49 protein-coding genes and 4 pseudogenes (1 of these 53 only partly in view) are annotated in these 44,797 nt (G+C 35.4%); 38 read left to right on the plus strand and 15 right to left on the minus strand.

Annotated elements, in window-relative coordinates; translation table 11 throughout:
- From ACIQZI_RS13855 to ACIQZI_RS13875, 5 genes are all read left to right on the plus strand, one after another.
- A protein-coding gene (locus tag ACIQZI_RS13855; protein WP_403073869.1) for a nuclear transport factor 2 family protein crosses the window boundary here: on the plus strand, positions 1–607 show its 3' portion. It extends 332 nt beyond the left edge of the window; the window shows 607 of its 939 coding nt (coding positions 333–939); the start codon falls outside the window, past its left edge; the stop codon is at positions 605–607.
- Between the two features lie 114 nt (positions 608–721).
- Positions 722–1,402: an EthD domain-containing protein gene (locus tag ACIQZI_RS13860; protein WP_403073871.1), complete on the plus strand. Its 681-nt coding sequence runs from the start codon at positions 722–724 to the stop codon at positions 1,400–1,402.
- Between the two features lie 92 nt (positions 1,403–1,494).
- Positions 1,495–2,505: an LLM class flavin-dependent oxidoreductase gene (locus tag ACIQZI_RS13865; RefSeq protein WP_403073873.1), complete on the plus strand. Its 1,011-nt coding sequence runs from the start codon at positions 1,495–1,497 to the stop codon at positions 2,503–2,505.
- Between the two features lie 48 nt (positions 2,506–2,553).
- Positions 2,554–3,189, plus strand: a complete 636-nt coding sequence (locus tag ACIQZI_RS13870) for a hypothetical protein (protein WP_403073875.1) — start codon at positions 2,554–2,556, stop codon at positions 3,187–3,189.
- Between the two features lie 250 nt (positions 3,190–3,439).
- A complete protein-coding gene (locus tag ACIQZI_RS13875) occupies positions 3,440–4,492 on the plus strand; it encodes an NADH-dependent flavin oxidoreductase (RefSeq protein ID WP_403073877.1) in 1,053 nt (350 codons plus the stop codon).
- Positions 4,493–4,557: 65 nt separating this feature from the next.
- Here ACIQZI_RS13875 and ACIQZI_RS13880 read toward each other — a convergent pair.
- Positions 4,558–5,036, minus strand: a pseudogene (locus ACIQZI_RS13880) (IS6 family transposase).
- Between the two features lie 584 nt (positions 5,037–5,620).
- Between ACIQZI_RS13880 and ACIQZI_RS13885 the strand changes: the two are divergent.
- From ACIQZI_RS13885 to ACIQZI_RS13910, 6 genes and pseudogenes are all read left to right on the plus strand, one after another.
- A complete protein-coding gene (locus ACIQZI_RS13885; protein WP_403073879.1) occupies positions 5,621–5,767 on the plus strand; it encodes a hypothetical protein in 147 nt (48 codons plus the stop codon).
- A gap of 103 nt (positions 5,768–5,870) precedes the next feature.
- Positions 5,871–7,574, plus strand: coding sequence for an acetate--CoA ligase (gene acsA, locus ACIQZI_RS13890; RefSeq protein WP_403073881.1), 1,704 nt, complete (start codon positions 5,871–5,873; stop codon positions 7,572–7,574).
- Positions 7,575–7,863: 289 nt separating this feature from the next.
- Positions 7,864–8,190 (plus strand): annotated as a pseudogene (locus ACIQZI_RS13895) (recombinase family protein); the annotation flags it as partial.
- A gap of 648 nt (positions 8,191–8,838) precedes the next feature.
- On the plus strand, positions 8,839–9,258 hold the full coding sequence (locus ACIQZI_RS13900; protein ID WP_403074046.1) for a GNAT family N-acetyltransferase: 420 nt from the start codon (positions 8,839–8,841) through the stop codon (positions 9,256–9,258).
- A 233-nt stretch (positions 9,259–9,491) separates the two neighbouring features.
- The gene (locus ACIQZI_RS13905) at positions 9,492–9,779 is read left to right on the plus strand and encodes a hypothetical protein (protein WP_403073883.1); all 288 of its coding nucleotides are present in this window, start codon (positions 9,492–9,494) and stop codon (positions 9,777–9,779) included.
- Between the two features lie 171 nt (positions 9,780–9,950).
- Positions 9,951–10,367 carry a VOC family protein gene (locus tag ACIQZI_RS13910; protein ID WP_403073885.1) on the plus strand — a complete coding sequence of 139 codons (417 nt, stop codon included), beginning with the start codon at positions 9,951–9,953 and terminating at the stop codon, positions 10,365–10,367.
- 313 nt (positions 10,368–10,680) lie between these two features.
- Here ACIQZI_RS13910 and ACIQZI_RS13915 read toward each other — a convergent pair whose 3' ends face one another.
- Complete coding sequence (locus tag ACIQZI_RS13915; protein WP_403073887.1) at positions 10,681–10,908, minus strand: DUF6440 family protein; 228 nt, start codon at positions 10,906–10,908, stop codon at positions 10,681–10,683.
- A 535-nt stretch (positions 10,909–11,443) separates the two neighbouring features.
- Between ACIQZI_RS13915 and ACIQZI_RS13920 the strand changes: the two genes are divergently transcribed.
- Positions 11,444–11,830 carry a HEAT repeat domain-containing protein gene (locus tag ACIQZI_RS13920; protein WP_403073889.1) on the plus strand — a complete coding sequence of 129 codons (387 nt, stop codon included), beginning with the start codon at positions 11,444–11,446 and terminating at the stop codon, positions 11,828–11,830.
- A 417-nt stretch (positions 11,831–12,247) separates the two neighbouring features.
- Here ACIQZI_RS13920 and ACIQZI_RS13925 read toward each other — a convergent pair whose 3' ends face one another.
- Entirely contained in the window at positions 12,248–12,547 is a 300-nt protein-coding gene (locus ACIQZI_RS13925) for a glycine zipper 2TM domain-containing protein (protein WP_403073891.1), read from the minus strand.
- A 261-nt stretch (positions 12,548–12,808) separates the two neighbouring features.
- Here ACIQZI_RS13925 and ACIQZI_RS13930 point away from each other — a divergent pair.
- Both ACIQZI_RS13930 and ACIQZI_RS13935 read left to right on the plus strand, forming a co-directional pair.
- Positions 12,809–13,093, plus strand: a pseudogene (locus tag ACIQZI_RS13930) (peptide-methionine (S)-S-oxide reductase); the annotation flags it as partial.
- A gap of 491 nt (positions 13,094–13,584) precedes the next feature.
- Positions 13,585–13,857, plus strand: a complete 273-nt coding sequence (locus ACIQZI_RS13935) for an HU family DNA-binding protein (RefSeq protein WP_062179987.1) — start codon at positions 13,585–13,587, stop codon at positions 13,855–13,857.
- An 88-nt stretch (positions 13,858–13,945) separates the two neighbouring features.
- Here the strand turns inward: ACIQZI_RS13935 and ACIQZI_RS13940 are convergent, their stop codons facing one another.
- A complete protein-coding gene (locus ACIQZI_RS13940; protein WP_403073893.1) occupies positions 13,946–14,818 on the minus strand; it encodes a hypothetical protein in 873 nt (290 codons plus the stop codon).
- Positions 14,819–14,979: 161 nt separating this feature from the next.
- Here ACIQZI_RS13940 and ACIQZI_RS13945 point away from each other — a divergent pair.
- The 6 genes and pseudogenes from ACIQZI_RS13945 (at position 14,980) to ACIQZI_RS13970 (ending at position 20,289) form a co-directional block, all read left to right on the plus strand.
- A pseudogene (locus ACIQZI_RS13945) lies at positions 14,980–15,722 on the plus strand (divergent polysaccharide deacetylase family protein).
- Positions 15,723–15,953: 231 nt separating this feature from the next.
- The gene (locus tag ACIQZI_RS13950; protein WP_403073895.1) at positions 15,954–16,730 is read left to right on the plus strand and encodes a polysaccharide deacetylase family protein; all 777 of its coding nucleotides are present in this window, start codon (positions 15,954–15,956) and stop codon (positions 16,728–16,730) included.
- 718 nt (positions 16,731–17,448) lie between these two features.
- Positions 17,449–18,123, plus strand: coding sequence for a hypothetical protein (locus ACIQZI_RS13955; RefSeq protein WP_403073897.1), 675 nt, complete (start codon positions 17,449–17,451; stop codon positions 18,121–18,123).
- Between the two features lie 82 nt (positions 18,124–18,205).
- Positions 18,206–18,706, plus strand: a complete 501-nt coding sequence (locus tag ACIQZI_RS13960) for a GNAT family N-acetyltransferase (protein WP_403073899.1) — start codon at positions 18,206–18,208, stop codon at positions 18,704–18,706.
- A 432-nt stretch (positions 18,707–19,138) separates the two neighbouring features.
- A complete protein-coding gene (locus tag ACIQZI_RS13965) occupies positions 19,139–19,444 on the plus strand; it encodes a hypothetical protein (RefSeq protein ID WP_403073901.1) in 306 nt (101 codons plus the stop codon).
- A 215-nt stretch (positions 19,445–19,659) separates the two neighbouring features.
- Positions 19,660–20,289, plus strand: a complete 630-nt coding sequence (locus tag ACIQZI_RS13970) for an NUDIX hydrolase (protein WP_062180056.1) — start codon at positions 19,660–19,662, stop codon at positions 20,287–20,289.
- A 79-nt stretch (positions 20,290–20,368) separates the two neighbouring features.
- On the opposite strand, the gene ACIQZI_RS13975 is transcribed toward ACIQZI_RS13970, so the two are convergent.
- Positions 20,369–20,890 carry a tubby C-terminal domain-like protein gene (locus ACIQZI_RS13975; protein WP_403073903.1) on the minus strand — a complete coding sequence of 174 codons (522 nt, stop codon included), beginning with the start codon at positions 20,888–20,890 and terminating at the stop codon, positions 20,369–20,371.
- A 495-nt stretch (positions 20,891–21,385) separates the two neighbouring features.
- Here ACIQZI_RS13975 and ACIQZI_RS13980 point away from each other — a divergent pair, with 495 nt between their 5' ends.
- The 3 genes from ACIQZI_RS13980 to ACIQZI_RS13990 are packed head-to-tail and all read left to right on the plus strand — an operon-like array spanning position 21,386 to position 22,874.
- The gene (locus ACIQZI_RS13980; protein ID WP_403073905.1) at positions 21,386–21,706 is read left to right on the plus strand and encodes a PadR family transcriptional regulator; all 321 of its coding nucleotides are present in this window, start codon (positions 21,386–21,388) and stop codon (positions 21,704–21,706) included.
- Positions 21,703–22,272 (plus strand): HAAS signaling domain-containing protein, encoded by a 570-nt coding sequence (locus ACIQZI_RS13985; RefSeq protein WP_403073907.1) that lies wholly within the window; start codon positions 21,703–21,705, stop codon positions 22,270–22,272. Before ACIQZI_RS13980 ends, ACIQZI_RS13985 begins: the two co-directional genes overlap by 4 nt.
- Positions 22,269–22,874, plus strand: a complete 606-nt coding sequence (locus ACIQZI_RS13990) for an NDxxF motif lipoprotein (RefSeq protein WP_403073909.1) — start codon at positions 22,269–22,271, stop codon at positions 22,872–22,874. The genes ACIQZI_RS13985 and ACIQZI_RS13990 overlap by 4 nt, the downstream gene beginning before the upstream one ends.
- A gap of 947 nt (positions 22,875–23,821) precedes the next feature.
- Here ACIQZI_RS13990 and ACIQZI_RS13995 read toward each other — a convergent pair.
- Complete coding sequence (locus tag ACIQZI_RS13995) at positions 23,822–24,763, minus strand: helix-turn-helix transcriptional regulator (RefSeq protein ID WP_403073911.1); 942 nt, start codon at positions 24,761–24,763, stop codon at positions 23,822–23,824.
- Between the two features lie 119 nt (positions 24,764–24,882).
- On the opposite strand from ACIQZI_RS13995, the gene ACIQZI_RS14000 reads away from it, so the two are divergent.
- Complete coding sequence (locus tag ACIQZI_RS14000; protein WP_403073913.1) at positions 24,883–25,452, plus strand: dihydrofolate reductase family protein; 570 nt, start codon at positions 24,883–24,885, stop codon at positions 25,450–25,452.
- Positions 25,453–26,121: 669 nt separating this feature from the next.
- On the opposite strand, the gene ACIQZI_RS14005 is transcribed toward ACIQZI_RS14000, so the two are convergent.
- Positions 26,122–26,349, minus strand: a complete 228-nt coding sequence (locus tag ACIQZI_RS14005) for a hypothetical protein (protein WP_403073915.1) — start codon at positions 26,347–26,349, stop codon at positions 26,122–26,124.
- Between the two features lie 125 nt (positions 26,350–26,474).
- On the opposite strand from ACIQZI_RS14005, the gene ACIQZI_RS14010 reads away from it, so the two are divergent.
- The 5 genes from ACIQZI_RS14010 (at position 26,475) to ACIQZI_RS14030 (ending at position 29,663) form a co-directional block, all read left to right on the plus strand.
- On the plus strand, positions 26,475–26,684 hold the full coding sequence (locus ACIQZI_RS14010; protein WP_403074048.1) for a DUF4275 family protein: 210 nt from the start codon (positions 26,475–26,477) through the stop codon (positions 26,682–26,684).
- A gap of 313 nt (positions 26,685–26,997) precedes the next feature.
- Positions 26,998–27,441, plus strand: coding sequence for a hypothetical protein (locus ACIQZI_RS14015; RefSeq protein ID WP_403073917.1), 444 nt, complete (start codon positions 26,998–27,000; stop codon positions 27,439–27,441).
- A 325-nt stretch (positions 27,442–27,766) separates the two neighbouring features.
- The gene (locus tag ACIQZI_RS14020; RefSeq protein WP_403073919.1) at positions 27,767–28,366 is read left to right on the plus strand and encodes a hypothetical protein; all 600 of its coding nucleotides are present in this window, start codon (positions 27,767–27,769) and stop codon (positions 28,364–28,366) included.
- Between the two features lie 210 nt (positions 28,367–28,576).
- The gene (locus ACIQZI_RS14025) at positions 28,577–28,771 is read left to right on the plus strand and encodes a hypothetical protein (protein ID WP_403073921.1); all 195 of its coding nucleotides are present in this window, start codon (positions 28,577–28,579) and stop codon (positions 28,769–28,771) included.
- Positions 28,772–29,174: 403 nt separating this feature from the next.
- Positions 29,175–29,663 (plus strand): hypothetical protein, encoded by a 489-nt coding sequence (locus ACIQZI_RS14030; RefSeq protein ID WP_403073923.1) that lies wholly within the window; start codon positions 29,175–29,177, stop codon positions 29,661–29,663.
- 148 nt (positions 29,664–29,811) lie between these two features.
- On the opposite strand, the gene ACIQZI_RS14035 is transcribed toward ACIQZI_RS14030, so the two are convergent.
- Positions 29,812–30,225, minus strand: a complete 414-nt coding sequence (locus tag ACIQZI_RS14035) for a hypothetical protein (protein ID WP_403073925.1) — start codon at positions 30,223–30,225, stop codon at positions 29,812–29,814.
- Positions 30,226–30,771: 546 nt separating this feature from the next.
- On the opposite strand from ACIQZI_RS14035, the gene ACIQZI_RS14040 reads away from it, so the two are divergent.
- Entirely contained in the window at positions 30,772–30,969 is a 198-nt protein-coding gene (locus tag ACIQZI_RS14040; RefSeq protein WP_403073927.1) for a hypothetical protein, read from the plus strand.
- Between the two features lie 246 nt (positions 30,970–31,215).
- Here ACIQZI_RS14040 and ACIQZI_RS14045 read toward each other — a convergent pair whose 3' ends face one another.
- The 4 genes from ACIQZI_RS14045 to ACIQZI_RS14060 are packed head-to-tail and all read right to left on the minus strand — an operon-like array spanning position 31,216 to position 35,421.
- Positions 31,216–32,337 (minus strand): GerAB/ArcD/ProY family transporter, encoded by a 1,122-nt coding sequence (locus ACIQZI_RS14045; RefSeq protein ID WP_403073929.1) that lies wholly within the window; start codon positions 32,335–32,337, stop codon positions 31,216–31,218.
- Positions 32,338–32,370: 33 nt separating this feature from the next.
- Positions 32,371–32,604 carry a hypothetical protein gene (locus ACIQZI_RS14050; RefSeq protein ID WP_403073931.1) on the minus strand — a complete coding sequence of 78 codons (234 nt, stop codon included), beginning with the start codon at positions 32,602–32,604 and terminating at the stop codon, positions 32,371–32,373.
- Between the two features lie 6 nt (positions 32,605–32,610).
- Entirely contained in the window at positions 32,611–33,798 is a 1,188-nt protein-coding gene (locus tag ACIQZI_RS14055) for a Ger(x)C family spore germination protein (RefSeq protein ID WP_403073933.1), read from the minus strand.
- Positions 33,799–33,819: 21 nt separating this feature from the next.
- Positions 33,820–35,421: a spore germination protein gene (locus ACIQZI_RS14060; RefSeq protein WP_403073935.1), complete on the minus strand. Its 1,602-nt coding sequence runs from the start codon at positions 35,419–35,421 to the stop codon at positions 33,820–33,822.
- Positions 35,422–36,148: 727 nt separating this feature from the next.
- Between ACIQZI_RS14060 and ACIQZI_RS14065 the strand changes: the two genes are divergently transcribed.
- Positions 36,149–36,421 carry an HU family DNA-binding protein gene (locus ACIQZI_RS14065; RefSeq protein ID WP_403073937.1) on the plus strand — a complete coding sequence of 91 codons (273 nt, stop codon included), beginning with the start codon at positions 36,149–36,151 and terminating at the stop codon, positions 36,419–36,421.
- A gap of 510 nt (positions 36,422–36,931) precedes the next feature.
- Here the strand turns inward: ACIQZI_RS14065 and ACIQZI_RS14070 are convergent.
- On the minus strand, positions 36,932–37,819 hold the full coding sequence (locus tag ACIQZI_RS14070) for a LysR family transcriptional regulator (protein ID WP_062179984.1): 888 nt from the start codon (positions 37,817–37,819) through the stop codon (positions 36,932–36,934).
- A gap of 481 nt (positions 37,820–38,300) precedes the next feature.
- Here ACIQZI_RS14070 and ACIQZI_RS14075 point away from each other — a divergent pair, with 481 nt between their 5' ends.
- The 7 genes from ACIQZI_RS14075 (at position 38,301) to ACIQZI_RS14105 (ending at position 43,852) form a co-directional block, all read left to right on the plus strand.
- Entirely contained in the window at positions 38,301–38,768 is a 468-nt protein-coding gene (locus ACIQZI_RS14075) for a nucleoside deaminase (RefSeq protein ID WP_062179978.1), read from the plus strand.
- A gap of 53 nt (positions 38,769–38,821) precedes the next feature.
- On the plus strand, positions 38,822–40,045 hold the full coding sequence (locus ACIQZI_RS14080; RefSeq protein ID WP_403073940.1) for an amidohydrolase family protein: 1,224 nt from the start codon (positions 38,822–38,824) through the stop codon (positions 40,043–40,045).
- A 25-nt stretch (positions 40,046–40,070) separates the two neighbouring features.
- The gene (locus tag ACIQZI_RS14085; protein ID WP_403073942.1) at positions 40,071–41,312 is read left to right on the plus strand and encodes an amidohydrolase; all 1,242 of its coding nucleotides are present in this window, start codon (positions 40,071–40,073) and stop codon (positions 41,310–41,312) included.
- Positions 41,313–41,383: 71 nt separating this feature from the next.
- Positions 41,384–41,635, plus strand: coding sequence for a VanZ family protein (locus ACIQZI_RS14090; RefSeq protein WP_403073944.1), 252 nt, complete (start codon positions 41,384–41,386; stop codon positions 41,633–41,635).
- Positions 41,636–42,159: 524 nt separating this feature from the next.
- A complete protein-coding gene (locus ACIQZI_RS14095; RefSeq protein ID WP_403073946.1) occupies positions 42,160–42,408 on the plus strand; it encodes a DUF4190 domain-containing protein in 249 nt (82 codons plus the stop codon).
- A 201-nt stretch (positions 42,409–42,609) separates the two neighbouring features.
- Positions 42,610–43,392 carry a class I SAM-dependent methyltransferase gene (locus tag ACIQZI_RS14100; RefSeq protein ID WP_403073948.1) on the plus strand — a complete coding sequence of 261 codons (783 nt, stop codon included), beginning with the start codon at positions 42,610–42,612 and terminating at the stop codon, positions 43,390–43,392.
- A gap of 328 nt (positions 43,393–43,720) precedes the next feature.
- Positions 43,721–43,852 carry a hypothetical protein gene (locus ACIQZI_RS14105; RefSeq protein ID WP_403073950.1) on the plus strand — a complete coding sequence of 44 codons (132 nt, stop codon included), beginning with the start codon at positions 43,721–43,723 and terminating at the stop codon, positions 43,850–43,852.
- Positions 43,853–44,144: 292 nt separating this feature from the next.
- On the opposite strand, the gene ACIQZI_RS14110 is transcribed toward ACIQZI_RS14105, so the two are convergent.
- Complete coding sequence (locus ACIQZI_RS14110; RefSeq protein WP_403073952.1) at positions 44,145–44,621, minus strand: DUF5342 family protein; 477 nt, start codon at positions 44,619–44,621, stop codon at positions 44,145–44,147.
- 71 nt (positions 44,622–44,692) lie between these two features.
- Positions 44,693–44,785 carry a hypothetical protein gene (locus tag ACIQZI_RS14115; RefSeq protein ID WP_403074050.1) on the minus strand — a complete coding sequence of 31 codons (93 nt, stop codon included), beginning with the start codon at positions 44,783–44,785 and terminating at the stop codon, positions 44,693–44,695.
- Positions 44,786–44,797: the final 12 nt, after the last annotated feature.

Raw genomic sequence — 44,797 nt, forward strand, 5'->3', positions numbered from 1 at the left:
TAACTCATATGAATTGACAGATGAAGGCTGGGAAATTGTTGATCTACGATTTGAGCTGGACTGGTTGATAGGATCCAACCCAGGTATTCAGCATTGGAAAGAACCACGCAGAACCATCGGATGGTCTCCAAACATGACACTTCCGAAAATAATTAGCGAATTAGATTCACCGTGGCGTGTGTTCCCAAAATCGGATGAGTTTGGTTCTGATGAGGAACAAATATTAGATGCTTATACCCAATATGCTTGGGCTACCGATCATGATATTGGTCTTATGAAAGACCTTTTTACAGAACAATTAGAAGCGAATTTAGTCCCTGTTGGGAGAATAGACAATAAAAGAGAATTAATGACTGTGATTTCGACTTTTAGATCTGGTCGTGTTTCTTCGCATCATGCAATTGGAGACTATGAAATAGAAGTGATTGGGGACGTTGCAAATATGAAAATCTTTAGACGCACTCCAGTTCACGTAACGAAAGATACGATTAACCGGAACTTTTTTAGTGCCACATATGATTGCAGTTTACGTAAGATTGACGGTAAGTGGAAATTTGAGAAGTTCTTTTATACCGAGGGTAACGTATTTGAAAGGGGGAATGCTTAAAACGACCTGCGTATTTATTTTGACCTAATGGATGTACTGTGTGTGAAAAGGTCCCTATTTACATACTTATAATATTTTTAATCAATTAAGATCTTCAAGACAGAAAGGATGTATATGATGATTGCAAGAATAGATCTATTTAACAAAAAAGAAGGGGTTTCCTCAGACAATTTCCGTAAACATTTAGATGAACATGAGGTAAATATGTCCCAGATGGATGGATTCCAAAAGTACGCACAAAATTATGTAGTTGAATCTACACAACCATCAGGTCTTGGAAACGAAGACTACCCTAGAAGCTCTGAACGGGTGGAAGCCTTTTTTAAAGTATGGTTTGATGACCAGTCATCAGCAGAGGAGGCTTCAAACTCTAATGCAATCGATGCATTGAATAGAAGTGATATGGGTGACTTAAAATCAGTAGTAACAAAGCAGAATATAGTTATACCTACAGCGGAAGACAAAGGTATCTATAAAATGATGCAAGTTCTGAAACGTCCAGCTGATGTTAGTCCGGAAAAATTTGAATATGAATGGTGTAAGGTGCATGCGGAAATGGTTCCACATACATTTCCTGGTGTTTTAGGTTATACGCAAAATTTAGTTTTAAATAGACTTATAGCAGGTAAATCTGTACCTTACGAAGAGCTTCCAATTGACGGGATTGTAGAGTTTTGGTTCAGGGACAAAGAAAGTATGGATGCTGCGTTTTCTGCTCCAACAGCAATAAAGGCAATAGATCATGCCAGAGTGTTCATTGATGAAATTTCGACTTTTACTATAGAAAGTCATTAAAGCTAATTCTAACTTACTGGAGTCTTGTCTAAGTATGGACGGATAGTAGAGTACCAATTAATTAATAGTAATCAAACAGGGAGTGGAAAATAATGATTTCATTAAATATACTGGATTATTCTCCAATAGATGAAGGTCATAATGCACGCGAAGCGTTACTTCAAACAACTGAATTAGCAAAGACAGCTGACAAACTTGGCTATAGTAGATTTTGGGTATCTGAGCATCACCAAATGTTATCGCTTGCTGGTAGCAATCCTGAAATGTTGATGACGCACCTAGCGGCGTCAACGGAGCGTATTCGAATTGGTTCAGGAGGGGTTATGCTTCCGCACTATAGTTCATATAAAGTAGCTGAAAATTTTCGTATGTTAGAAGCATTGTATCCAAATCGTATTGACTTGGGGATAGGGAGAGCGCCTGGGGCAAACCGTTTAGTAAGCTATGCTTTAAACGAAGAAAAATCAAGACCACTTCAATATGAGCAGCAAGTTGTAGATTTGAAAAGTTTTTTAACAGATGAATTTGCAGAAGGCCATCGTTTTAATGGATTGATTGCTACGCCTGTCATTGATACAAAACCAGAAATGTGGGTTTTAGGAGCTGGCGGAGGGAGTGCAAGTATCGCTGCTGAAAATGGCACTGCATTTACATTTGCCCATTTTATTAATCCATTTGGAGATGGCTTAGCTGCAGTTAAACATTATCGAGAGAACTTTAAACAGTCATCCTTATTTGACAAACCTAAAGTAATGATCGGGGTATTTGCTGTTGTAGCTGAAACAAATGAAGAGGCAGAAGAGATTGCCAAGGCTTTTGATTTGTGGCTTCTCAAATCTGAATCATTACAACCACCCACTTCTTATCCATCTATTCAAACAGCAATGGACTATCCGTATAGTCCGCATGAAATGGAACGTATTTCGGGAAATCGAAATCGTGTACTTGTTGGGAATGCTGAAAAAGTGAAAGATCAAATTGAAAAATTAGCTCAGCTTTATGGTACGAATGAAATAACAATCTTACCTAATATTTCTGGAGCCCATAACCGCATGAAGTCAATTCGGTTACTGGCAGAAGCATTTAACTTATCTAATCAATAACATATATCTTCTATCAACCTTAGAGTAAGAAAGGAGTAATTAGATGATATGAATGTTCGAGAAAAAATTAGAGAACATGCTGCACGTGATATTGCACATCGTTGGTTTGCCTATTTTGAAGGGGAAAATAAAGATATAAACAAACAACTAGAAATTTTAAGTGAAGATATAAAAATTCTACATGCTTCTTCACACTTGTTGGCTGATGGAAAAGACTCAGCTGCTGAATGGGTGGCAAACATCCCTGAGGAAGTAGATTCTCATTTTATTAAAGAATTTATCTATAATCCATTAAGTGAAGATTTAGCTGAAGTAAGAATGAAAGTGGCCTATCAAGTCATTCAGGCAGGTAATCAAGTAGGTGGAGCAATCATTCATTATCAGACGTTGGTAACATTCACTGGAGATAACTCAGCTCTTTTCACATTTATTAACAAAACACCTGCCGAGCATAACCCTAACAAAGTATTTGCCGATTCATACCAGGAAAATCGTGTTCACTCTTTCGTATATCGATGGGTTTATTTACGTGAAAATTTTAATCTTGAAGAAATTAAAGAATTATTGGTAAAGGATGGACAACCTTTTATTTTCGCTGAAGGAGGGGGTATAAAAGTTATGAAGGGTGGACTAATTTTAGGAGACAGTTACCAGACCAAATACAACATGGCCACTATGAAATAGAGAGTATTGACACTGAAACACTGAGTGATCATAGAGTGTTAGTTGAAATTAAAGCAATATGGAAAAGGGTTGTAAAAGGAGAGGCTCTAAGTTCTTCTGTACAATACAAATTAAAACTTCAAGATAGTGGAGAGCGCTATCTACAAATAGATGAATTGCTAGAGTAAGAAATAAGCATTAAGAAGAGCTAAGTCAGCAAATTAAGATGAGATTGTGTGCAATTTTATTTTTAGAAAGGGTTGAAGAAAACATGAAAGCACAATATAAACCGCTTTTTGAACCATATGTTTTTCGTAGTGGTGTGAAGATAAAAAACCGTATTTCGATGGCACCAATGACGACTAAATCAGCTTATGATGATGGTAGTGTGTCCGAAGATGAACTTAATTATTATAGTCGTCGCGCAAATGGGGTTGGAATGGTCATTACTGCTTGTGCGCACGTAACATTAGACGGGAAAGCTTGGAATGGTGGATTCGGAGCAGATACAGATGTCACCATACCTAGCTTAACTCGGCTGGCATCTACATTAAAAAAACAAGGTACCACGGCAGTTTTACAAATTTTCCATGCTGGCTTTCAAAATGTATTTCGTGATCGAACAAGCCCTCAACACGAATATCTCAGTGCATTAAATAGTGGGGAAATTGATCAACTTATAACAGATTTCGGCGAAGCAACTCGACGTGCAATTGCCGCGGGTTTCGATGGTGTTGAAATTCACGGTGCCAACCATTATCTCATCCATCAATTTTTCTCTGCACAGACGAATAGAAGGGACGATCACTGGGGTGGTTCATTTGAAAAACGGATGAAATTTCCATTGGCTGTAGTTGATCAAATTCTGCAAACTGTCAAACAACATGCAAAAAAGCCTTTTCTTGTAGGCTATCGTATTTCACCTGAAGAAACAGGTCCATTAGGATTTACAATGGCTGATTCGTTAGAATTAATGGATCAATTGTCATATAAAGAATTAGATTATCTCCACATATCAAGCGGTGATTTTTGGTCAGTTCCTAGGAGAGGAGCACCGGCTACAAATAGTCGTCTGCATTGGATTATGCAGAAAGTAGGAGATCGTATACCTGTGATGGGGATAGGTTCCATTCAAACAGCCGATGATGCACTTAAAGCGCTGGAATCTGGAATACCATTAATTGCGTTAGGAAGAGCACTTCTTATGGAGCCGGATTGGATTAAAAAGATTGAATTAGGGAATGAAAGTGAGATTATAACAGAAATGCGCTATAGTGATCAGAATCGATTAGTCATTCCCGCACCTATGTGGAATGTGTTTTAACAGGTTCTGGTGCAAATACTTGAAGAAAATATAAAAAAGCGAAAGTTTTCTAGTGACCCCTGATCCTAAGCAATTAGTCCAAACAGTTGATGGATGAATTCTTTTTGATTTTGGACAGACATCTCCCTTTGGAGAGTCTGTCCTTTTTTGATCATGTGCATAGCCTCTATCCCCGCAATAATTCGTTTGGCAGTCCGTAAGGACTTTAATCCAAGCATCGGGTGAATTCGTTTTTTAATAAGCGATGATCCTGCTCCACGATATTGTTGAGATATTTAACTTGCCTTAGTTGGATGCCTTCAGGCATCTGCTTTTCTTCTTTTAACTGTTCAATGGCTAAAGGATACGCTGGATTTTTATCAACAGTAACGACACGTGGTGTTGTAGAATGACAAACAGCCAAGGCTTTTTTGAAAAATCGCTTGGCTGCTTTGGTATTTTTAGATTTACGACGACGGATTCGTTTATCTAATTTGGGACTATACTGATGAACCCAACGCATAATGGTTGTATGAGCGATCAACAGGCCTCGCTCCTCCATCATTTCCACTAAATCACGAAAATTAAGGTTGTACCGTAGGTACCATCTCACCGTTAATAAAATAATATCAGGTTGATAATGTTACCATTTGACCAAATTTTGTTTTTCCATACTGATCCCCCCCCTCTTTTAGAGTAATAGTATCAGTATGTCCAAGATTTAGAGATTACTTGCAATCAATTTAATCTTTTTGCACCAGAACCGGGATAACAATATTTATGAAATGATCGCAGAATAATAATCATAGATATAGTTTAAAACTATAACAAGCGATAGAATTCAGGTGTTATGCTATATTGATTTATCAATGTCATAATTAACTTACATCTAAGTGGTAAACCGAGCTACACCTCGGTTCTATAATTCTGAAAATTAACAAAAATATTAAATGACCAACTGACTAATAGCCATCCCGCAAAACAAGTCGGCCGCGTAAATATTACATCATAAAAATACAACAGCCACCCGCTCAAAATGAACTGCACCCCAATTGTTAGACACAACTAACAAATGGAGGTGCACTTATTGGCCAGCCCGATGTCTTACTTCTTGACGAACCGTATAGTGCGCTGGATGCTTTCACTAAAATGCAACTGCAAGATTTATTGTTAAAAATTCAAAAGAAACGTTTAACGACGATGGTGGTCGTTACGCATGACATTGACGAAGCACTTTACTTATGTGACGGGATTTTCATCCTCGTGGTCAGCCCGGGACATTGCAGGCGGAAATGACGATTGATGTAGTGAAACCACGGGATCGAGGTAATTCGTTTCTGGCAGCGAAAAAGGCGGAAATACTAGAGTTATTACATATCGAAAAGGCGGTTGATTAAACATGGCAAATGAAGAAGTGATTTATCCATATGAAGGAAATTATAATATAACAGCTGACCTTCCATCAAGAGAGGATTTCACATGGGAAAAACTTGAATCGAATTTTAGTTGGTCTGTTACTGGAAAAGTGAATATGGCCTATGAATGTGTGGATCGCCATGTCGTGGAAGGGTTTGGGGAGAAAGTCGCGCTACATTATTTTGGGGAAAATGAAGATTATACATTAACGTATCGCGAATTGAAAGAGAAATCTGATCTCTGGGCTACTGTTTTGAAAAAGCAAGGGGTGAAAAAAGGGGATTTCGTCTTTATATTTTTATCAAAGCATCCCGATTGCCATATCGCAATGCTCGCCGCAATTAAGCTTGGTGCTGTTGTCGGACCGCTTTTTGAAGCGTTTATGGAAGATGCAGTGAAGGAGCGGATTGCTGATTGTGAGGGGACTTATTTAATTACTTCACCAGAGTTGATGAAACGGGTGCCGCGTGCGGAATTGCCGTCACTGAAAACGGTTTTGATAACGGCGGAACCAGAACAATGCAATAGTGATGAGATTTCGTTATTTGCGGAGGCGCGAGCTGTTGAAGTTGAAGAAGAAATCATCGAGTGGGTGGATTTAGAACATGCGCTTAATATTCATTATACGAGTGGTTCGACAGGTCGCCCGAAAGGAATTGTCCATGCGCATCGAGCAATGATCCAACAATACATTACAGGCAGATGGGTATTGGATTTGAAAGAAGAGGATGTGTATTGGTGCACCGCCCACCCTGGTTGGGTGACAGGAACGGTATACGGTGTTTTCGCACCACTACTTAACCGGGCAACGATTATAATTCACGGCGGTAGATTTAATGCCGATGAATGGTATTCCGTGTTGGAGAAATCTGGTGTCACAGTTTGGTATAGTGCGCCGACGGCTTTCAGAATGTTGATGGCGGAAGGGGATGGAAAGACAGCGACTTATGATTTGTCAAAGATCCGGCATGTTTTAAGCGTGGGCGAGCCGTTAAATCCAGAAGTGATCCGTTGGGGGATCAAAACGTTGTCCAATCGTATCCATGATACGTGGTGGATGACAGAAACAGGGGCTCAACTCATTGTTAATCTGCCATCCGAGAAGATTATTCCAGGATCGATGGGAAGACCATTTCCAGGAATTGAAGCGGCGATTCTAGGAGAAGATGGCGAAAAGCTTGCGCCTGGTGAAGTTGGTAATTTAGCTTTGAAAGCAAATTGGCCTGCCATGATGCGGGAAGTGTGGAAAGACCCTGCTAAGTATTCGATGTACTTCCCGTTCGAGGGGTGGTTTGTGTCTGGTGATTTGGCGACAATCGATGACAACGGCTATATCTTCTTCCAAGGCCGGAGCGACGATATGATCAATTCTTCAGGTGAACGAATCGGTCCGTTTGAAGTGGAGAGTAAATTGATCGAACATCCAGCTGTTGCAGAAGTGGGTGTCATTGGAAAACCAGACGCGGTGAGAGGGGAAATCGTGAAGGCGTTTATCGTCTTAAAGAATGGCTATGAAGCAAGTGATGGGTTACTGCAAGAGCTCCGCCAATTTGTACGAAGTGGACTTGCAGCTCATGCAGCACCAAGAGAAATTGAATTTCTTGAGGAGTTGCCTAAGACGCCGATTAGCGGAAAAATCCTTCGACGTGAATTAAAGGCAAGGGAACTTCAAAAAGTCGGTGTCTAATCTTCTGAATTGGGACAGATGAGTCTGCTAAACAAGACAAAGTCCAATACTGCCCGAATTCTAGTAGTGAACGGATAAAGAAGTCACTTTCTACTTTAAATAGCATAGATATCGTTAACCCGTTCGTAAAAGTGCACTTTTATGAACGGGGTGTTTCTGTTTGAAAACAGTTGATATTAACGTTCGTAAAACTTATAAAACGCTTTATGAACGTCCGTTGAATTTCACATACTTTTATGAACGTTTTTGATAGACTAATAGAAAAAGAAGCAAAATGGAGGCGATTTAAATGGACGTTCGAAAGTTTGGATACATACGAGTTAGCAGCAAGGATCAAAACGAGGGACGACAACTTGAAGCCATGAAAGCAAAGGGAATAGGCGAACGAGATATTTTCATGGACAAACAAAGTGGAAAGGACTTTAATCGAACTCAATATCAGTTGCTTAAACGAATGTTGAGAAAAGGAGACGTCCTATATATCCATTCCTTAGATCGTTTTGGCCGGAACAAAGAAGAAATTTTACAGGAGTGGAATGACATCACGAAGAATATCCAGGCTGATATCGTGGTGGTAGATATGCCTTTGCTCGATACAACTCAATTTAAGGATAGTTATAGAAGAAACACGTCAAAAAAGGAGAAATTGCCGATAAGCAGATCCCTTTTCAATAATGTACCATATACAAATAAACAAACAAACAAACAGGCACGTGGTTTAGGGGGAAGCAATTTGAATAATTTTATTGTAATGCAAGGGCACACTTACCAGGAAGAAAAAGATCTAGGTATTATTTGGTCTCCACAACAAGATAAAGGAGGCAATGTACCACATTCATGGAAACGGATGACGGAAGTAAAGGAAGGAGATCGAGTATTTCACTATGTGAAAGGAAATATCGTTGCTATTAGCATTGCCAGTGAAAGCTGTAAAGCCGGTAGCAAACCATCTATCTTGCAAAGTCATAATAGATGGAATGACGATGGTTATTTAGTGAATTTAGAATGCCATGAATTAGACAAACGGGTTAATGTGCGAGAGATTATACGTCATTAAATATATTAATTCCAATATTAATATTAGCTCTACTTGTCGGTCTGGGATACCTAATGGTTAAGGTATTAAAAAATAGAAGAAATATTATGTGTTTTACCTTATTGTAGTAAAGGGGCAGGTTAGTTGAAGAAGGAAAATCTATGAATGGAAATAATTCTATACAGATTGTTATTATTTATCTTTGTAAAAGAAAGTGAGAGTGAAAATATGGATATTAGAGTAGCAAGTGAATTAGACTACCCTGCTTTAAGACGTATATATTTAGAATCACGTCGTAAGAGTTTTTATTGGGCAGATATAGAAGAAATGACTTTAGAAGATTTTGATAAGCATACTGTAGGAGAGTGTATAATTTTAGCAGAGGAAGATGCTAAAATTCTTGGATTTGCTTCTTTGTACTTGCCAGATAATTTTATACATAATTTATTTGTTCACCCTGATTTCTCAGGTAAAGGTGTTGGTGGTCAACTGGTTAATGCCTCTATAGAAAAAATGAATAAACCAATAAAATTGAAGTGTGTGTCTGAAAATCAAAAGGCAATGAAATTCTATGAAAATAATGGTTGGAAGAAAGTTGTTGAAGAAGGTAAACCGGAAGAAAAATATTGGGTTATGGTATATGAATAAAATATATAAATGATAGCCTGTTTTATTAGGTCCTTTTTTGATGTTAAGCTAACGGGTGCGTTAGAGCCATAAGAAGACCGCCGATTGGCGGCCTTTTTTACACTCTTTTGAATGTATGAAAATATGCAAAATCATACATTCGGAAAGACCCCTTCTTCAACTAAAGAAGCAGTTTAGTTAAAAAAAAAAGAAGTTAAAAATAAGAGGAAATGATGATATAGGAAGTGAGAAGCTTGGATGATAAATTGTTGGAACTACTGTATTTGTTGAAAAATATTAATTCTGAAAATAACTTAATATCTAATGAAGATATTGAGGAACAGTTTCAAAATTTAATTGATTTTAAAGACGTCATTACTGATTTTGAGACCGTATTAAGTTTAATTAAAGAAAAGGATTTAAAGAACTTAACTGAATTAGAAATTAACCTTTTTGAAGTACACAGAGTATTAACAACATTAGAGTGGCATCTTTCCGAAATCAGTGAATTAAATACAAAAATTATTAAACGAATTAAATAATTCTTCTTACACTAAGGTGAGAACTACCGAACGTGAGATAGCATTTTTTTATTCCGAAGCAAGATAGTTGAATAAGGATTTTTTCCAAACAAGAAGGAAAGATTATAATAAGCATTGAAGTTATATAGGGGTGAGTGATTGCTGCATCTCTATATCAGGAGGTTGTTAGGTATGTCGAGAGAATTATGGTTGAACCTGCCAGTGCGAGAACCAGAACGGGCAAAGGAGTTTTATACCCAGCTCGGTTTTCGGTTGAATGAGCAGTATGCGAGTCAAGACGGCTCATTCAGCTTGATCGTCGGCGACAATCAGGTTGTTTTGATGCTCTTCCCGGAATCCGCGTTCCGCGGTTTTGCTGGTAATGCGGTTGCGGATTCGTGGCAGGGCACTGAAGTGTTATTCTCTCTGGGGGCGAACTCCAGGGATGAAGTTGATGAGTTCGCCTTGAAAGCTGAACTTGCCGGCGGCACTGTATTCAGCAAGCCGGGCGAAAAGGGTGGCGGGATGTACGGCTGCGGTTTTGCCGATCCGGACGGTCATCGGTGGAACGCGTTGTATATGGATATGAGCAAAATGCCGCAAGGCTGAAAACCCGATTCGCCATTTTGTGACGAGTGTTTAAACAGAAAGTCAAATAAAGTTACTTAACTACCGGGTGCGATTGTTTAATAAGAGCAATCGCACCATATTAAGTTTGTGAAGAAATTGAGTAGGAATAATAAAGTCATTAAAATTCACTTATAAAAACGTAAAGGAGACACTACTTAAATTGTAGTATCTCCTTTTAAAGTTCTTTAAAAAGATTAAGTTCAGCTTTACTTCCGAAATTAAAACGGATAATAAAGTTGTTTATTTCCTTGTGGAACTAAAGCTACCATATAGTTGAACAAGATGAAGTGTGTTATTCATTATTTGGTTTTATCATTGGTTTTCCATCCTTATCCAATAACGGGGTAATTCCCCCTGCATATCCACTCCAACTAAATAAATAATGAATTCCTGTTTCTTTATCTACTATTATTCTGTTTCCATTAGCTATTTTGCTTCCATTAGCCACACCATTTTCTGTAAGGATTTCTTCAAATCTCATCTTGGAGTCTTTATTCTTCTCTGAGTCTTTATTAAACATTTTTTCGCCCCCATATTCATTTGAATGTTAACACTATTATTGAAATTTCAAATAACACCTTTTTATACTACGATCTTAGCAGGTAATTATTGAAAAAGTAGTAAAAATGAAACAATTTTTTTGAAAACAGCCCATTGTATTAACCTCCCCCGTTCGTTTAAGTACAATCCTTCATAATGGAATAACACGACTGATATTTATAAACAACTTTATTATGTTTTAAACGACTTTATTGTAATTAAAGAACTTTATTATTCGTGAACAGAAATGTACTTAAAGTAACGGGTGCGTTAATTCAATAAGCAGCTAAAAGGATCTTCCAGTCGAAGATCCTTTTTCAGTACCGATAAGCAATTTTATGTTAACTAGATTTGTATAGAGCATTCATGTGTTCCTTAGAAACCTTATTCAGCAAACGGGCCAGATTGTTGAACAACACCTTTTAAGAAAATTGGGTATCCATGTTAATAATTAGAAGAGCTTGTGAAGAAATGTACTTAAAGTAACGAAGCAGGATAGTTGAAGAAGGATTCAAATGGAAAAACTGCGGTTTTTTAGGGTAAACTTTAATGAAGAAGAAAATACTCATAAATTATCTACACTCCTTGAAACAATTGGACAAGGAGAAATTGAAATTGAAGATTGTTCTCAAATCATTAAATTCATTAACGATAAGCGTACAGCAGTCAGACACTCTGCAATTGAGGCATTAAGGGCATGTAAAAGTTCTGTTGCAGAGGAGGCACTCATTAAAATTATAACGGAGTCAACAGATGTATATGACCTAACCTATGCAAATGCTGTATTATCTAAGATTGGTACAAATAAAGCTATTTCTCATCTTATAAATTTACTTGAACATCACAAAGGAGGCGTTAAATGTTCAGCTTTATGGGCACTAAATGAAATAAATAGGGGATGATTCTTTACTTCCGACTTTTTTAGAGGCTTTACAAGACCGTTCTGTTGCAGTTAGAGGCTATGAATTGTTAGGTATCAATAGACAAGGAAATGAAACTGCCATTAAACCTGTTATCGAACGTATAAAGACTATGTTAAAAAGAAAAGGAATGTCGAAAGTGATGACCTAATATTAGCACTTGGGTTTCTTATTCGTTTTGAAGAAGACAATAAGGAAATTAATGAGTTATTTGATTGGATAAAATCTAAAAAGTGGGATTTCCTTTTTGACATAGAAAAGGAATGGGTAATTAATAATATTACCCATTATAAATGAAGCATTTTAAACTAACGAGGTGCTTTAGTGAAAAAAAAATCTGTCTTTTTGACGGTCCTTTTTTGGTGAGATTAACACAAATACATTTTTGTAAAGTGCCTGCTACTTATTTATAGAGTTATTATTGCTCTCATCATGATTTTTGGAAGCTGTTTTGTCATCGACTTCAGCCCCCTCTACAATCTGGTTACCAATAGCACCGCCTGAAACACCGCCTATTACAGTACCAATTAGTCCAAATTGAGCACCTATCATAGCACCCGCAACGGCTCCATTAAGAGTTCCTGCTGCTGCTGCTTCACCAAAGTCACTCGCACCTTGATTAGCATTACTACCAGCTTGATTGTTGCCACTTTCTTCTACATTTCCATCAAAGTTATTGCGTTCGTTACTCTGATTCATCTATTCACTTCCTTGTTTATTAATGGGGAATATGCTAATGATGAAAGCACACCATCCTAAACATATACTACCCAGCTGAAGTAGTTTTACTCACTATATGTTGGTTCAAAATATGGTTGTTTTATCGCAGCCATTTTTTCTTGTTCAACTAACGGGTAGCGTTAGTTGAATAAGAATTAATTAATTTTAAGACTGAGGTCAAATTTAGTTACTCCATTCTGGGATTGTTGGGCTAATTTTCTGCATAAGGGGGAGAACAATATGGAAATAGTATATTTTGCAGGTGGATGTTTATGGGGAGTACAAGCTTTTGTAAAAACTTTACCTGGAGTTAAGTTTACAGAAGCGGGAAGAGCTAATGGAACAAGTCACACTCTTGAGGGTGATTATGATGGTTACGCCGAATGTGTAAAAACAGGATTTGATCCAGCGGTGGTAACTTTCAGGAGATTAATGGGATATTTTTTCGGAATAATTGATCCATACAGTTTGAATAAACAAGGACAGGATGTTGGTAAAAAATACAGAACAGGAGTATATAGTGAAAAGCAAGGCTTCATTACCGTTCAGAATAGCGTTCAAGGTGGAGCATATACAAAGGTTGTCGTTAAAGCTTTGACGTAATCATAGCACCATTGCAAGTTATCATCATCCCTACCAGAAGAATATAGTGTATGAGATATAGGTATAAGAATCTCTCTTTTAAGGCAACTCAGTAATTGTATCTATGCTTTAACAACCTAATTTAACCCTGTTCATGAATTTTTGAACGGTGTTATGTGTGCTGCGGTTTTGAGAAGATTAATAATTGTTTGTACTCAAATTCATGTCCTCAATGTACATAACTTTGTTTCCTCATACAGAGGTCGTTCAATTTAGTAGATCCAGTATGTTGTAACTACCTGAGTACAAGTTTACATAATACACCTTATCAGTCTTTCGCAAAGTACTACTCTTAGACAGACATGACGAACGTATGTTGTGTTGATGGTGGAACTACTACATACCAATAAGAATAAAAGACGAGGTGTTTGACGATGAACAAAACAGATCTAGTGAATGCTGTGGCAACACAAGCAGAACTAACAAAAGAAGACGCTAAAAAAGCAGTGAATGCATGGATTGAAACAATCTCTACTACGCTTGCTAAAGAAGAGAAAATCCAATTGGTTGGATTTGGCACGTTTGAAGTGCGCGACCGAGCAGCTCGAACGGGTAGAAACCCACAAACAGGAGAAGAAATACAAATTGCTGCTTCTAAAGTGCCTGCCTTTAAACCAGGTAAGGAATTAAAAGAAGCTGTTAAATAAGATTAAAATATATTTATAATAGTGTGAAAATACTCTGGGGATGAGATATTCTTCAGAGTATTTTCTATTTAAACAAGTATACTTTTCCTTAATGATTGCTCCAAAGTGTGTTTTCTTTCTTATTTTTAAATTCCTTTAGAATACAACTATCTTTTAAAAACCGGATACTATCTATTTTCCATGCATCTGCGGGGGAAAAACGGAATAAGTAAATATCCCCTTTGAAGTATTTTATTTCCGAATTATTACTTACCCATTCGATTTCAACTGGCACTTCAAGACTTATTTTATTTACTAGGTCTTCAACAGGAAAAACAGACATACGTTTCAAATTTATATTTTCAACCGATTGAATATGCTCTTTCCAGTCAATTTGCTGAAGGGAAATGGTTGAGATTATCCGGGAATCCTGCTGCTTAAATCCAGCTACATATGCATTAATTAGTTCAAACGGGTCAGCGCTGGTAACATACTCTTGAAGTTTGCCTGCTGCTTTTAAAATCATTAGTTTATGTGATAAATCTATGGAGTTTGTGCGGTGGGTCTTACTTCCATAAAAGTGGATGCAAAAATGACCAGGAAAATCATTTCCTAATGCACCAGCACCATGTGGCATCCCATGCATTGAAGCCGCAATCCATTGATCATGTTGAATGACAATAATAGCTCTTCGTTTCCAGCTCCATTTCCCGCCATATATCACTTTCATTATTTTCGTATCCTTCGAAGTCAAGGGCTGAACGTCCGCATGGCGGTTTCCTGCCCGTCTCTGCACCTTAAACATTTTCCCTGTTTCCACATCCAACACTGTAAATTTGCTGTACTTCGGCAAAACCCCATCCACTTCCCCCCAAGGGAGCATATCAATCCGAATGCCCACACTTTCATCTTTTGCTAAAACATTGGAACAGTTAATGAACAGGGTAATTGATAAAAGAATGCCCGTAATAACAGATCGCATTTATTCCACTCAATTTCATTATATTTTGAAAAAGCTTTAGACTACATACAAAAAGTTTTCCTAAAATAGTCTGGATGTATTCATCACTTACTGTAATTTAAAGAACAATGGAAAATGCTAATAAAAAACGAAGAGTGATGAGATGAAACTATGAATTAGCAGTGTCTTTCTTCTTTTTTTCTTTATCTCAGCCAGTGTTAGCTGAATCTCTTTCTTCACCGAAGAGTTATTTAGCCATAGTTATTGATGATTTAGGTAATAATATGAAGGGAACGGAGGAGATGATTAAGCTCCCAGTAAAGCTAACCATTGCAATTATTTCCTTTATGCCATCAACGAAAGAAGATGCGGAGCTCGCTAGCCAATATGGGCATGATGTTATTGTTCATTTACCAATGGAGTCGATAAAAGGGAAGTAAAGCTGGCTTGATCCAGGCGCAATTACTACTGATTTAAGCAATAAGGAAATACGTAAGCGTGTAGAAGCTGCAGTTAAAGATATACCTCACGCTGTCGGAATGATTCATCATAGGGGTTCAAAAGTAACACAGGATGAAAGAGTGATGAAAATTGTTCTCGAGGTGTGTAAGGAGAACGGTCTTTTTTATCTCGATAGCAAGACGACGGGAAAAAGTGTCGTCAGTAAGCTGCTAACGAAATGAACGTTCCTTTTTTGGAAAACAATTTCTTTTTTGATAATGTATATACAAGCCAACATATTACAAAACAAGGCAAAAACTGGCGGGGAAATTAACCGAATATGAACAGCTAGTTGCTATTGGTTAAATGTTAATTTGTGGATGGAAATGGTTGGTGTTTTAAAAGAATATATTCCCATAGACGAAAAAAGGCGGACGTTGTTTCATTGTCAGAATTAATTTCAGAATATAAATTGATTGAATAAAGGACCGATTAATAAGAGTAGATTTATTGACGCTTAATTCCTTTGCGATCTGTTAATAAGGTACTTTTTCGCTCTCTATGGGGTTCTGCTGACAAACCCATATATTATACACTAAGACACTTATTGGAATGTATAGCTGGCTTCCCTATGTTGAGGCTATCTTGATCAAAAATAATAGCAAATAAATAGTTGGTAGTATTCCTACTTATATTTCATAGGAGTGTATTATTCGTGAAAAAAATTTGGATGTTACCCATTCTTTTATTCATTTCTTTTTGTTCCACAAAAACACTCGCATACGCTTTCACAGATAGTCGTGAGGCGTATGAAAAAACAGGTCACGTAATTTGGGAAGTAAACACTAGGGAAAAAATGGTTGCAATCACATTTGATGATGGACCTCATCCCATTTTCACTCCTCAAATACTTGATATATTAGCTAAATACAATGCAAAAGCAACCTTTTTTGTAGCAGGTAATAAAGTTAAAAGATTTCCTGCTATTTTAAAAAGGCAAGTAAAAGAAGGACACGAAATTGCTAATCACACTTATAATCATATTTATGACAGAAATATTACAGCTGCTAAATTAACAGCAGAATTAGATCAAACAGATAAAATTATAAAGCTGTTTACTGGTTATAAACCAACTCTTTATCGCCCAGTTGGAGGCCTTTACAATGATTTAATTATTAATTCGGCTATAAAAAATGGCAAACTTGTTATTCTGTGGTCATGGCATCAAGATCCACAAGATTGGAAAAGCCCAGCAGCCAGCCAAATTTCTAGACATATAACAAAAGGTGTTAGACCTGGTAATATCATTCTATTCCATGATTGGACTGGTAGCGAATTTTCTCAAACATCTCAGACAGTTAAAGCATTAGAAAATATCATGGAATATTTATACAAAAATGATTATGAATGTGTAACAGTATCTGAAATACTCTATCGTACAACAACAATCATTCCATACCCCTTTGATTTTTTTCATGTAGGGAACGATTAAGATAAGATATAAGGTTGATTTTATTTTTTATGAGGTTTGCTAAAGCTAATATCTTGGTATAAACGAAAAACATTAAAAAAGTCATAAAATCATTTTTGGTATTTTGTCCGAAAAAGACCTGTTACAAGTCCAGGACTTGAACTGTACTACAAAAATAAACAGCCAAAACCTATATGCAAAGTTTTGGCTATTTTTATTAAGCGTCCCAGATAGGAATCGAACCTACGGCCTACAGCATAGGAGAAGTTATGAGATTCATAAGCGGGTATCAGGTTATCTTAAGAGACTTATGGAGATATCGGTGATTGTATCTTAGTAGATTATCAAGATAACGTATACAGATGTGTTAGGACAGTTAGGAGCAGGGGCTAAAAGGCTTCTTTTTTTTGTTGAGGAAGGCAGGTTGAAACCCTTTACTTATTTCCTGGATCTTGCTGGCCAACACCCTCGGAACCATATCGCCGCAACGCCCATTTCATAACCTCAATTTCTTTGACCGTTCGCAACAGCTGCACGTTCTTTTCTTTCATGATCATCATCCGTTATCATACATTCAACGTATGAAAATGATAGATTATCAAAAGGGCCCAGTTATATCAAGGATTTTAATGTACGAAAATAGCTAAAATCATACATTCAAAAAAACCTTGTTCAACTAAAGGGGCAGGATACTTGAATAAGAAAACAAGTTAGGGAACACTAAAATGAGGTGTTCTCTATGAAAGCATACATCCTTTTAATAATAGTAATTATTTTTGTAATTGCTCCTAATAAAGCAGGATCAACAATTCCAGGACATACTGCCATAGCAAAATCTGATAAAGATAATATAACTGTTTATGCAAAAAAGATGGGTAGCCTATATCGCGATTTTAAAATTGATTTTAAAGGGGAGACTTACTTCAGACCTTTTTGGATGAACGATACTAGTCCTACCTATGCCCCAAAAATTTTCTATGAAGATATTAACAAAGACAAGAAGAAAGAACTAATCATAATCTTGACGCAAAGTTATGGTACTGGTGCTTTAGATGAAGAAGTTTATATTTATAGTTATACTAATGGATTGATTGACGTCCTTGTTGATAATCCTATTGCAATTATATATAAAAACGTAAAAACAAAATTATCGACTGAAAAAGCCGAAATCAGTGTGGGTGACAAGGTATCTATTGTCGATATAACACCGTTAAAAATACGACCTACAAATTTATTTGCGGATATAGGTTTTGGCAGTATTATTGATTATGAAGTAAAAGACAATCAGCTTATTGCTAAAATCCCAGGTAAAATTTTTCCAGCTGGCTTTATTGGTGAAATTGTTATTGTTTATGAATATCGAGATAAAATGTATCAAGCAAAATCAATTGAATTTCAACCAGTAGATTTATGAGTTGTTAAACTAACTGGGCAGATTAGTTTAATAATATATTGTATAATATTGGAGTGTGTTTATCAGGTAAAGGAGGAATCTAATGTTAATTAGAGAGATAAAGCCTGAGGATGCTGAAAGTTTTGTAAGTCTAATTCGGCAAGTTGAATCTGAGGCTGATTTTATGCTTATGGAAGCAGGAGAAAGAAAAATTTCTAATGAGCAACAACGTAAACGGTTGGAACAAATGGAAGAAGAGGCTAATTCTACGATATTTGTCGCTGAACAAGATGGTGGAAAGTTAGTAGGTTATTTAATAGTCATTGGTGGAAATGCAAGGAGAAATAAACACTCTGTCTATCTTGTTATTGGTATTTTAAAAGAATACAGAGGGCGTGGTATAGGTACGAAACTATTCCAAAAGATAGAAGAGTGGGCAATAACTCATAATATATTACGATTAGAACTTACAGTGGTCACTCAAAATGAAGTAGGAGTATCTTTATATAAGAAAATGGGATTTGAGATAGAAGGAACAAAAAGAAACTCACTTATGATAGAGGACACACTTTTCAACGAGTATTATATGTCTAAATTATTATAGTAAGTTGTTCTTTAACTAACGGGTGCACCCTTTTTTTATGCAGCTACCAGGCTTTTTCAGAAGCCGAAAATGTTGATTCATCAACCATGTATAAAATCATGTATAAACGATAAAAATGGAACATTCGGAGCCCCTTGAACACCAAGGGGGTTTATGTTTCGGAAGTTCCGGAAATTTCCTTTATGTTAACTAGATTTGTATAGAGCATTCATGTGTTCCTTAGAAACCTTATTCAGCAAACGGACCATATTGTTGAGGAAGAGCAGCAATTAACCATATATTTTAGAAGATAAATGAGTTTAGGGTTAAATCGGTCCGAAAAATGCACTTTTTCGGACCGGGTTTTTGAGGCGTTTTATAGATGGCATTCGCCATCATGCTATTTTATGATTATTTCTTGTTATAATTTGTAAGTTGTGGTGGCGGTTTTAATTGAGTATTCCTGTACGGGGATTAATTTTACAAGCCCTATTTATCTTGGTTATTTCTATCTTTAACAATATTAGAATTTTTGTAATGGAACATTTCTCTGTATATCCAGTGGTATTTTTTGAGTTATTCCTTGGCTTAGCCACCAGCTTTGTTTGTGGAATATATGGAATTATAAAAAGAGTCAATCCTTTACTTTCTATTTTGGTTTCTCTTTTGGGTGTATTAATTTGTTTGTATTTCGTCATTGTTTATCTTTTACCGGAAGCAGGAATCCCACCAGCTATCCCTTGGTTCTATTCTGAATAAATTATGGTTTCTTTTTTCAACTTAAGGGCACTTTAATCGAAGGTCACTTTTGAATTTTAGATGATCATTAACAAATAACAATCCATGATTTTCACCGTAATCGGGCGTACTTTAAAGGAGCCTCTTTTTTGTATGAGGTGATTTTACAGAACAGTGAAGAGTTTGCGGTAACATAAATAGAAAGTATTGGTATCTTCATGAAAGGGGATAAAAGTATGGAACATGAACAATTAAGAATTTTTGACAAAGAAAGAAATCAAATAGGTGTTGCTTCTCGTAAGGATGTACATAGAATTGGATATTGGCATGAAGCGTTTCATTGCTGGTTCGTCAGCAATGAAAAAGGAATAGATTATATCTATCTACAGCTTCGTAGTGATATAAAAAAAGACTATCCAAATCTTTTGGATATTACTGCTGCTGGACATTTATTGGCTGATGAAACAGTTAGGGATGGTGTAAGGGAAATAAAGGAGGAAATAGGAATTGATGTCCCATTTGATGAATTAGTACCGTTAGGAGTATTTGATTATTGTGTAATTAAAGAAAACTTTATTGATAAGGAATTAGCAAACGTTTTTTTATATAAGAGTGCGAATACATTTGATGACTTTACACTTCAAGCAGAAGAAGTTGCAGGTATTGTGAAAGCAGAATTTAACGACTTTACAAAACTTTGGTTAGGTGAAAGAGAAACAATTGAAATAAAGGGATTTGAAATAAATAAAGATGGTAATAAGACTTTGATTGAAGAATATGTGGGAAGGAATAAATTCGTACCACATCAAATTTCATTTTATAAAGCAATTATCCAAAAAATAAAAGAACATATTAAACAGATATAGACCTCTTAAGTAAAGGGGCGTTTCTTTAAGGTGAAATAATATTCAGCAATCGAGTGCTTTAGTCGAACACAGATTTATTTTAGGCACCATAATAATAAAACGTATGATATAGAACTGCAGCGAGAGCTGCGAATTCCTGAGTAGTTGCTTTTATAATAATAGTATCAAATTCCAAAGAAATATCTTTCTTAATGGTCATTGAAACAGTAGCAACCTGTTGATTGTCATATTTTAAGTAACCGGAACTTGTATAGTCCTTTTCAAAATAATATTCGTGGCTATCAAGTCTAAACGAGTACGCCTTTTCAATTAATTGAACTCTATGGGGGACAATCTGCACTATTTGTGAGGATGAATGTTCGGTCAATTTATAGCGAATTCCAGGGAATATACAGTCTATAGTATAAAGAGGTTTTGTATACTCATTTGCAATTTTATAACAATAGGGTATGCCATAGCGTAATAACCCATTAACGATACGGGCAAGGAATCTATGTTGCTGTTTTCGCATTTCGAAAACAGTTTTACTATGTTCATTTATTATCGGCATTATTGTTGAAATATGTACATTACTAGGTACTTGACAAGTAAAACGTTCCATAGTGTGCCTCCAAATCATTCAATTCATCAATTATCATAACATAACAAAGATGTATTATTGAAAGCCATTTGTATTGGTACTTTTTCTTCCGCAATCGGGCGCTTTAATTGAACAAGCAGCTAAAAAGATCTTCCAACCGAAGATCCTTTTTCAGTATCTATAAGGGTGATTATGTAAACTCTTTTTGAAATAAAATATGAGGAGTTTTTTAAGCTAGCTTATTAAGCTAAAGGGGGAAATCAGTTCAAGAAGAAGCCCCCATCTGCAACTAACTGGCAGATTAGTTGAACAGTGTTGTTTAACTTGTGTTCAACAATCGGGCCATTTTACGGTATAACACTTTTAAAGTAGTATGGTTATATATTGTACCTTGCAATATACAGTACCTATCTGTAAAATATAACCATATACTGTATTTTATAGATAGGTACTATATATTATGTGGTACCTTATATTAAATTGTACATAACAATAAAGAGAAGGGGTGAGTATTCCTTGAATGTGCAATTTAAAAAAGGCGTTCTAGAACTATGCGTACTTGTACTGCTTGATAAGAAGGATCGATATGGATATGAACTCGTCCAGAGGATTTCTGAGCAAATTGAAATATCGGAGGGTTCTGTCTATCCTTTATTAAGAAGATTAACAAAGGAAGAGTATTTTACAACATATTTACAAGAATCCAGTGAAGGCCCTTCAAGAAAATATTATAGGCTTACTGATAAAGGTCGTGCATACTTACATCACTTAGTGGACGAGTGGAAGGAGTTCTCTAAGGGAGTAAATCAATTAATTATGGAGGCGGATCTCCTTTGAGTAAAAAACAATTTTTGTTAATTTTAAAAAAGTATTTACGGAAGCTACCCAAAAATGAAAAAGAGGAAATCTTACAAGATTATGAGGAATATTTTATGATTGGTGTAGGAGAAGGAAAAATAGAAAGTCAGATTGTAGAAGCCCTTGGTTCACCTAAACAAATAGCTAAAGAATTGAACGCTGTTTATGCTATTAATAAGGTTGAAGAGAAAAAAAGCATTAGAAATATGTTTACGGCATTGTTTTCAATTATGGGATTAAGTGTAATGAATTGTATTATTATTATAGTGAGTTTATTTATGCTGCTAATACTTACACCATTTATATTAGCTTATATCATTGGGGTTCCTATCATGATTCTATCCCCACTAATTTTAATTGTAATGGGATTTATTAATGGATTTAGTACAATTGGAAGTGGAGAAATCCTCGAGTCCATAAAAGGGCTTATTATAGGTTCTCTTTTAGCATTCCTAGGGTATTATATAGCAAAATTCTCTTTCATACTATTTACAAAATATTTGAGATGGAACATGTCAATTACAAGGGGGAAGAAATTATTATGAGAAAATTGTGTTTTAGTTTTTTAATTCTTTTTATATTAAGCGCATGTTCTCAGGGAGAAAATATTGACGCTACAGAGGATGAAATTCCTTCTACGCAGACCGTAGAGATTCCTGGTAAAATTTTCACCTCTGAAAAACAAAATAGTGTAATTGACGAAGAAGAAATGAAATTAAGCATAAAAACATATCTAGACAGTCATGACGAATTAGATAATGCTAGTTACCCATTTCAAGAGATTATAGATGAAGAAAAGGAATTAAATAAAAATGAATTAGAGAAGTTAGCCAAAATTACCAAGCTTACAAAAGAAAATGATGAGAATTTTTCTAACTATATCTTAAATAATACATTACCTGAAGGATATCAAGAAGAGTCTGAAAGAATTAGCCAGTACATTACAGCTTACAATGAGCTTCTTTCTGAACTAGATGAAATCCTCAGTAATTTTACAGATGACATAAATAAAGAGATCTTTTCGAAAATAAACATTGAATCAATAATGAATAAAAGTGATGTGGTGAATGGAAGAGAACAGAAAAAAATAGAAGAATTTCTTGATAAGAAAAATATTAAGACAAAAGCATTTGGGCGGGACCATTAAAAATAAAGAGAATAATTCATTTGATCTTAAAGTAAAGATGAAACATCGTTAGATTTAAATGTTTAGAAGTTTAACCTAAAAGCCACTATGAGATTTTTGGAATGGAAACCATCAGTAGAAAAATGACAATGCTTTTGAATAATTAGACATAGGTCAATGAGGTATGTAAATACAAGTTATTGTTTTAGTTCCCCTATTTCTTCCATTATCGGACGCGATTGTTGAATTAGCGTCGCTGTTCTTATTAAACTAACGGGTGCTTTAGTGGAATAAGGAGATTTAAAGTAATCAATCTTTTTTATAAAAAACAGTTCTTAAAAATAATAGAAAGCAATCGTTTTGATTAATCTTTATTCAAAACGATTGCTTTTTATATGCAGCAAAATCAAGGATTTAGAGCGTTAATAATCAAACTTTATTCTAAACCAACATTAGGCATCACAGATAAAGTTTTTACAATAGTGCGTACAGTGGCTATTGAAGACGACAGTGCAGTGTATATTATTCAAATCACAATTAAGTCTTTTATATCTAAGTGTTACTAGACAATCGTACCCGATTGTGGAATAGTGACTAATTTTATTGTTTTATTGTTAAATGGCAGTGAAGTATCCAACAGCAAAAATTAAACAACTATATTTAACTCCGTTCTTACCAGAGATCGGGGGATTTTTGTCTGTGATTATATAATTAAAAAACTTTATTGTCTATATATAATTAATTCTACAAAAATTAGCATATTGTCGATTTGAAACAATGTTATACTATTTATAAAAAAGTCGAACTGTTTTGAAGAAAGTTTAACCGTTTATAAAAAAGATGAACTGGAATGATTCACACTCCGATTTTTCTTATATAACTATTGGGAGATTAGTTGAAGCAAGGTTCCATTGAAATAGCCTTATTAGCTCTAGATTTCAAAAGAGGATTGATAAAAAACAAATATTTTAATTCTCATCTTGATACATAGTTAAAATTTCTTCAGCTTGTTTACGTAATCCAACTATTAATTCCTTTGGTTCTAAAATTCGTGCATGACTTCCAAGTCTCAAAAATAATGATGTTATAAAACTAAGTTCACCTTTATCAATGATTGTATCTATATATCCAGTTCCATCTTCTTGTGTAACTACAAAACCATCAAAATAAGGAACACTTTTACATTGACGAACACCTTCCGTTGTTAAGCGTATATGCAGTCGAATCGGTTTTTTTACTTCATGAGAGTTGAACCATTCTTTTAAATTCATGAATTCATCTTCACTTTTTTCAGTGGATAAGATTGAAAGAATGCGATCTACACGATACATTAATATTTTTTTCTTATGATAATCGTAAGCAGGCAAATACCATAATCCATCATGAGCATATACACCGATAGGGCGAATGTGTTTTTTTCTCATACCTGATTTAGATTCATATTGAATGTGTAAATTTCTATTCTCAATAGAATGCTCTAAAACATCTTTTAAAAATGGGGCATCAATGGTTCTTTTAGGATTCCAAAAAGCAATATAAGAATGAATTTTATCCACTTTTATTTTAGCTTCACTCTGAAGTGAACTATATAATTTATGTGCAACCGAGGTAATTTCAGCATCAAAAGGCAAGCTACGATAGTAATTTAGAGATTGAAATGCAAAGAAGATTGAAACAGCTTCTTCTTCTGTAAATAGAATAGGGGGAAGAAGTCTACTTGTTAATACGGTATATCCCCCATTCCGTCCTTGTTCAGCGTAAATTGGCAATCCCATATCACATAAATCTAATATATATCTATGTACAGTACGAATGGATATATGAAATTCATCTGCTATTTCTTGTGCTGTAAACTTTTTTTTAGCAGTAACAAATATAAGTATATCTAATAGACGCTTGGCTTTTGACATTTTTCTCACCCTTTTTTATTTAATCATGCCATTACTTGTCATGTTTTACGGATAGTATAGTTTATACCTTATGATTTTATCAACAAGGGAAATTCTATAAGATAAAAGGAGATAAAAGTATGGCCATTAACGAAAGACCAAGAAGAATAATTTTAGATTTAGCAGTTACTTTAGATGGATTTATTGAAGGGCCCAAAGGGGAAGTTGACTGGTGCGTTATGGACCCTGATATGGGGTTCATTGATTTTTTAAATCATATTGATACGATACTATATGGAAGAAATAGCTATGATTTATGGGGGCAATATATTCCCAATAATGAAGATTCTGATACCGAAAAAGAACTGTGGAATATAGTTCATAGTAAAGAAAAATATGTGTTTTCGAGAACGCAACAAGCGACTGATAAAAAAGCAAATTTCATAAATGATAATATTCTTGAAGAAGTAAATAAATTGAAGATCCAACCTGGTAGAGACATCTGGTTATATGGTGGGTCAAGCCTTATTACAACTTTTATAAATTTAGGGCTGGTTGATGAATTTAGGTTATCTGTTCACCCTGTTATTTTAGGGGAAGGAAAACCTTTGTTTATTGACATAAAGGAGAGATTGAATCTAAGCCTGGTTGATACAAAAAGATTTTCCTCTGGCGTTGTTCAACTTTGCTATCATTTTAGTGAAGAGTGATTGATAAGCATTATGATATGCTTAATCCAAGGTGAAAATAAATTTCTTCTTCAACTAATGGAGTTTGTGGAATAAGGATCATTGAAAGGATCAAACCTTTTTATAAAAAATTCATATTTAAATAAAAAGAGTAACTCCATTTTGATCAATCTTTTTTCAAAATGGAGTTTTTATATTTGCTGTTAAATAAGTATTCAAGGTAATTATTTAATCAATCTTTACTTTAAAGCTACACTATGAAATGTAATTAGATTTGTTTGATGTGGACGGATGGAAAAAACGAGAACTTGGCTATGTAGTAGATAAGGTTAGAAATAAATGTGGTTCTGCTTCCTTGTTAAGAGCTGTATCATATACCTCTGCTAGAACTGCTTTACATCGAGCTAGGTTGGCAGACACAAAAAATAGCCCATACTCAATTTAATGAGGAGTATGGGCTATTATAATTTCTGAACTAGATTGTTCAACCTAGTTCCTTATGATTCAAGTGCATTCCTTTCCTTTTGCTCATTCTATCAAACTCGTAACAATACATAGATGTCGACTGGAGTTTAAACAAGTTGACCGTAAACGTTAGACTCGTGATCTGCCAAAATGCAACGACTAAATTTACCACCATACGTTTCTTCTAAATATGGTCCGACTCGATTATGAATTTCATGTACAACTTTACCATATATTTACTGATTGAGACGATAATCTTCGATGTCGACCTGTTATCCAAGTAGGTCCATTATATGCTTCATCTTGCCCAACTACCGTTACCATTTGCAAATCTACAAGAATGAGCTTATGAAAGTACACCTTGTCCCTATAGACCAGGATAAAAAACTGGTCCTCGAATACTCTCCTTTCCTCTACTAGCAAAATGTCCACATCATTTACGACTTTAATCATGCGTATCACCCCTTCAATATTTGCCTTTAGATTATATGAGAAAGAAAAAAGAAATTCACTATACGCAGTTTCTATGGCACACATTTAGTTACAACGTATTACCAAGTTAAAAAAATGAAGCAGCGATAGAAGCATTTGATGTCTTAAAAAAAAATGAATGTTATATTTTTTATCAAAATAGTGAACTTGTTTTGAAACTTGATAATGCTGAAAAAATAAAAGCTAATGATTTTAGGAGCCAGGATGATATTTATATTGTTGATACCAATTTTAATTGGACATATGTAAATACACATGAAGATAGCTGTGGACCTTATTTTTACGAATCATCCTAAGAAAAATAAAAAGACATTCCTTGTACAGAAAAATTAATCAACTAACGGATGTTATAGCATGATAAAGGGTTGTTGTGGTAGTCTTTTGAATGTAAGAAAATAACTAAAATCATACGTTCAATAAAACCCTCAAAAACGCCCTTGTTCCACTAACATAGCAGGAGAGAAGTTGATCCGGCATTATCAAGGCTGTTTCAGCGTGGTTTAATTGCCGTTGCGAAGTATATTTCCGGATCTAGTTAAATACCCAAGAATTCACACGAAGTCTTACATATTATTTATTGTGTTTAAAAAATAAAATAGAGGAGGGATTATGTTGAACACAGAATTACAATATTGGACTGACGAAGTTGATCAACGGAACCAACCTCAACAAATAGAAAATGATGAAAGAATTATTAGCCATATGGGATTCGGTAGACCTGGTATGGGATTTGGAGGATTCGGTAGACCTGGTATGGGATTTGGAGGATTTGGTAGACCTGGTATGGGATTTGGAGGATTCGGTAGGCCCGGTATGGGATTTGGAGGATTCGGTAGACCTGGTATGGGATTTGGAGGGTTCGGTAGACCTGGCTTTGGGTTCGGTAGCCCATTCTTTGGAGGGTTTACAGGAGGCTTATTAGCTGGTTCTTTGCTAAGTCCTGGATATGGGTACGGATATGGTTATCCTCAATATGATCCGTATGGTTATGGATATGAATACCCATATAATTATGGATATGAATACCCATATAATTATGGGTATGGGTATTGAGGAAGTCAGTTAACATTAGAATTAACGAATTGTAGCTAGATGGTGCTGTCCAAAATAAAAATTTTGGGTAGCGTTTTTGCTTGAGTTTTTTTATCTAGCTTAATAAGTTAACGGGTGGCGTTGGTTCAAGAAGAAAACCCCGTCTTGGAAATCTTTTGAATGTACGAAAACATCTAATATCATACATTTGGAAACCCATTCTTCAACTAACAAGGCCCATAGTTGAAGAATGGTGCTATAATATCTTTAATAAAAATGTGAGGGAATTATTAACAATAAAATCAAGTGTATTATTAGGGAAATTCCGGTTAAAGAAAGGGGATTTATGAACGTAATTATTAGAAGATTATATATTGGATTATTGCTTGGAATTTTAGTGTTACCAACTGTTGGATGTGAACTATCTAAGAAAAAAGATGTAGAAGCAAGTAGCAAATCTCAATTTACTTTAGAAGTAAAAGGTTTACAAAGTTTAAGCGATAAAACAATATTCTATACAGAATCAAGTGAGGTTATATCAACCTCAGGAATAAATAATATATTCTACAATATTCAAGAGTATTATAACTCCAATAAAAAGGAATATCATTATGTTTTAACTCTCAAAAAACAATCCCTGTCAGACTATCAAAAAGAAATGGAAATTATTCCATACGATATAATTAAGTTCTCGGTAGGGGCAACACAAAATAAAGATACCAACTCATTTATCCACACTGTATCCTCGCCGGTATTTATTGAATTTGAAAAATCGTATGTAAAGGATGGTTCTTACTATTTGTTTAGTTCAAATAAATCAATAGATACCAAGGATTTTCAACTGGAAGGTATTTTTGTGAACTCTGTACCGATAAAGGATAAAAAGGCGGGGGAAGAAACCTTTCGTTTCATTACAAATGTCAATGAAAGCCTACTTACTAATTAAAATGGAATTTAAAAGACTTTGCTACTTCAACTAACCGGTGCTTTAATTCAACAGCGCGACCACCAATTTGGTGGTCTTTTTAATGTACGAAACTATACAGAATTATACATTCGTATTAGGGGGGAATAGTACTTATTTCACTAATATGGCAGTTTAATTAAAAAAGATACTGTACAATATTGATAGATTTAACAATTCGGGAGGTTTGAAATGATTAACGGTGGAGATAGAGTATTTGCTCTTTTTGCTTTGTTACCTATTATTTTTTATTTAGTTCTTACTGGTTTTTCCATTTATTTTGTAATCAAAGTAATTAAGTTCATGAATGAAAAAACAAAATTAGACCGAGAAAAAAATGAGAAGCTTGATGAATTAATTAAGGCCACTCAAAGTAAAAAGGATTAAATAAATTTATATTTGTATAAAACTAGCTTTTTTTATGCAGTTGAGAGGTTTCTTCAGAAACCAAAAACACTGATGTACCAATGGTACTCAGGGGGCTTTTAGTATGGTTACTTTCTGGAATTCCCTTTATGTAAACTAGATTTGTATAGAGTATTCATGTAATATTTTAAGACCTTGTTCAATTAAAGGGCCAGATTGCTGCATATTGTAGATAGATTTGGGGTTGTTTCCATGACTTTTCTATTGTTCTTGGTGGGAATTATTTTTTGTATATGGCAGTTGTCCTTAGCGAGAAAAGGAAAGGTAAAAATATCTTTACTTATCGCGTCCCTTTTTCAGAAACGGGTCAGAGTGCGGAATAAGGGGCTAGGATCTACGGTTTATAACGAGAGGAGTAACAGAGGTGAAAGGGATTAAAGCATTTATCGCAGTATCCTTATTGGGTATTTTGTTGGCCGGGCTGTCTGCATGTGGAGAAAATGATAAAGGTAGTTATTTTTCCAATGAAGAAGAGGCTCTTAAACATTTTATTCAGAAAGAAGATGTTAAAGGGAATATTGACTTGGTTACGACAGTCAAAGATGAAAAGTTATTAGTAACACAGACAAGGGAAAAGACATACTTTGTGGGCGAATTGGCGAAGGGCAAAAATGGATATTACACCGAGAGAATATCAGACAATGTCGCAATGGAGGATGGCGGTAGCTGGGAACTAAATACTTTGGGTGGCAATGAATACACCATTTATTTCGAAAAGGATAAAGAAGATTTAGGTTATATACAGTTATCCAATGGAGAATATAATACCCTGCTCGTAAAGGGACATACGATAACTAAAAAAGGCTTAACCTTGACAAGTGCAATAAAAAGAGTTGAGGTAGTAAAGGACTAATTCCGTTAAAGGGGGCTTTTCGGTAGAAAGAATTGGGTTCCATCTTTATGTATCGGGCTATAATAAATAAGTTTATATTAAACTACGGTGAACCGTATATAAGTAAATGGAATTTTAAAACAAGCACATTCGCATGAAACGAATGTGCCTATTTGATTTGTATTTCTAGTAAAGTATCTGCTGCATCTAAGTAAGTCACTTTACAGGCGACTGTTTCTTCATTTAAGAAAGAAAATTCTTCGCTATCTGCTGAAATATTTAAACCGTCAATGTAAATATTATAGTAGCTCGGATGTGAACCAAAACGACCACTACTTTCTTCAAAAAATGCAATTTCACAAATCCCCTCAGCAGATTGATAAATCCCGAGGTTATTATTAATTATGTCTATTATTCCTGTAACAAACAAGTACAGCGCACATAACATGAAAAAACCACACACGATTATCACAAGATAGAAATCTTTATGAGTTCGTTTTTTCATAAGAAAGTGTGCAAGGATACTGATTAAAACGATTAGACCCAATCCAGCTAAAATCGTTATAGAATAAATTTCACTCATTTATGATTACTCCTATCACTGATTATATTACTATAGAATATAAAGTAATAAAAAGGTTTCAATAAGGTTAAAAATTATCACAGGTGATCGCTTTTCGCACAGAAAGGGAGAGTATTAGGATTTTACCTGAGTTAGTAGCGAAAGTAGTAGAATCCTCATTGGATCTTTATTTATGTATGGTGAACTGTTCGTTAAAAACCGTATTTAGAACAGTAACGGTGAACCGTATGAATAGGCGTGGATTAGACCTCTTCTTGCTAAAAAAATGTTAAGGAGATTTAAAATGTATGCTAGAAAAGGTTTTTGTAATTACAGCTGAAACAGGTATTCATGCACGTCCAGCAAATTCGATTCAGATGTTAACTTAGATTACATAGAAGAAACTCGTCAAAAAAGTAGCTTTTTCCACGGGAGAAAGGAAAGGGGGGATTTTAATGAACCAGAAATGGCTCGGTATTATTACCGAGTTGAGGTAAAGGTTTAAGAAGAGCATTTGTATATCTTACTCATTGGTATATTTCTTTTATAGCTTTCGCATCTTCAGTAGTGCCAGGAGATATTACATTTGTTGATAATGAGCACTTGTTTAGTGAATTTAGTCAGCTGTATAGGGTACTATATTTAAGTGAGTTAAATGAACCATTAGTACTGAAAGATACTAATGGAAGAATTTTTGTAGAAAATGAAAATGAATTAAATGATGCAGAACTATATAACCTAAAACATTGGAAAAATGTATATTGAAAACCTATGAGAGTTGGAGATATAGTATTCAACTATTGGGGGTAAAACTTATTTACAAACACTTTTCAATTGCTTTTCTCGGTAATTGTTTAGTTTTTGATAAATGACATTTCCAATACACCGTTATAATTCTAATTGTTTTACATGAAAAATTATAGAGATTACTCATTAAGAGCAGTCTCTATGTTAATTGTTGCTTCATTTTTTACCATAAAATCTCCTATTGATTGATTAATTGAATCAATCTCACACTGAAGAACTTTCAGGGGATTTTTTCAATTGTTTTTTTCGGATGGCATATACGACTACTAGCAAAAGAGGTAAAAACAATCCAATCGAATATGAAAAGAATATACCTGTTGTCGTGTTCCAATTTTGTTGGTAGACGACATTGGGATAGATCACAAGAGAAAGGACTACGACAATCATTCCTAATGGTATTGTTAAAGGGCGGTAATCTTTCAAATTTAAAATTTGTGCAATCCCTAAGACGGAAGCATAAAAATAAAGGGTTGTCTTAAAATAGAGGGCGATAATCCATAGTGCAGCCATTAGTGCCTCAATACGCTGTATAAAATCCCCAAGATTTATTCTTTTGGCTAATTCATAACTCGGATAAAACTCCGCAGCAGTATTATCAGCACCTAACACTGAAACACTCAAAAAGGTAAGGATAATGATGACGATCCCGCCTATTAAGTTTCCAATTAAAAAGGATTTTTTAGCTTGTTTAAATTTGTTAATAAAGGCAGGGAAAATCATTAATAAAACAATAGCATTGACTGAAGTTACTTCGATAAAAGATAAGGATGATTGAACGATCGTTCTTGTCCCTGCCTCATATACAGGCTGTACGTTTTCAAACTTGACTTCAGGTGAAATAAATAGCACTAAAAAGAGAAAAAGAACGAAGAAAAAAAGGATTAATATTTCAGCAGAACGAGCAATTGTCTCTAATCCAAGACGGACTCCCATCACGATAATTATCGCCATAAGGATATTAAGGGCTGCCATTGGAGTATTTGGCATCAAATGTGTGTTGAGGAATGTCCCAGAATAAAATAAAAGACTTGAGGCATAGATAAAAGACATGAATACAAATAAAAGAGATACGGCTTTTCCTACCCATTTCCCTAAAATTTTTTCGGTAACTTGGATAAAGGTGAGATGAGGGAACCACTGTGCTAGTGTGCAAAATAGCCAAATAACTAATAATCCGATTCCCGTACCGAATATCGCGACAATCCAAGCGTCTTGTTTTGCTGCTGTAGCTAAAACTGATGGAATAATTAAGATGCTCGTACCAATCGAAAATAACGTGACTAAAACTAGAAATTGGTACGAATTTATTTTAACGTTTTGCATCATTTCATATCATGCCGTCCTCTCCATAAGGTTCTTTTACTTCGACAAATGTGCAATAACATCATTAAGCGGTTTAAACATATAAGTTAGTAAGTCCATTGGATTCGGAATAGTTTTTCCTACTCCTTGTGCAATACTTAACCCTACCCCAATAACAAGAAGAATTGAAAAAACTAACAACTCTTTTTTATACTTTTTTTCCAAGAGAGGTGGAACTTCAATCAACAGAATGACAGTTGCAATCAAAAGTATTCCCATACTTTTCAGCATGTTTATTTAGTCCTTTATCTTTTCTAACAAGGAATTATTTATCGTACCCGTACGATGAAGTTTCATGTCTACTTTAACATTTACTGTTAAATTAGAAAATTCCTCATCCCAATTTTCTTTCATCTTATTCCACTCTTTCGGATTGGAACGATGGATGGCTTCACCAAATCCAAATATGTCCGTTTTATATTGTTTTTGTAACGTGTCCAAAGTCTCATTAATGATTTCTATCACTTCTTTTTCGTAAATTTTCTCAAGCTCATCAATTGTTCCTAGTTTGGTAAGATTAATTTTACATTCTACCTCTCCTACATTCCCTTCTACTTTAATATTGATATCCACTTCAGGTTTTCCATTGTTTATATTACCTTTAACATCAGCATTGGATTGAATGACCTCTATAGTGGCTTTTCCCTCTTTAGGACAAGATATTGGTGTTACTGTTGTTTTTACTGAGTTGGTGATATCACTATAACCTCTACTTTCCTTTTCAGTTAACCAGCTCACTAGTTTATCTTCTTTAAACACAGCTAAATTATCATATTTAATGCGAGCAGCAGGAGAAATCGTTTCCACATTCTGTTTGCTTGATCCTATTTCTTTGTTTCCTATTAATTGAATTCCTGTTAGTACGGCTTCCTTTCCGTCACTTGTAAGATCTGCTATCAACTCATGTAAAGTAATGCTGTGCGTACCAGCCCAAGCTTTTTCTGACATTTTAAGACTGTTAAACATTTTATTGGCTGGTATGCTTTCTATAGCTGTTGTGACATTCAGTATTTCTTTAGCGGGTATATCCTTAGCAACAACAACATAGAAATCCGGTCGAAGTTCCCAATCCCGTGACAGTAACTCCAAGGATTTGCCTATCCCTTCTTTAGCTAATTCCTCACCAATCACAAGCATTCGAAGGTGTCCAGGATATATTTTTCGTGGCGAGTCCTTTGTCATTCTCCGAATGGCTTCATAAACCGTTTCCCCGCTAGCAGTAAAAAGGGCGACCGTTGTACTCCCCGTACTTCCTTTCATGGATACTTCCGAAGGTACAACCACTTGAGTGGTTACTTGGTATTCATCTTCAACTTTATCGATACCTATTGCCAGCGTAATGGCGAGTTCATTTAATTCCCGCCGGTCCCAACACCCCGTAAGAAAGAGGCTGAGAATTAGGAGACCAAAGATGCACTTTTTCATCGTTAAACCCCTTCATACTCCTTATTTTTTTGTTGGTGCTGGTTTTGCAGAGGCTGAATCTTGTTGCCTAACCCTATTTTGTTGATTGATTAGGCGAGGTCGAGTAAACATTTTCCATATAGGCAAAACAATAAATGTATCCTTTTGATCGGAAACATTAAATGGAGCTATCGGAGACATATAAGGTACGCCAAAAGAACGCAAACTGCATAAATGCAGAATAAGGGCAATTAAACCAACCGTAATTCCAAATAAACCAAACGAAGCAGCTAACGCCATAAATGCAAAGCGCAGCATCCTTACAGCAATCGCTATGTCGTAAGAGGGAGAAACAAAACTAGATATGGCGGTTATTGAAACGACGATTACCATCATAGCTGAGATTATTCCTGCTTCAACCGCTGCTGTACCAATAACAAATGCACCTACAATAGACATGGCTGAACCGATGGAGCGTGGCATTCTTACGCCTGCTTCCCGCAAAATTTCAAAGGTGACTTCCATTATGACCGCTTCAATAAATGCAGGAAATGGGACACCTTCTCGCTGGGCTGCCAGACTAATGATGAGTGCAGGCGGTAGCATTGATTGATGAAAAGTTGTGATCGCAATAAATAATGCAGGTGCAAGCAAAGAAATCCCGGATGCAAAAAACCGAAGAAGTCGAATAAGACTCCCAATAACCGTACGCACATAGTAATCTTCAGCAGATTGGAAAAACTGAACGAATAATGCTGGAACGAGTAACACAAATGGTGTTCCATCTACCAAAATAGCTATTCGTCCCTCGATTAGTGCTGCAGCTACTACATCCGGACGTTCCGTGTTATAAACAGTGGAAAAAGGTGAATATGGTGAATCCTGAATTAATTCCTCTATATTACCACTTTCGAGAATTCCATCAATGTTTATTCGGTCCAAACGTAAACGGACTTCTTTCACTATTTTGTCATTTGCAATGCCATTGATATAAACTATGGCAATGTTCGTTTTCGTGCGTGTTCCAATAATTTTTGACTCCATCCAAAGGTTCGGATCTTTAAGTTTCCGCCGAATTAAGGCCGTATTTACACGTAAATTTTCGGTGAATCCTTCGCGTGGTCCTCTAACTACCGTCTGAGCCGCTGGTTCAGTTACCCCACGCTCGACCCAGTGCTTATTGGAAATGATTAAGCCTTGGGCATATCCGTCGATTAAAATAATGGTATCCCCTGACAAAAGGCTGGTAAAAAGAACATCAAGATTAGTTATTTCTTTAATTTCTCCTACTGTCAAGGCAACATCTTTTAATATGCTAATAAGATTTTTCTCAGGAGAAGTTTTTTTCTGTAATTCAATCCCCTTGATATCTAGCATGAGCGTTTCCAAAATAAAATTTTGTAATGAGGGTGTATCGGTTAATCCGTCTGTATATATAATACCGGCTTTAATGGTTCCTTCTTTTCCAATTCGAATTTCACGAATGATAATATCCGAACTTTCCCCAAGGGTATCCTTTAGAGTTTGTATGTTTTGTTGAAGACTAGTTTTTAAGGCATCTTTTTTTGGGGGGGCCACCGCTTGACTAGGTGAAGGGGGAGAGGGATTTAACTCTTTTATATTTTTTTTCTTTAAAAACCACATAGTCTCCCTCTTTTCCTCTTTTAACTTTTTTATGGTATCAAAAAGTCTTTTCTAATTTCACTATATATTGGATAGGAAAAATCACTGACTATGGCCATCGCTATTGGTTAATCATGGCTATCTATATTATTTAATATGAACTACTTCAATTTTTTTATACGTTCAATATAGATGTAAGCGTCAAATAGATCACCTTGTCGACAATTAAAATCAGACACTGGTTTATATTAATCAAAGGGAGCAAGGAGTTTATAAGTCGAAGCCAATTACTAGTAAGAAGAAATTGAAAAAACGACATGAACCGAAGTTCTTGCCATCTGTTTTTGGTATTCACATGTATGAGACCCAGGTAGACTAAGGAGCCTCCAAGTAAGAGATACCTTATTCTAAGTTATCCGAATCGGGCGAGCGTTTTGTACTCTTCACTACCGTTGTATAACATACAGTAAAATCATATATGGTAAAACTCGGAAATGAATTTATTCGAGTAACGAAGGGGGGAGACACAAAATAAAATTACAAAAGTAGAATAAGAAAATTTAAATCGTCTTTAATTAGCAGTTTTTTTCTTCTTGTCTTTATTTCTAATCTATCACGATTTAGTTTACATAATACACCTTATCGGTCTTTCGCAAAGTACTACTCTTAGACAGACATACCGAACATATGTTATGTTGATGGTGAAACTACTACATACCAATAAGAATAAAAGACGAGGTGTTTGACGATGAACAAAACAGATCTAGTGAATGCTGTGGCAACACAAGCAGAACTAACAAAAGAAGACGCTAAAAAAGCAGTGAATGCATGGATTGAAACAATCTCTACTACGCTTGCTAAAGAAGAGAAAATCCAATTGGTTGGATTTGGCACGTTTGAAGTGCGCGACCGAGCAGCTCGAACGGGTAGAAACCCACAAACAGGAGAAGAGATGCAAATTGCTGCTTCTAAAGTTCCTGCTTTTAAACCAGGTAAGGAATTAAAAGAAGCTGTTAAGTAAAATAAATATAGTTATAATTGTGTAAAAATGCTCTGGGGATGAGATGCTCTCCAGAGTCTTTTCTATTTAAATAAGTATGTTTTCTATTTTTTTCAATAGATATGAATTTGTAATAACCCTTGCAGGGATACATAATCCAATCATGAACTGTCTCGTGATGAATGGGCAGTCATGGGAGCTACATAAAAAACCTCTTACTTCTTTTTCCACAATAGCGCCCTACAATGTAAGTCCTGTATGGATATGTAGGATTTTATCTTGTTCAGCAATCGGGCCAGATTGTGGAGTAACAACAAGCCCATTTCTCATATGTAGTTACAAAAATTGACGCTGTTATTGGTCTAGCACATGCTATTTCTTATTCAAGCCATGCAAACGTTAGATGCGCAAAAGGAATAATAGTAAAAGTGTGTGTAGATAAGTATTACATGATAAATGCTAATGCCAAAATTATGCAGATAACTTTAGTAATAAAATTATTATGAGATTGTTTATTTTGGAAAAGCCTCATTATTGATTCGATATTCCTTCCTTTTTGAATAACTCAATAAAGTTCTGAGCAGACCTGGATAAGCTATGGTTTTTTAGCCATATCAAACCGATTGGGGTTGAAAACTTGGTATCGGAAATTCTGTAAGCATGTATAGGATATCCTTTATGCTGATTAAGTACCGTTTCCGGAACAATAGATGCGCTAAAGTTGGCCGAAACTAAATCTAATAAAAGCGTAATATCGGAACACTCACCAATGATGTGAGGATGTAATTGAAGCCGGGAAAAAGCTTCTAAAATTAAATAATGAACACCTAATCCCTCTGTACTTGGTAAGAGGAGTGGGCAGTTTAGAATTTCATCAAGCGAAACACCATGGCTGATTGATTTCTGCTTTCTAGATGTAATAAAATAAAACGGTTCTGTATAAAGATGAAGAATTGAAAAATCATCCAATTTAAGTGGCAATCGTATAAATGCCAATTCTAAGGCTCTATCTCTTACGAGTTGGCAGAGAATCGATGATTCATTTTGTTGGATTTTATAGGTAACTTTGGGGTAACTTGTGTGAAATTGTTTGAGAATTTCAGATAAGTTATCCACAGAAAAGGTGTTAACACCGATCATCAGTGTTCCGCTTACCCCAGCCCCTACTTCTTTTACCTCTAATTTGGTTTCTTCCATTAATTGAGTCATTTGTAAGGCATATTTATATAACGTTTTTCCCGTCTCAGTTACTTCAAAGTATTTCCCACCTCTTTCTACTAACTTGGAGCCAAGTTCCTCTTCCATTGATTTCAGCTGTTGACTTAATGGTGGTTGAGAAATGTGAAGCCGTTTAGCAGCGGCAGAGATTTGCCTTTCCTCAACAATTGCTATAAAGTATCGTAGCTGTTTTATATCCATCGTCAAAAACACTCCTTTTTAATATACGAAAAACCTAAGTTAAACTTACTTTTTTAATATTTTACATATACATATCTTCATGATACCATTTTTACAAAGAGGGGAAAAGAAGCTATGAAGGTGGGGCGAATGTTTTTAATTCTGCTGTTCGTTTTTTGCTTACCGCATGTCAATCAACATCTGAATCATTGGAAAGCTTGTAAAAGATTGAATACAACCAATCTGGAAGGTTACGAAATATATGCAAGCACCTGGCCATGCCCGATGGGTATGAGTGCCATTTATTATACCCAAATCAAAAGAGTATATTTTTATACCCCCAGTAATCCAAGCCAAGACCATGTATACAAGCAATTTTCTCTATCAGATGAAGAAAGAGCCATTTAGATGGTTCAACTGAAGTTATAACTGACTTAGAAGCTTATTGATAAACCCGAAGCCTAAGGCAATACGTTTAAAGATGAAAATGAGGAGAAATTTAATGGATTTTGTGAAACATACCATCGAATTGGCACGCGAAAATGTAGAAACAGGAGGTCGTCCATTTGCTACCGTGATCGTACAGAATGGAGAAATTATTGCCGAAAGTCCAAACTTGGTAGCTCAAACACACGACCCAACAGCTCACGCTGAAGTGCTTGCCATCAGAAAAGCATGTAAAAAACTGCAAACGGAACATTTAATAGACTGCGAAATTTATATTCTTGCAAGTCCGTGTCCAATGTGTTTAGGGTCTCTTTATTATTGCAGCCCCAAAAAGGTAATTTATATTACTACACGTGAGGATTATGCACCTTATTATCAAGACGATCGCAAATACTTTGAACTGGAAACATTTTATGATGAATACAGTAAACCAATTGAAGACCGCCGATTGCCCATGGTTCAACAACCAGATGAAGAAAGTATTAAGGTATACCAACGCTGGTATGAATTAAACTCTAAATGATTGGATTGACATAATAAAACGTTGGAAAATCATAATTTTAGGAGGCACTGGACATGGCAGGTAAAACTTATTGGTTAACCAATGTTAAATTAGAAACGGGCTACCGATATGAAAACGGTTCAGTAACCGGAACAAAAACAGAGCAATTTCATGTACGGATTGAAGATAGAACGATAAGGGAAATTGTCTCCGCCGATAAACTGTTAATAACGGATTTGCCTATACAAGATGCAAATAATTATTTAATGCTCCCATCATTTAGGGATATGCACATTCATCTTGATAAAACATACTATAGTGGTCCTTGGAAAGCGCCAACGATTCCATCAAAAGGTATTATCACACGGTTGGAAGAAGAGGAAAAATTACTACCACGCCAGCTGCCTGTTGTCGAAGAAAGAGCGAAAAATTTACTGGACTTATTGTTGCGTGCAGGTTCAACGCACATTCGTACACATTGTAATGTTGACCCTGTTATCGGATTAAAAAACTTGGAAGCTACTTTACAAGTGGTGGAAGCATATAAAGGAAAGGCTTCTGTAGAAGTTGTCGCTTTTCCGCAGCATGGATTATTACGAAGTCAGTCTGTTTCACTTATTAGGGAAGCACTGAAAAACGGTGCTTCCCTAGTAGGGGGAGTTGATCCGGCGACCATTGATGGAAATATTGAAAAATCATTACAAACGGTAATGGAGTTAGCTGTAGAGTCTAATACAAATATTGACCTTCATATACATGATCCGGGGCATCTTGGTATTTTCACGTTTAAGCGATTAGCAGCTCTGACTGAGGAAGCAGGCTGGCAGGGGAGAGTTACCATTAGCCATGCATTAGCGCTCGCTGACATATCACTTGAGGAAGCAAGTGATGTTGCAGATATGCTTGTTCATCAAGGTATTTCCATTACCTCATCGGTTCCTATTGGAAAGACGATCCCAATTCCTCTTTTACAGAAAAAAGGGGTAGAGGTATCCCTTGGTGATGATAGCATCACGGATCACTGGTCACCATTTGGAAAAGGCGACAGTTTGGAAAAAGCGGGGATATTAGCGGAACGTTTCAGGCTAAGTGATGAATTTTCACTTGGACAAACCTTACGTTATATTACAGGTGGTGTCACAACTTTAAACGCCGATGGTCAACGGATTTGGCCACATGTAGGAGACGATGCAGATTTTGTTTTTGTTGACGCGAGCTGTTCGGCGGAATCTGTTGCAAGAAGAACTAGTAGAGTGGCTACTTTCTTTAAGGGAAATTTAGTTGTTGGCACATTGTAAATTAAAGATAGAAAGGACTGATCATATGAGTACTGCCTTTTGGTTAACGAATACGACATTAGAAACCGGGTATCAAAATAATAATGGTGTGGTAACAGGTACAAATACGGAACGTTTTCATCTATTAATTGATGGCGGAAAGATTTCGAAAATCATACCTGTCACTGAAGCAATCACAGATGATTTTCCACAAAAAGATGTAAAGGGGTTGCTGATGCTTCCATCCTTCGTTGAAAAACATTGTCATCTGGATAAAACGTTACTTGGTGATCGATGGCGTTCAGTAACACCTGTAAATAGTATTTTTGAACGCCTTGAAATCGAGAAGAAAGTTCTCCCTTCTTTGGAAACAACGACACAGGAACGTGCAGAAAAGTTACTTAATCATTATCTGACATCCGGTGTGACACATGTACGAACTCATGTAGACATTTATCCGGAGGTTGGGCTAAAGAATTTGGAAGAAGTTAAAAAAGCATTGCAAACATTTGAAGGGAAATTATCGTATGAAATTGTTGCATTTCCTCAACACGGTTTATTACGCTCGAATGCCAAGAATTTAATTAGTGAAGCCCTTCATCAAGGGGCAAACTATGTAGGGGGAGTTGATCCGGCTACTGTAGATGGCGACATCGAAGCCTCTTTACAACAGATGGTTGACCTCGCTGTTGAAGGAAATGCGGGAATCGACTTGCATTTACATGATGCAGATCATCTAGGTATTTTCACAATGAAAAGATTGGCTCGGTTAACGAAGGAAGCCGGTCTTCAAGGTAAGGTTGCGATTAGCCATGCATTTGGACTCGGGGATATTCCTTTATCTCAAGCAAAAGGAGTGGCGGAAATACTAGCTGATGCAGGAATCTCCATCATTACGAGTGTGCCGATCGATCGGAAGTTCCCGCCTGTTGGCTTATTGCGCAAAAAAGGTGTACCGGTTGCTGTCGGGTGCGATAATATCTTTGATGTTTGGTCACCCTTTGGAAACGGAGATATTTTAGAACGGGCTGGTCGTTTGGCAGAAATTTCAGGCTGGGTAGATGAACAATCATTAGCCCAAACGCTCTCCTTTATTACAGATGGAAAAACACCTCTTAATCATCAAGGTGAACAAGTGTGGCCAAATGTAGGAGATGATGCAAGTATCGTACTGGTTGATGCATCTTGTTCAGCGGAAGCCATTGCAAGGAGACCTGGACGAGTAATGACGATGCACAAAGGAGAGATCGTTTCAGATTCATTTGAAGAAAGAATTGATGAAAAGTAAAGATTATTTCATTATCCGCATTTTTCAATGGAAGGATGCGGATTTAAGCAGTTAATTATACAGATTTTTGTTTGTATTCAGCAATTATTTTAAATAATTTAACTCTCGCAAAAAACTGTCGTGAAAAATTTAGTCGTTGCATCTCGCTATTCAGCATAAAATATGAAATTTTCAAACTTATATTTAAGTTTGGTAGTTTTGACATTGATGATTTAATTTTAAATACTCTTGGAGGAATTTTAGGATATTTACCAATTAAACTTTGTCAGCTATACATTAATTCTAAAAGGAAACATCTAAAAAATAATGTATTTAGTAGATAGAGTTTGGCTTATGAGCACCTAAAGAAAACAAAGGAAATTTTAATTCAACAAAGCGACCACCAACTTGGTGGTCTTTTCAATGTACGTAAATATCTAATATCGTACGTTCACACCTCGGTATTCAACGAACGGGCAGTTTAGTTGAACGAAAAAAATTGGAAGTGTATGGTAAAATTAATGCGAATGAAAAAGTTGGAGAGTGATACTAATGAAGGTATTATTGGAGTTAGTACGAATTGCTTTTATATTTGTATTTTTTTGTGGGATTTTAAGTGTCTTAATAAATTATGTATACTCAAAATTAGGAACTAACACTGTCACATATGGCTGGATGGTATTAATAGCAATTCTTATTTTATTCTTTGTACTATATAGGAATAAATTTCAGTTTAGTGGATGGTACACGGGTAAAGGTCGAGAAAAACTCCCAAAAAAAGTATCAAAAGTGCTTATTACCATTTCAATATTATTATTGTTATTGTGTCCGATTCTAAGTTTCTTCTTAAGCTAAATGGAGGATATAAATGGTTGGAAAAACTCAAACAAATAGTAATTCGATAATTTCTTTAATTAATGGTATTCTATCAATTTTAATTCCATTCCTTGGTTTAATCCTCGGTATTATTGGGATTCTATTTTCAAGAAAAGCTGTAAAACAAATAGAAAAGACAAATGAAGGTGGTAGAGGGTTAGCGATTTCGTGTTTAATTTGTAGTGTTGTTGGAATTATAATTCAATTTTTTTTGTGTTGGGTATTATTCTTTATAATTTAACTACTACTACTACGATAGGTTAATATCAATACTTAGAAATTCTTTTCAATGTATGAAAATATACAAAATCATACATTCGGAAAAAAACCTTATTCACCTACCCTGCCTGGTTAGTCGAACAGTAAACTGGATACTAAACCTAATGTAAACAGGAGTAATGATAAGATTGTAGTAAAGATTCTTGCTATAGGAGGAATTACAATGGATACAACACAACAAAACAGTATCGCTTGGGATAAGAAGGTTGAAGAGGGTTCTAGATACACCCAATCTGTAAGTAGCGAAATCATTGATAAAAGTAAATCTGGTGACTGGGAAATTACTGTCACTACTGAAAAAACAGTTCCAAGAAATTGGTTTCCTAAATCTTTAGACGGATTAAAAATACTTTGTTTAGCATCTGGTGGGGGGCAACAAGGACCAGTTTTAGCTGCGGCTGGAGCAGATGTAACAGTTACTGATATATCTAAAAAGCAATTGCAACAAGATGAAAAGGTAGCTAAACGTGATGGATTAACTTTAAAAACGGTTCAAGGGGATATGTCAGAACTTGGTGACTTTGAAGATGAGTATTTTGATATTATCGTTAATCCTGTTTCTAATTTATTTGTAAAAGATGTTCAACCTGTATGGAATGAAGTTTCAAGAGTCTTAAAAAATAGAGGAATTTTAATTGCTGGATTTACTAATCCTCTATTATGGATTTTTGATGATAATCAAGAAAGAAAAGGGATTCTTGATGTTAAACATTCTATACCTTCATCGACATTGGATTATCTGCCAAAGGATGAAGTTCAAGATTATATCAATTCAAGTCAAACAATAGAATACGCACATACTTTGGAAGATCAAATTCAAGGGCAGATTGATGCAGGGTTTGTGATTTCAGGTTTTTATGAAGATGATTTTGGCGGAACAAGGATTTTAGACAAGCATATTAAAACTTTTATTGCTACAAGAGCGATAAAGCTAAAGGTCGATTAATAATTCTCATTTTAACTAATTGGTACTTTAGTGAAAGAAGAATTTGCATAAAACATCCCTTTTTTATGCAGCTACCAGGCTTCTTCAGAAGCCGAAAATGTTGATTCATCAACCATGTATAAAATCATATAGAAACGATAAAAATGGATCATTCGGAGCCCCTTGAGCGCCAAGGGGGTTCATAGTTTGGAAGTTTCGGAAAATTGACTTTATGTTAACTAGATTTGTATAGAGCATTCATGTGTTCCTTGGAAACCTTATTCAGCAAAAGGGCCATTATCTTCAATAAGCTTTATCATTTTATTGCAGTTCTTAAGGAGGGATTGAATTGGATTGGTTGTGGGCGTGGTTTGCGTTTTCCCTTGCAGCAGGAGCGTTTTATAATTCATACGAAGTAAAAAAGGAAAATAGACAGTTGAAACAGAGAATTGAAGAGTTAGAAGATGAAGTATTTAAATAGTGCCGAAATCGGGCGTTTTAATTGAACTAACAACTAAAAGGATCTTCCAACCGAAGATCCTTTTTCAATACCGATAAAGATGATTATGTAAACTCTTCTTGAAATAAAATAAGAGGAGTTTTTTTATCTAGCTTATTAAGCTAATGGGTGACATTAGTTCAAGAAGAAGACCCTTTTTGGTGTTCTTTTCAATGTACGTAAATATACAAAATCATACATTAGGAAAAATGTGGATGTTTCAAGGGCGAAAAAGGGTGGGCATCATTTAGATACCCACCTCTTATATATTAGTCTATTGATGACATTCATGAACTTGATTTTCGAACAATGATTTTACTTTAAAACCTTGATATACGTGGTTAGTCATCAAGTTATACACTTTCGATTCCAAATCTTGAAGGTCATCTTCTTCTAGGTTGTTTTGGGGTTGAGGATGAAACCATTGAATTTCTTCATCGTGGAAAATCCCATGATAATTATCCCCTTCAAAGGTTAGTGTAAATTGATGACGTTCATGAACTTGATCTTCGAACAATGGTTTTACTTTAAAATCTTGATATACGTAGTTTGTCATTAAGTCATACACTTTAGATTCCAAGTTTTGAAGATCATCTTCACCAAGATTATTTTTAGGTTGAGGATGAAACCACTGAATTTCTCCATCGTGGAAAATCCCTTGATAATTATCGCCTTCAAAGGTTAACGAAAACTGATGACGTTCATGAACTTGACCTTCAAACAATAGTTTTACTTTAAAATTTTGAATCATGATAAAACCTCCTACGGTTATTTATTGGACTTTTCTTTAAATGATTTTAAATCGTTCGTACCATGGCTCTATCAATTTTTTGTGTTTGGATCAACTTTCAAAATATCACCTGTTGATGCATCAATATCCACAACATATTCTGTATCTTGATTTACAATAGAAATTTCGTATTTTTT

Origin of the sequence: Peribacillus sp. NPDC096379 (genome assembly GCF_044762875.1) — a bacterium.
Lineage (GTDB): Bacteria > Bacillota > Bacilli > Bacillales > DSM-1321 > Peribacillus.

Excerpts from the sequence above, each read along its gene's own strand:
- ACIQZI_RS14055 (WP_403073933.1), bottom strand. The coding sequence starts at position 33,798 with ATGAAAAAGTGCATCTTTGGTCTCCTAATTCTCAGCCTCTTTCTTACG.
- ACIQZI_RS14065 (WP_403073937.1), top strand. The coding sequence starts at position 36,149 with ATGAACAAAACAGATCTAGTGAATGCTGTGGCAACACAAGCAGAACTA.
- ACIQZI_RS14015 (WP_403073917.1), top strand. The coding sequence starts at position 26,998 with ATGTTGAACACAGAATTACAATATTGGACTGACGAAGTTGATCAACGG.
- ACIQZI_RS13860 (WP_403073871.1), top strand. The coding sequence starts at position 722 with ATGATGATTGCAAGAATAGATCTATTTAACAAAAAAGAAGGGGTTTCC.
- ACIQZI_RS14000 (WP_403073913.1), top strand. The coding sequence starts at position 24,883 with ATGGCCATTAACGAAAGACCAAGAAGAATAATTTTAGATTTAGCAGTT.
- ACIQZI_RS14035 (WP_403073925.1), bottom strand. The coding sequence starts at position 30,225 with ATGAGTGAAATTTATTCTATAACGATTTTAGCTGGATTGGGTCTAATC.
- ACIQZI_RS13920 (WP_403073889.1), top strand. The coding sequence starts at position 11,444 with ATGGAAAAACTGCGGTTTTTTAGGGTAAACTTTAATGAAGAAGAAAAT.
- ACIQZI_RS13960 (WP_403073899.1), top strand. The coding sequence starts at position 18,206 with ATGTTAATTAGAGAGATAAAGCCTGAGGATGCTGAAAGTTTTGTAAGT.
- ACIQZI_RS14020 (WP_403073919.1), top strand. The coding sequence starts at position 27,767 with ATGAACGTAATTATTAGAAGATTATATATTGGATTATTGCTTGGAATT.
- ACIQZI_RS14060 (WP_403073935.1), bottom strand. The coding sequence starts at position 35,421 with ATGTGGTTTTTAAAGAAAAAAAATATAAAAGAGTTAAATCCCTCTCCC.
- ACIQZI_RS13900 (WP_403074046.1), top strand. The coding sequence starts at position 8,839 with ATGGATATTAGAGTAGCAAGTGAATTAGACTACCCTGCTTTAAGACGT.
- ACIQZI_RS13870 (WP_403073875.1), top strand. The coding sequence starts at position 2,554 with ATGAATGTTCGAGAAAAAATTAGAGAACATGCTGCACGTGATATTGCA.
- ACIQZI_RS14110 (WP_403073952.1), bottom strand. The coding sequence starts at position 44,621 with ATGATTCAAAATTTTAAAGTAAAACTATTGTTTGAAGGTCAAGTTCAT.
- ACIQZI_RS13935 (WP_062179987.1), top strand. The coding sequence starts at position 13,585 with ATGAACAAAACAGATCTAGTGAATGCTGTGGCAACACAAGCAGAACTA.
- ACIQZI_RS13910 (WP_403073885.1), top strand. The coding sequence starts at position 9,951 with ATGTCGAGAGAATTATGGTTGAACCTGCCAGTGCGAGAACCAGAACGG.
- ACIQZI_RS14075 (WP_062179978.1), top strand. The coding sequence starts at position 38,301 with ATGGATTTTGTGAAACATACCATCGAATTGGCACGCGAAAATGTAGAA.
- ACIQZI_RS13990 (WP_403073909.1), top strand. The coding sequence starts at position 22,269 with ATGAGAAAATTGTGTTTTAGTTTTTTAATTCTTTTTATATTAAGCGCA.
- ACIQZI_RS13975 (WP_403073903.1), bottom strand. The coding sequence starts at position 20,890 with ATGGAACGTTTTACTTGTCAAGTACCTAGTAATGTACATATTTCAACA.
- ACIQZI_RS13885 (WP_403073879.1), top strand. The coding sequence starts at position 5,621 with ATGCAACTGCAAGATTTATTGTTAAAAATTCAAAAGAAACGTTTAACG.
- ACIQZI_RS14085 (WP_403073942.1), top strand. The coding sequence starts at position 40,071 with ATGAGTACTGCCTTTTGGTTAACGAATACGACATTAGAAACCGGGTAT.
- ACIQZI_RS13865 (WP_403073873.1), top strand. The coding sequence starts at position 1,495 with ATGATTTCATTAAATATACTGGATTATTCTCCAATAGATGAAGGTCAT.
- ACIQZI_RS14045 (WP_403073929.1), bottom strand. The coding sequence starts at position 32,337 with ATGATGCAAAACGTTAAAATAAATTCGTACCAATTTCTAGTTTTAGTC.
- ACIQZI_RS14100 (WP_403073948.1), top strand. The coding sequence starts at position 42,610 with ATGGATACAACACAACAAAACAGTATCGCTTGGGATAAGAAGGTTGAA.
- ACIQZI_RS13970 (WP_062180056.1), top strand. The coding sequence starts at position 19,660 with ATGGAACATGAACAATTAAGAATTTTTGACAAAGAAAGAAATCAAATA.
- ACIQZI_RS14025 (WP_403073921.1), top strand. The coding sequence starts at position 28,577 with ATGATTAACGGTGGAGATAGAGTATTTGCTCTTTTTGCTTTGTTACCT.
- ACIQZI_RS13875 (WP_403073877.1), top strand. The coding sequence starts at position 3,440 with ATGAAAGCACAATATAAACCGCTTTTTGAACCATATGTTTTTCGTAGT.
- ACIQZI_RS13925 (WP_403073891.1), bottom strand. The coding sequence starts at position 12,547 with ATGAATCAGAGTAACGAACGCAATAACTTTGATGGAAATGTAGAAGAA.
- ACIQZI_RS13915 (WP_403073887.1), bottom strand. The coding sequence starts at position 10,908 with ATGTTTAATAAAGACTCAGAGAAGAATAAAGACTCCAAGATGAGATTT.
- ACIQZI_RS14095 (WP_403073946.1), top strand. The coding sequence starts at position 42,160 with ATGGTTGGAAAAACTCAAACAAATAGTAATTCGATAATTTCTTTAATT.
- ACIQZI_RS13995 (WP_403073911.1), bottom strand. The coding sequence starts at position 24,763 with ATGTCAAAAGCCAAGCGTCTATTAGATATACTTATATTTGTTACTGCT.
- ACIQZI_RS14070 (WP_062179984.1), bottom strand. The coding sequence starts at position 37,819 with ATGGATATAAAACAGCTACGATACTTTATAGCAATTGTTGAGGAAAGG.
- ACIQZI_RS14005 (WP_403073915.1), bottom strand. The coding sequence starts at position 26,349 with ATGATTAAAGTCGTAAATGATGTGGACATTTTGCTAGTAGAGGAAAGG.
- acsA (WP_403073881.1), top strand. The coding sequence starts at position 5,871 with ATGGCAAATGAAGAAGTGATTTATCCATATGAAGGAAATTATAATATA.
- ACIQZI_RS13955 (WP_403073897.1), top strand. The coding sequence starts at position 17,449 with ATGAAAGCATACATCCTTTTAATAATAGTAATTATTTTTGTAATTGCT.
- ACIQZI_RS14080 (WP_403073940.1), top strand. The coding sequence starts at position 38,822 with ATGGCAGGTAAAACTTATTGGTTAACCAATGTTAAATTAGAAACGGGC.
- ACIQZI_RS14050 (WP_403073931.1), bottom strand. The coding sequence starts at position 32,604 with ATGCTGAAAAGTATGGGAATACTTTTGATTGCAACTGTCATTCTGTTG.
- ACIQZI_RS13940 (WP_403073893.1), bottom strand. The coding sequence starts at position 14,818 with ATGCGATCTGTTATTACGGGCATTCTTTTATCAATTACCCTGTTCATT.